This window comes from Actinocrinis sp. (assembly GCF_035946395.1).
Lineage (GTDB): Bacteria > Actinomycetota > Actinomycetes > Streptomycetales > Catenulisporaceae > Actinocrinis.
Map to the genome: position 1 here is coordinate 1 of NZ_DASYZI010000252.1, position 52,114 is coordinate 52,114.

Genomic DNA, 52,114 nt, shown 5'->3' on the forward strand with positions numbered 1-52,114 from the left:
GTTCGGGCGGTCGCGGAACCACACGATCACGAAAATGGCCTGCTTCCAGCAGGTCAACGCCCGGGTACCCCTCCTGGTACCGCGGGCCGCGCGCTCGGCGCGCAGCAGCCGGGCCACGTAGGCGATCAGTTCTCGGGGCACGTCGAGCATGACAGAATAGGTCGTCACGTGGAGCCTTCCGGCGATGAAGATCTTGTGGTGAGACCTCTTCTACCGGCAGGCTCCACTGCTGTTCACGGGACGCACAGATCATCCCGTCCTGGGCGTGTCACCCCTGATCACCCACTTCGCGCCACCGAGAAAACCTCATTGAGCTCACCCCCACAGCCGAGCGCGGGCAGAACTATCGGCCGCCCGCCTGTCGACAGACAAACGGCGAGGCGGCAACATGTCGATTCGCGCAATACGAATCACAGCGAGCGTAGAGCTATACGTGCCCTAACCTCCAGGGCACGATCCTCATGCACTGTGGGTCACGCGCTGAACCGCACTATGACCCGGATGCAGTAGTGACAAGTCATGAGCACAGGACTTGAGTGAACGTCACGCGCGCGTCCCCAGGCATGCGGCTCGCCAGCGCTTGGCCTGTACCGGGCGCGAGGAGGGAGAAGAATGATGTCGCGGATTGAGCACAGGAGTTTCGACAAGGCGGACGAGGTCCGGCTGTTCGAAGCTGGCATGGGGCGCCTGGAGTTGGTCAACACGGCCGCGGGCCCGGTGGGCTTGGCGACCTTCGAGCCCGGCTGGAAGTGGTCGATGCACGTCAAGCCGATCGCGGGCACCGACAGCTGTCAGGCCGAGCACACCGGATACTGCATCTCGGGCCATATGCACGTGCGGATGGACGACGGCGAGGAGTTCGACTTCGGTCCGGGCGAGTACGCCCATATCCCACCAGGCCATGACGCCTGGACCGCCAGCGACGACCCGTGCGTGGTCGTCGACTGGCAGGGCTTCGCGGACTACGCAAAGCGCACGTGACAGCCCGACCCCAGACGGCATCCTGCATACAGCAGATCTCACCGTGGTCGATACTCACCTGGGAAAGGACGCAGAACATCAAGCCTGCTACAGGTGGCTTCTCGGCCGCTTCTCGGGGACGAGATCATGCCCAACATAAAGGGTGCAGGGCCTGTGAGCGGGCCCTGCACCCTGCATGAGTTCGCTGATCAGAAGCCTGATCAAACAGGTTCGAGTCTTCGATATGCCTAGCGTTTCCGCAGGTTAGAGCGGTATCTAGATGTCGTAGTACAGATCGGACTTCTATCTGACCAGCGTAGACGGCCCGCCACCCCACAAGATCCCACTACCACCCCACATCGACGACGGACCGCGGGACAGATGACCCTCGCAGGGTCCTGTCAGTCTTCCTCTGTTCCTCTCCGTCGTCAGCTGTGACCTGGTGAACGCGCCGGGCGACTACGCATCGCGTGAATCCCGCCTGTAGAGATCGTCGATTCCGACGAGGAGGACGTCCGATTCCGTTGCCGCTTCTGCGCGCAATTCGCCGGTGAATCCTGCGCCGCTGTAGCAGATGACTTTGGCGATGCCAGCCGCAAGGCGACCTTGAGCGTCGAGTAAGCCGCGGATGTGTCGGAGGCGTTCAACGTGAGGCATGCCCATGGTCTCGCCCCATTTCGCCTCGCCGATCGCGAGCAGTTGCTGCCGGTTGTCGTCATCCAGGCCGAAGACGACGACGTCGACTTCGTGGCTGGTCTTGTGTGCCGGGTCGTTGACGGTGCCGCGCTCGACTCGGTGGGGATGGTCGCGAAGGAGATCGCCGGGGGCCAGATGGCGGGTCCAATGACGACAGAGGTGTTCGAAATGAGGTCCGAGCACGTTGCCGACGAAGCGACGTTGACTGCGCTGCCACAGTCTGGCGGCGTCGTGCGTGTGTTCCAGGTCGGACCAGATCGGTCGCATGACGGCGTGGTAGAAGGTCACCAGCGGCTCGTTGATCCGGAAAACGGTGCGGTTGTCCTTGAAGGCGTCGGGTTCCTTGGTGATCAACCCGCAGTCTTCCAGCACGTTGAGCGGGTGGGCCAGGTCGCCGGACTTGCGGCCGAGGTAGGAGGCGATGCCGCCGCGATTGGCGTTCCCGGCGGCGATGGCGGCCAGTACCGAGTGATAGAGGCTGGTGTCCTGGAGTTCGGGCTCATCGGCGAGCAGGTAGCGGGCTTCGCGGAAGAGCGGGCTGGCGGAGGACAGCACAGTGCGCAGGACCCACGCGTCGAAATCATTCGGGCTCGTCGGGCTGTCGTCGCGGGCGTACTCGCGGCGGTAGGCGGGAGTGCCGCCGACGATGGCGTTGACTTTGAGCGCAGTGGCGGGGTCGTCGATACCCCAGAACTCGGCGGCCAACTGATGGTCCAGGGTCGGTACAACCAGCTCCAAGCCGGCTCGTCCCCGCAAGGGCGCGTTGCCGCTGAGCAGACGACCCATGAAGGACATCGCCGAGCCGCACAGCAGCAGGCGGGTGCGGCTTGCGTCCCGATCTTCGCTTAGCGGAGCGAGCGCGTTCTGAATGATCGACGGTAGTCGAGGGTTGGATCTGACGAGGTAGGGGAGTTCGTCGATCACGACCGGGGTGGCCCGCTCCCGGCCTAGAGCGAGCAAGGCTTCGAGCACCGAATGCCAGTCGCCGAAGACCAGCGGCGCCGGACTATGCAGGTAGTCGGCGAGGACCACGCCGATCTGGCGCAGCGACTCGCCGTCGGTGGCCTCATCCGCCGCGAAGTAGAAGCCGCCGGTGGCCTGGCACAGCGCTCGCAGCAGGAACGTTTTGCCCTGGCGACGGCGTCCGGAGACGATCCCCAGCGTGGCTCCGAGCCGCTCGTCAGTGCCGAAACTGCTGAGCGCCGACCACTCGCTCGTCCGATCGAACATCTCATCCGGCTTGGGCAATGTCCGCACAGGCGCCTCCGTGGCATTTACATGACTGGAGTTATGATAACTCGATCTATGCAAACTCCGAAGCTCGCTGCGCTGCGAGTTGGTTGTGATACGCCGGGTGATTCTGTTCAACGCAGGTGGCGAAGCACGTTTTCGACATGGTGGAAGCGGATGCGCTCCTGCTCCAGGCGGACGGCCGGACCGTGGACGTCGTCTCGCAGCTCTTCGTAGAGGGCCGTCTCTGCTGGGGTCAAGCCGGGCAGCGCCGCTCGGGTGGGCTTCGGCTCGCGCACCCAGTGATCGCGGTGGGCGAGTAGCGTGGCGCGGTCCATCAGCATCGACCGTGTCGCGGGGAAGCGCGCACGCATGCGGCTGAGGATCGCGAAGCCGTGGGTGTCGATGTCGCCCCAGTACACGACCTCTCGTTCACGCAGCCACGCGAGCGGGGCGAGGCGGTTTACGGCGTAGCCGCCTCCCCAGACCGCGACGGCGGCGAGGACAGAGGGGAACGCGAGGAAGTTGATCTCGTTCTCGACGACGAAAAACCGTGACGCGCTCAGCGGCGCATCCGCCAATTCCGCCACACGCACGGAGATCTCGCTGAATGCGTCCGGCAGCCCGGCGCCCGCGCCCAGCGCCCTGATGCGCACGAGGTCGGGTCTGCGCGCGAACCCGTGGCGGGCGGCGAAGTCCGACGGGGGCGCGTCGTAGTCGATGCGTTCCGCCGGCAGACACACCGCGAGCAACTCCGTCAGGATTCCGCGGTGGGTTTCGACGAACTTGGTGTCCACGCCCGGAACATCGATCTGGCGCACATAGAGGCCGGGCCGCCACCGCTCGCCGATCCACCCGGCGGTGGCAACCAGGCGCTCCCACTCGTCCGCGTTCGCCAAGGTCTTGAGTGGGTTCGCGGCGCACCATGCGGCGAGCGCGGGGGAGCGGGATTCGGCACGCTCACGCAACCGGGTGAAGCGGTGTACTCGCGCGCCGACTCCGAGCACGGCCCACAGCTCCTCGTACCCGTCGATCCACGCACGTGCGGGCACCCGGTTCGTTCCGACAACCCGGCCGCCGATCTCCTTGTACTCCAGACGCAGTGCGGGCGGGCGGCGCTGCTCCCACTCCTGCACCCATGCGCGGGCCGCGGCCAGGTCCGCGCCGAGTTGCGCCGCGCTCGGGCCGTGTAGTGGGATGCCCAGCGGCTCGAACGCGCGACCCGCGGCGAATGCGGTGAGGAATTCACCACGCTCGAACCGCACCCGCATCTTCGCGACCGCGTCGGCGGGCGTCGTCCAGCTGTCGGCCTCGCGCCGTGCCAACGTCTCAGCCCTCCGCGATGGCGAACCGCACGGCCGCGTAGTCGCCGGCGGCCTCGGCGAGCCGGCGGCGCCGGTACTCGGCGATCGTCAGCGTGCGCAGCCGGGATCCTGCTCCGGTCGGGTTGTCGACGAAACCCACCGCGGCCACGTGCGGCTCGATCACGTGGATCTTCTGCAGCGGTGTGACGATCAGCAGTTGAAGCCCGAGGCGGTCGAACAACCCGAGCGCGTAACGGGTCGACTCGTCCGAACCACGGCCGAAGGCCTCGTCGATGACGACGAACCTGAACGTCCTGGACACGTCGCCGTCGGTGTCGAGCCGGAACTGGTAAGCCAGTGACGCGGCGAGGACTGTGTAGGCGAGTTTCTCCTTCTGCCCGCCGGACTTGCCGCCGGACCCGGTGTAGTTCTCGTGTTCCTCGTCGGTCTCGCGCCAGCGCTCCGAGGCGGAGAACACCGACCAGTTGCGCACGTCGGTCACGCGCCGTGACCACGCGCGGTCCGGCTCGGTCTGGCCCTCCCGGCCCCGCAGCCGCTCGATGAGCACCTTGACCTGGAGGAATCTGCGCTCCGAATACTGCTCGTCGTCTTCGCTGGAGAGCGCGTCGTCGGTGCACTCGCGCAGCGCCCTGCGGAAGTCGCGGATCTCGACGTTGGGGGAGCTGCGCGCCTCCAGCCGAATGTAGCGGCCCGGGTTGTAGTCGATGCCGGTCAGCGAGGCGTTGATGACCTCGATGCGTTCCTTGATGAGCTTGTCCTGTTTGAGCAGCTGGGAGTGGAAGCCGGCGATGTCGCGGATCGTGTTCGTGTTGAGGTAGGTCTTGAACTGCGCCTCGAACCGCGGCAGGTCGTCGGTCACCAAGCGCTCGTGCAGGGACCGGTATTCGTCGGCGGCGAGGACGGAGTTGTCCATCTCGCGGGTGTCCAACGGATAGTGGTCGCGAAAGCGCGCCATCGCGGCGACGATCCGGTTCGCCGTGGTCGTCTGCTGACGCGCGGCGCGGTCCCGCTCCTCGGTCAGGCCGATCGCCAGTTCGGCGGTCAGCCGATCGACCCCGGCCGTGCTGCCCGGCCGGGTCTGCCCGCGCTGTTCGTCCAGGCCCGGGAACGACGCAGCCGAGCCAGCGTATCCGGGCTCTTGAATGGTCAGTTTGGCGTCGGAGAGTTCGGCTCGCGCGCCGTCGAGTTCACCCTGCGCCTTGGCCGCCGTACCGACGAACTCTTCCCGGGTGGCGTCCTTCCCGGTGATCTGCCGGTTCGTTTCGGCGAGTTCCGCGTCGATGCGCGCGAGTTCGCGGTTGGCTGCGTGAAGCTGTTCCCGCTCCGCCGACAGCGTGGCGATCCGGTTGACGGTCTCCTGCCAGTCCAGATCGGCGTAGTCTTCGAATCCGTCGAGCTTGGCAAGCACGGTCAGCTGCGCGGACGCGGCCTTGAAGTCCCGGTCGGCCTGCTCCTTCAGCTTCTGCGACTCGGTGATGCGGTTCTGCGATGCCGTGGCCGAGCGCACGAGGGCCTCGACCTTCCGCTCGTTGCTCCAACCAAGGACGTAACTGCTGCGATCGTCGATCCGCGCGGCGTCGTTCTTCTCGTGCCGGCCGCGCGCGTCCTTGATCTGTCCGGCCCGGGTCACGGCGCGCTCGGCCCTGCGGAACTCCGCCAGCGTCGCGGCGCACAGGTGGCCGGCCCGGACCTCCAACTCCACCTCCAGCCACGCGTGGAACGGGCTTTCGGCGAGCTCCAGCTTCACCGAAAGCCTGCGGTGCGCCTCGTCGTCCGCGTCACGGGCGTTCGGCACGCGCACGGTGGCGGGCACGCGGAAGTAGACCACGCGTGTACCCAAGTGGTGCGCGTCGATCCATTCGGACACCGGGCCGTAGTGTTCGGTCGACACGAGCAGCGAGAGGGCGAATCCGCGTAGAACCCGCTCGGCAGCGCCCTCCCACGCGGCCTCTTCGGGCCGTACCTGGATCAGCTCTCCGGCGAAGGGCAGTTCGGCCGCCGTCAACCCGAGTTCGGCACACAGCCGGTCGCGTAATTCCAGACTGCGCCGGGGGATGTTGTTACGGTGCTCCTGCATGCTGCGCAGTTCGGCCGCGACCTCCTTGGCCTCGGCGTCCAGCGACGCGCGCTCGACGCCGATCTCGGTCAGCCGGTTCTGCGCCTTGGCCTGACGCTCTTCCCAGCCGATCCGTGCGGCCGCCAGTTCGTCCCGGCGTGCGGCGAACTGTTCAGCGGTCTCGGCCGGCGCCAGTGCGGCCTCAGCGAGCAGCGCCGCGAAGCGTGTCGCCCGCTCGCGGCGCCTGCCCTCCTCCCTGCCGAAGCCTTCGATCTCCCGATCGATCTGCGCGATGCGGTCACCGCCGTGCCCGGCGCGTTCGAGTTCAAGATCGCGGGCCCGAGCGCGCAGGCCATCGATCTGCGCGCGCAGGCCTTCAGCCGCATGCTGTGCGGCTTCGACTTCCTTGACCAGGCGATCGATGCGCGGGTTCAGCACCGTCACCTTCTTCCGCGCGGCCCAGAACGGCAGCGCGTCGCGCTGCGCCGCCAACTCCCGCATGCGCCGGTCCAAGACGTCGTACTCGTCGCAGGACGCCAGCAGCGGACCGAGTTCGGCGAGTTGGCTGCGGGCCTTGACCACCGCTTCGTGAGCCCGCGTCAGGTCGTCGAAGTGCGCGACCATCTCGGCGATCCATCGTCCGGCGTCGAAGGGCTCGAGCATGTGCGCGCGGACGAAGTCGTTCAGGTCGCCGACGGCCTTCATCGAGACCGTCTGCCCGAACAGGTCCATCGCCTGCGGCGAGGGGATGCCGAGCCGGCGGTGGAAGTCCTTGCCGTACTCCGGGAAGGAGTCGTGGACCTTGGCCCCGCGCGAGCGCAGCTTCTTGCGCAGTCCGGCCATCTGCGGCCCGAAGTCCGTGAAGTCGGCGGCCACGGACAGCTCCGCGTCGGCGACCACGAACATGCGCTCGGGCTGGCCCTGCGCTCCGTCGCGCAGCCAGAACACCTGCGCGAGACACACCCGCGTGTCGAGCGAGGCGTTGGCGAACACGCCTAGGATCACCGAGTAGGCCCCGGGTCCGCGCAGCCCGACCGGCCGCGTCGCCCCGGTCTCCTCATTGCGTTCGGATTTGTAGTAGCCCAGGACATAGGAACGCAGGGACCGTTCGCGGGTCTCCGCGCCGGCTGCCTTGTTGTAAGCGATGCGGTGCGCGGGCAGCAGCAGCGTGGTGACCGCGTCCACGATGGTCGACTTGCCCGATCCGATGTCCCCGGTCAGCAGGCCGTTCGCGCCGTGCAGGCCGAGGGTCCACACGTGCCGGTCGAACGTTCCCCAGTTGTACAGTTCCAGCCGGGACAACCGATGTCCCGCCGCGCCCGGCGCATCCGTCCCGTTCCACGCGGGCCCGGGCTCGGGGTCGGAGTCGACCTCGGCCATCTACGCCTCGACCTCCCCGACCGTCAACTGCGCGAGGTAGGCGGCGAGCGCCGCGTCGAACCCGACCAGCCATTCCGCATCGACGAACGCCTTGATGATCCGCCGCACCTCGAACGCGTCCGAGTTCGCGATCCTGCGCACGAAGCCGAGATCGGCCACCTTGCCGATGACGGCGTCGATCTGGTCGAACAGCCGCGCCTCGTTCGTCGTGTCGCCCAGGAATACGCGCAGCGTCTCGACAATCTGCTCGCGGATCAGCACGAGCCGCGCGTCCCCGCCCGAGGCGTCGTGCTCCGCGAGCTTCTTGCGCAACAGCGCCAGCAGCAGGCTCACGTGGAGCGACAGCGAGCGGCGGGCGATCAGCCGCGGCAAGGCCGGTTCGGCCTCATCAACCGGCTTCGAGCGCAGGAACGCATATCCTTCGGCCTCGTCGACGACCACTGTCAGCCCCATGACCGCGACGTAGTCGCGCACACGCGCCTGAAGCGCCGTCAGATGGCGCCACACCGTCTCGTGCGAGTCCCGGTACACCACGCCCTTCATCAGGTGGGTCACCGCGACCGACAGCTCCGCGTCAGCCATCGATGTCCCAATTGTGCGCGCGGCGGGTGAACGTGACGCGCGGCAGCGTGGCGACCCTCGTGCGGTTCTCGGCGTCCTGCCACGTCACCGACTCGCGCACCTGCTCGTCGAAAACCACCTCGAACGAGGGATCGGACAACGACAGATAGGTCACCAGCTCGGCCAGTCCGTGTGCGAGCGGATGCGCCTCGACCAGCCGGCCGAGTCCCACCTGCCGCTCGCGCCGCAGCGCTGAGCGCACGCCTTCCGCCAGCAGCTCCGTGTCGACGTACACCTGATCGAAGAGCGCTGAGACGTCCACGTCGTCCGGCGCGGAGGCCACCGCGGCCTCCGTGACCGCCACCCTGGACTTCGGCCGGTACATCGGGCGCTCAACCGGCAGCGTGATCTGCGCCGCGGTCGCGTCCATCTCAATTGACAAGCCAGAAGCCGGATGTCCGCGCAGCATCAAGGCATGGCCCTCGATCGACCTGAGGATGTCCATCACCCGTCGGTTCTCCAGCCATATCTGGTCGTCCAGGAACCGCCGCAGCTGCTCGGACAGCTGCCGGACCGTCGCCTGCGTACGCTCCGCGGCGTCCAGCCAGTCGTAGAGGATGTGCCGCATCCGCGGGTCCGGCTCGTCGATCTGCGCGAGATGCTGCACCTTCTCCAACAGCCGCCCGAATTCCTCCTGGCGCTGCACGGAGAGCAGGAAGTCATAGAACGAGTGGAAGCTGCGCCCCTGGTCCGACTGCGCGATCGCGCTGCGGTCCCCGACGACCCGGTCCAGCAGCTCGCCCTTCGAGCCGTCCCAGGTCGCGATGCGCTCGCACAGCCGCCGGTCCAGCTCGCGGAAGTTCGCCTCCACCTCGCGGAAGTCGGCCAGCAGTTCCCGCGCGGTCTGCGAGAACTGCTGGTAGCGGTCGCGCAGCGCGGTACCCTCCATCAGCGGCGCGTCGCCCGCCGTCACCCGTTCGATCTGCGCGTCCAGCGCGTCGCGCTGCCGGCGCAGCTCCGCCAGCTGCACGGACCGGTCCGTCTCGGCGCCGAACGCCATCTGCCGCAGCAATTCGAACACGGTGTTGAGCCGGGACTCGGTACCCACGAAACTGCGCGCCCGCAGCGAGCCGACCCAGGCCAGCGCCTTCTCGACCGCGGGCGTCACGTCGTAGTGCGCCTCATCCGAGTCGGGTGGGTAGTACTTGCGCAGCCACGCGGCATCCGATCCGGGGCCGACCAGTCATCGAGGTACGCCTTGGCGCTCTTGGGAAACGTGCCCGCCCCGAGCCGCTCGTTCACCGCGAACAGTTCGTCGTCCAACCGCGCGACCAGTTCGGCGGCCGGCACCGACCGCGCGTTGTCCGCGACGAACACCCGCCCGAGGAGAGCACGAGCGGCGCGTTGTCCGCGCGCAGCAGGCGCCACGCCGCGCTGCCGCGGCGCAGCGCCTCCACCTCCTCGAACTCTACGCCCCGACCTTATCGCCCCGTTTGTAGCGGAACAGTCAGTTCATCACTTTGATCCGGTTCTTGCGTGCGCGTTTCGCGATCCGCCGATCCGGATGATGCACGGCGATCACGTCCAGCAACTCGAACGACCTCGGATGCGGCAGGTCGGCCAGAGCATCGACGAGAGCCTCCTGCAGTTCGAGTTCCATGCCCCTGAGCTGCTCGACCAGCCCCTCGGGCCCGAGCGAACCGGCGAGGGCGGCCAGCGTCCCGACCATCGCCGCGGCGATCTCCCCGGGAGCCTGCTCGTCCGGTGACTCCAGCCCGGCCTCCAGCAGCAGGCCCAACGCGGGTGCGCCGAGTAGCGGATCGGCTCGCAGTGACCGGACGAATGCCTCTCCATCCGCCTCGGGCAATGCTTCGAAGAGCATGTGCAGCATCCCGTAACGGCGCTCTTCGAAGGGCACCCGGCGCAGCGCCTGCCGCAGCAAGTCGTCCGCTTCCTCGCGCGAAGCCTGCGCACCGCGCCACAAGCCCAGTTCCTTTGAGGCCGTGTCCGGTGTGTACTCGTCGTAGAGGACGGACAGCAACCCCGACGCGTCCGCGCCCGTCAGCTCGCCGACCACCGGCAGATGCCGCCCCAAGTCCTTCAATATTCTGTACACGCCGAAGGTGCCCAGCGGCGTGAGCGCCACCGCGGCAGCATCAGCCGCTCGCACCGCCGCATCAGGCTTCTTGCTCCTGCCCCGGCCCCGATAGAACTCGACGGCCCCCACGCCGCGCAGGAACTCCAGCAAGCGGTCGAACTCGTGGTCCACCGCCGCCCGATCGGTCGACGAGAGCGGTCCCGGCGCGAGGCCGAACAGCGGTGTCGGCTCAGCCGCTTGTCGCACCGAGAAACGCAGCATGCCCAACTCGGCCGGTTCCTCCAGACTGTAGAGCGCTGCCAGCACATCCGGCAGCAGCAATGCCAGCCCGCGCCCGAGGAACGAATCACCCGGCAACAGCTCGGCACCCAGGTCGGCGACCGCGCCAAACGCGCGATCCCACAGCTTGACCTCGTCACGCAGCGTCCCGGCAGCCGATTTCACCCGGCTCAGCTCGCCCTTGCGCACCTTGACCAGCCTCGCAGCCAGCGCCCACGCCGACAGCAACCCGACAGCCGGCTCCGGCGCGTCCTCGTCGTCAGGCCGCAACGCGGTCGCAGCCTCGCGAACGTCAGCGGCCCGCAGCTTGCCGTCCGCCTTCAGCTTGCGCGAATCGCCCACCCAATCCACGAATGCCCGCATATCCCGCACGAAAGCGACGCGCGCGGCGGCGACGGCGAGTTCGCCGCGAGAGGCGAGCACGACCGGCAGCTGCCGCATCGTACGCGGCCCCGTCTGCGCGGACTGCGCCGACCGTCCGCTCCCGCCGATCCCGAACTGCTCGAACAGGGCACGCTCCCGGTGCCGTTCGGCGATCCGCCCCACCAGCTCCTCGTCGACGCCGTCGACCCGGCCGTCCCGCGCCGACTGGAGAAAGCGATTCAGCGCACGCTCGTCCTCCAGATCGACACCGCGCTCCAACGCGGTCGTCATCCAGAACTTGGCGATGCCCCACTGCTCCGGATCCCCCATCGCGGCCTCGGCGCGCGCGGCGTGCGCCTCCGCGAACTCGACGAGCCGCGCCGCCGACGGCCCTCGCGGATCGAGTTGGCCCGTGTCCGCCAGATAGCCGAACCACGCGCACAGGCCCGGCACGACACTCGGCACGTCGCCCAGCGCCAGCGTCACCTCGCGGACCATGAACTCCAGCAGGAAGTCGCGCACCAAGGCCGCGGACCAGAGCGTCAGCAGCCCGTCCCCGGTCTGGAAGCGGTAATCGCACGCGCACTGCGCGACGAAAGGCGCCAGATCGTCCGCGGGTCCACCGCCGCCGCCACGGCTGTCGCCCCCGGCGCCCAACCGCCGCCTCGTGCGGGCGAAGTCCTCGACAAGCAGGTCGCGGGTTCGCTCGAAGAGTTCTTCCTCGTCGGGCTCGTACAGGAACCGCAACGTGCTGCTCCTCGCGGAATAGGTGACAGGGGTTGGCGTCGGCGCACCGGCAGGAATCAGCGTAGCGAGCCCTCGACGCCCATGGCCGTGATCGCCATGCCCAGCCACCACACCCCACGATCACAATCCGCTGCGCCACCTGAGCGAGTTCGAGCCGGAGTCGCTCCCCACATGCGAGGCGGGTGAGTAGCCCGCGAGTGAAATCGCCCCAGGCCAGCGAGTTGCCGGCCTGGGGCGATTTCACACCCTGATCTGCTATTTCCGCAGGTCAGAGCGTGTGTCTAGATGTCGTAATACAGCTTGAGCTTCTCGCTGGCCTGCATAGATGTGGCTCTGCCCCACAGAAGCCCACGTTCACCCCAAATCAGCGCCGGACCGCGGGCCGGCCGAGGCTCGCAGGGCTCTGTCGATCCATCGCCGCTCGTCCTCGTAGTCGTCGGAGATGTGGTGAACGTATTTACGCAGTGCTCGTGCCGGGTCCGTGTGGCTGAGACGTTGGGCGAGCGTGAGCACACTCATGTCCTCTCCGAGGCGATCAGACGGGTAGAGGTGTCCGAGGTGGGAGGTGGCACCCGGCAAGACCGCGCCTGTGGCCGCGAAAGCCAGCGCAGCTCGCTTCGGTATAACGATGTCGGTTTGTATCGTCATGGGGCGTATCTATTGCACCCGAGCGATCATCTTGCGATATGAGTGAAGTGTGGCAGTGTGCTGAGAGCGGTGCATTTGGCACTCGGAAGCAGTTAGGCGAGCCCGAAGTCCGGTCGATGCAGACCTTTCGGGTGGCTATTTGACGATGTGGATCTCGCAGCGTAGAGCGGGTGCGGCGGTGATTCGCTCATCGCCGGTCACAAGGGTTGTTCCGGTGAGTTCGGCCAGTGCGACGTACGCTGCGTCATAGGGGGTGAGGTTTTCGCGTAGCTGCCACATCCGAGGCAAGAGGGCGGGCATATGCCAGCGTTCGACCGGCAGGATCATCAGGTCGACGATCAGGTCGTCGGCGGCGTTTCGGTCGTACTTACCACCGCGGACGAGTCCGCGCAGTGCACTGAGGACCTCGACATCGAAGATCGCGGGGGCTTGGAAGGTGGCGTCGGCGTCGGCGAGCAAGTTGGCGGCGGTCGAGCCCGGCTCGGTCAGCGCTGTCACTGCGACGCTCGCGTCGAGGACGTATCCGCTCAGGACTCGTACCGGTCTCGCCCCGCGCGCACGGCGGCGACGGCGTCGGGCATGGTGACAGTGGAGCCTGTGGCCTTGGCGCGTGCTTGGGCACGCTCGATGATCTCGGCCATGCTAGGGCGCTCGGAGAGCTTGGTCAGCTCGCCAAGCAGGTAGGACTGCAGGGACTTACCAGAGAGGGCTGCTCTGCGGGCCAGTTCGTCGCGTACTTCTTCGGGCACGTCGCGCACTTGGATCAAGGTCATGCATTCATTATGCATATTGCATCGCGACGTGTCGAGTCACCTGCCTGAGGTTGACCTCGGGGCGGCGGCGATCGCTCGGCTGTACGCCGAGTACCGATGCTTGTCAAAGTCTTGTCCCTGTAGGTACACAGGAGTCTCTTCGGGCGTGTGTGACCGAACCGCGTGCAGCCGGCTAATGCCGCTTTGGGGTGATCCCCCAAGCTATGCCATCACGGCTACGCCCTGCAGCGGCCCTTGGGATGTTGAGCAGCGGCAGTGGTCCCGAAAGTGGCCGCGCGGCTCCACGCGAACCGAGCGCGGCCTCGGTAGCGGACATAGCAACGATCGGCCCGGCCCACGTGCGATCGGGGCCAGGCCGAACACCGGGCTCTTCTACTCGGGACCGCTTGCTTTGTTCAAGATCGTGCCCCACCTGAGTGGAAGGTGAGCCGGATCCGAAGCTATCCTATGCCGTGAAGCTGCAGGTCAGGGCTTGCGTTTGGCGAGTTTAAATATCGGTGCATCTAGCGTCTTCGCAGGTCAGCATGGGTGTCAGGATGTCGCAATACAGATCGACTCTCTTTCTGACCTACGGGGGCGCGGCGCTGCCCCACAAAAACCCACGGTCACCTCACACCAGCGGCGCACCGCAGGGCGGACGACCTTCGCAGGGCACTGTCGGCTCGCGGTGGTCGTGGTGGGCGAAGCGTATCGATGGGGACGTGGACTGAAGCCAGAGCGCTTCGCCCTGCCTGGCGTCCTCCAGGATGATGACCTGGATCTCATCGCCGCTCTTCAGGCCGGAACAGCCCGGTCCAATTCTGCGGCACGGGCACGCCTGTCGGGGGCGGGACGACGCCGACTCGTTTCGAACAGGACGCCTGTAGGGATCGAAGCTGGCATGATGGGGTGTCCTCGTCGGCAATCGGGTGTGCCGGCTGCGCGCGGAGCGGGGTCACGCTGGGTCCGGGGTGGCTGGTTTTAGCCGACTTTACGGGGACGGACGGCCAGGAATCGCGGTAGCAGGAGGTTAGGGCGATTGTCTCCCGGGCGAGACGGACGAAGTCGCGGCCGACCGGTGGGCGGCGGTTTTCAGGATCGGCTCAACCGCCGCTGGGCGCAGATCGGCCCGAGCCCGTATCCGTGGGAGCAGGACGGGCTCGACTACGTCCGTGGCCTGATGCCGGACCAGCCCCCGCATCGCGCGGTCACACTGTTCACGTTCACGGCGTTCAGCGGGCGGGTCAGTGAATGCGATCTGTTTATCGCAATGCCTGGCGGCCTCTATCTGATCGAGCTCAAGGGACACCCGGGGCGCCTGACCAATCGCGGTTCTGACTGGACTTTCCACGTGCTCGGCTCCGACCGCCGGGCGCGAACCCTGTATCTGCGCAATCCGCTGCATTCCGTCGATGTGAAGTCGAAGGACCTGAAGGACCGGCTGAAGCGTGCCGCGTCCGACCTCGGCCTGCGCATCACGATGCCGCGGATCGAGCCGGCGGTGTTCCTGTCCGATGCGGACCTGGTGTCTGAGCTCGACGAGGGGGAGCGGCCGAAGGTCTATGGCCGCGACGACCGGTCGACCGGCCTGCCGGGGATCTGGGCGAACCTGCTCAGCAGGCCGCCGGCGCGTGTCGGCGACCGGATCGACGAGGAATTCACCGCACACCTGCCGCGCCTGTTCGACGCCATCGGCGTCTCCGCGCCGCAGGCGCATCTCAAGTACGGCGACGACTGGAGACTGGCGGGAAAGCCGCTGGACCAGGGCCCGACCTGGGAGGACAGGCTGGCCACCCGGCAGGGCGCGATCGAGGAGACCGGCCGGGTACGCATTTACCTGACTGAGCTGGAAGCCGAGGAGACTACCAAGACCGCTGTGCTGCGGGCCGCTGAACGCGAGTATTACCTGCTACAGGGATTGCGGCACCGCGGCGTCGACGAGGCGCGCGACATCAAAAAGCACGGCTCGGGCCCGGCGATCCTGTTCCGGCACGATGAGTCGGATCTGCGTCTCGACCAGTTCATTGCGGCGTTCGGCGACCGGTTGTCCTTCGAGACGCGTCTCGGCCTGGTGCGGCAGCTGGCCGAGGCTCTGCGGTATGCCCACCGGCACTCGCTTTACCACCGTGCGCTTGCGGCACGCTCCGTCTATGTGTCCGCGAGGCCCGACGGCAGCAGGCCGGTGCTTCGGATCGTCGATTGGCAGACGGCGGCGCGGGACTTCTCGAACGGCAGCGCCGCCACCCGGCTCAGATCCCTGGGTCGCGACGAGGCCACGGACGCGCATCTGCGGGACGAGTCGGCGCTGTACCTGGCCCCCGAGTTCAACTCCGAATTCCCGGACCCCGCGAGCATGGACGTATTCGGTCTCGGCGCGGTCGGCTATCTGCTCCTGACAGGGCAGCCGCCGGCCGCGACGAAGGGCGCGCTGCTCGAGCGGCTGGAGGCGGAACGCGGGCTGCACCCGGCGGCACTGGTGGACGGGCTCGACCCGGGTCTTGACCAGCTGGTGTACGACGCGACCCGGCACGACGTGGACGACCGGATTCCCGACGTGGACGGGTTCCTCGCGCTGCTGAAGGAGGTGGAGGCGGGTCGGTCCCGGACCGCACCGTCCGGATACGAGGCCGCCGCGTACGTAGATCCGCTGGAGGCCGGGCCGGGAGACTGGCTCGGCGAGGATCTGTGCGTCAAGGAGCTGCTGGGCACCGGTGGGACGGGGCGGGCGCTGCTGGTCGAGAAGCTGACCGAGTCCGACGACGGCGAGGCGCAGGTCACCGAGCATGTCCTGAAGGTCGCGCTCAACCACACCGACGCTCGCGACCGGCTGCTCGCCGAGGCCGAGGCGCTGCGCAAGGTGGGCGGCGGCCAAATCGTGCGGCTGCTTGACGGCCCGCGTGAATTGGGCGGCCACTGCGTCATCGACATCCAGTACGCCGGAGACCGCTCGCTGGCCCGAGAGCTGCGCGAGGAGGGCCGGCTGCCGTATGTGCGGCTCAAGAACCTCGCCACGAACCTGTTCCAGGCGCTGCTGGTGCTGGAACGCGACGAGGTGCTGCACCGCGACATCAAGCCGGACAACCTCGGGGTCTACCGGATTCCGCGCAACGACGAACGCGAACTGCTGCTCTTCGACTTCTCGATGGCGGCGGCCCGGCGCTCGGACATCACGTCGGGCACCAGCGGGTACCTCGACCCGTTCCTCGGTACCCGATCCCGCCTGCGCTACGACGAGCACGCCGAGCGATACGCGGTCGCGGTGACCCTGCATCAGATGGCCTCGGGCGAGAAGCCGGTGTGGGGCAACGGGACGAGCGACCCGAAGTCGCTCGACGACGAGGTCCCGGGCATCGCCACGGAGCTGTTCAGCCAGCCGTTGCGCGAAGGCCTGGCCGGGTTCTTCAATCTCGCGCTCCACCGGGACGCGGAGCGCCGCTTCGACAGCGCGCGGCAGATGTTCGAGGCCTGGAACCGGGTCTTCATCGACGCGGAGCGCGCCACCCCGCCGGCCCCGGCGGGCAGCGAGCCGCGGCTCACCGGCTCGGTGCAGGATCTCGAGGCCCAGCGCAATCAGGCGAGCGAGGCGGCCGAACCGCAGACGCCGCTGGACGCCGCGGGCCTTTCGCCGGCCGCGATCGAGGTCGCGCACAGCTTGGGCGCCGCCACAGTGGGCGAGTTGCTGGGTGTGGCCCAGTACCGGATCAACCGGGCGCGCGGCGCCGGCACCCTGGCGAAGCGGGAGCTGAATCAGCGGTACCGGCAGTGGGCACGGAAGTTCAGGAGGCCGTCCGCGTTCACCGCAGCCGGTGCCGAGCTGACCGCAGAGGCAGGCGGCGCCGCAGCTGCGCCGAGCGGGCCGGACGGCGTCGCACGGCAATCCGACGCGACGACCGTCGCCACCGAACGCCTGCCAGTCGACGCCATGGCCGCCGCGCTGATCCATGCGGTCGAGGCCACAGTCAGGCGCCGCACCGGGAACAAGAAGGTGCCGGCGATTCGCGCCTATCTGAGCCTTCCCAAGGAGCCGACAGACACGTCGGCCACGACCCCCGCTCCGGACGTCCCTGTTTGGACGACGCAGTGGCCGACGCAGACGGACACCGCCCGGGCGGTGGGGCTTGCCCAGGCCGCGTCGGTCAACCAGTATCTGAGCGCCGCGGTCCAGGAGTGGGCGAGGCTCGAGTGGATGGCGCGGGTACGCGATGAGCTCGCGGAGATCCTCGCCGGCCAGGGCCGGGTCATGGCGGTGCGCGAGCTCGCCTCCGAGTTGCGCGCCCGTTTCGGTGCGCGGATCGAGGATCGCGGGCGGGCGTTGCGCTACGCCTTCGCAGTCATCCGCGCGGCGCTGCTCGTCGAGGCGGGGGAGAACGAGCCCCGATACACCGAGTCCCGGCGCGGCGCCGGCGTATTCGTCGCCTGCGAATCACTTCCCGGGTCCGCAGTCGTGCATCCTGCGAAGGACGAGCTGATCGAATACGCGGTCCGGCTCGGCCAGTGCGCCGACACCGCGGTCCTCGGCGAGCCTCTGCCCGGTCCGAAGGCGGTCCGCGGACTGCTGAGGGCGGTGCGCGAGCCGGACGGGCCGACGGCGTCCCCGCTGTCCGACACCCGGCTGGTGGCGTTGACAGCGGCGGCCTCGCGCAACGCGCTCGCCTCCCCGCGCGCCGACCTCTACCCGCGAGACCTGGGCCTAGAGCGGGCGCTGCGGATCTCGCAGGCGGCGGCCGGGGTCGGGTACGAGCCGGGAGTCACGGTCGCGGATCTGCTGGTGCGGGTGCGGGTGCGTTTCCCGGAGCTCGACTTCGGCGATGTGACACACATCCAACTGAGCGAGGCGCTTGAGGCGGCGGGTTACCCGCTGCGCTTCGACTACGCCAATCAGGTGTTCCGCGGTCCGGAGCGGTCGGTGCCGCAGTCCACCGGCCTGGCCTCCGGCACGGCGGTCGCGATGGCCGGCGCGGGCGCGGGTGCGGCAGGCAGCTCGAGCGGCGCGGTGACCGAGGCGGCCGTCAAGCGACTCGGCGAGGCCGTCGCGGACGGCGGCTTCCGGGCATTGACCGTGAGCGTTCGGCACCTACCCGGCCTCGCCGCCGCGATCGAGCGGCGATTCCCGGTACTGATGTCGGTGAACGGTAACGCCGAGTTCCTGTCCTGTTTCCGCCGGTTGGCGGCAGAACAAGGCCAGGACTGGGAGAAGGTGCTGCGCGTCGATGGGAGGCTGCGGGTCAGCGGGGGTCGGGACGCCCAGAGCGAGGCGCCGCGCGCGTACGCCGAGTACGTGATCGAGGTCGCCGCTCGGCTTCGGGCCGAATGGCTGGAGCGCGCGTCGCCGCGGGAGCGCGCTGTCCTTCTGCTGTACAACGCGGGGTTGCTGGCCCGGTACTGGGACATCGCCGGACGTGGGCTGTTGACCGGCTTCCAGCAGAGCGCACGTCGAGCGAGTGAAACGCCGCACGGCCTGTGGCTGGTGTGCCCGGCGGAGAGCGCCAGGAGCAGCCCGACGCTGGACGGACGGCTCGTCGAGACGGTCATCCCGGATGGTGAGTGGATCGTGCTGGGCAGTGCGGCAGTCACCGAACTCCACTCCGCCTAGCGAAACGGCTCAGCCTTCGAATACAGTCGGGCGCGAGACGTGGAACGGAGCGGGCTGTGAGCGGGCGTGGAGCGAAAAAGGGCGACATATCGGACCTGCTCACGGACCTGCGCGGACAGGTCGCCGGACTCGAGCGAGACCTGCGGGCGCGCGCGTCGGCGAAGGCCGGCGGCGAGGAGGGCGCGCGCAACGAGGCGCGGCTGCGAGAGGAGCATCGGGACGCGTTCAACGCGCAGCGGACGGCGGCGACGTACGAGTCCTGGCTGGAGGGACAGGTCGCGCAGGCGGCGGTGGCCTGGGTGCTCGGCTGTGTGTTCGTGCGCTTCGCTGAGGACAACGAGCTGATCGACTGGCCGTTCCTGGCGGGTCCGGGGAAGCGGGCGGCGGACGCCGAGGACCGGCACGACCACTTTTTCAAGGAGAACCCGAAGAAGAACGACCGTGACTGGCTCATCGCGGCGTTCGACCACTTCTCCGCGCAGTCGGACGCGGCCGGTGAGCTGTTCAACCGTGCGCACAACCCGCTGTGGCAGCTGACCCCGTCGTTCGAGGCGGCGACAGCGCTGATCAAGTTCTGGCGGCGGCGCGGGCCGGACGGCGAGGTAGTGCACACCTTCGTCTCGGCGGGTGGCGGCGTTGTCGACGTGGAGGGTCGCGCCGCAGTAGACGTCGGTGATGGCGACGACGGCATTGGCGGCGATAGCGGCGGCGCACTGCTCGACACGCGCTTCCTGGGCGACCTGTACCAGGAGCTGTCCGAGTACGCGCGCAAGACGTACACGCTGCTGCAGACCCCCGAGTTCGTCGAGGAGTTCATCCTCGATCTGGCGCTGGAGCCGGCAGTCGAGGAGTTCGGGCTTGAAGGCCTGCGGACGATCGATCCGGCCTGCGGATCGGGACACTTCCTGCTCGGCCTGTTCCACAGGCTGCTGATGAAGTGGCAGGAGGCCGAGCCGGGCACCGATCGCGCCGAGCTGATCCGCCGCGCGCTCGGCAGCGTGCACGGCTGCGACAAGAACCCGTTCGCCGTGGCGATCGCCAGATTCCGGCTGCACATCGCGGCGCTGAAGGCGGCCGGCGCGACGAAGCTGTCCGAGGATCACGGCTTCCGGCCGATCGTCGCGGTCGGTGACTCGCTGCTGCACGGCAAGGACAGCGCGGGCGAGCAGGACAGCCTGTTCGACGTAAATGGCGAGGCGACCGAGCGGACGTTCAGCTACTCGACAGAGGACGCGGCCGAGTTCATCCGCGACTTCGACCTGCTGACGTGTGGCACGTATCACGTCGTGGTCGCCAACCCGCCGTACATCACGGTCAAGGACAAGGCCGAGAACGCGAACTACCGGAATGCGTACGCTGAGGTCTGCAAGGGCACGTACTCGCTGGCCGCGCCCTTCGCGCAGCGCCTGTTCCAGCTGGCGATCCAGGGTGGCGGACTACGGCAGGGGTCTGGGCACGTCGGCCAGATCACGGCGAACTCGTTCATGAAGCGGGAGTTCGGCAAACCGCTCATCGAGAACTACTTCGCGAAGCAGATCGAACTCTCGCACATCATCGACACCTCGGGCGCGTATATTCCGGGGCACGGTACGCCAACGGTGATCCTCGTCGGCCGCAACCACATGCCCGAGAATCAGAAGCCGATCCGGGCCGTGCTCGGCGTCCGAGGCGAACCCGGCGCACCGCAGGACCCGGCCAAGGGCTTGGTGTGGACCGCGATCGTCGAGCAGGTTGGCAAAGCGGGAAACGAGTCCGAGTGGATCTCGGTCGAGGACTCGCCCCGCGAACGCTTCACAGTGCATCCGTGGTCCGTTGGTGGCGGCGGTGCTGGCGAGGTCTTGGCCGATATTGAGAGCGGGAGGCAGCGACTCTCTACGGTTATCGATTCGCCGGTAGGGCGCAGCATCCGAGCTGGTGCGGACGAGGCATATATGCGGCCGATGCGGCCATCTCTGCGAACTGTGTCTAGTCGCGAGGCACTTGTGCCGTTTCTCATGGGCGATGTCGTGCGTGACTGGAGCGAGCGTCCGGATACGCTGGTCTGGTATCCCTATTACTCCGGACTTGACGTACCACGGTTTGAAGCTGAGCTATGGCCTTGGAGAACGTTGCTTGCTGAGCGCCGGACATTCCAAGGTGCTATGGCTGATGCCGGGCTTTCCTGGTGGGAATACATGCAGCACACGCCGTCTGCATATGTGACGCCGCTGTCGATCGCGTTTGCGGAGGTGGCGACACATAACCACTTCGTGCTCGATCGTGGCGGGAAGGTGTTTAAGCAAACTGCACCGGTGATCAAGTTGCCGGAGGGAGCAAGCGAGGATCAGCACCTGGCGTTGCTCGGCGTACTCAACTCCTCGACTGCGTGCTTCTGGCTGAAGCAAGTTTGCCATGACAAAGGCATCCGTGGCGAAGGTGGTGGCTTTACGAGCGATGACTGGGAGAGGTTCTTCGCATTCAACGGTACTAAGATCAGTCAATTTCCGCTACCAGGGGAGTTGCCGCTTGAGTACGGGCGTGAACTTGACCAGTTGGCGCAGCGGCTCGCGAGTGTGGAGCCGTCGAGCGTGTGTGCCGCCGGACTACCGACGCGACTGACGCTCGACGATGCCCACGTCGAGCACGATCGAATCCGTGCGCGCATGATTGCGCTTCAGGAGGAGCTTGACTGGGTCGTCTATGGCTCGTACAAGCTCCTGACGTCCAAAGAGGTCGGCGCCACGACCGTCGCAAAGCTCGAAGACGTGCCAGGACTCAAACTCGGCGAGCGGGCGTTCGAGATCGTCCTCGCGCGCAAGATGGCGGGTGACGAGGTCAGCACGCAGTGGTTCGCCCGGCATGGCTCCACGCCGATCACCGAATTGCCCGCTCACTGGTCTGCCGAGTACCGGGCCATCGTCGAGGCTCGCATTGCACTGATCGAGTCCCGCAAGGATCTCGCCTTGATCGAGCGGCCCGAATGTAAGCGCCGCTGGGCGACCGTCCCCTGGGGCAAGAAGGAAGCCGACGCCCTGCGCACGTGGCTTCTCGACCGCACCGAGTCATCAGACCTCTGGTACGCGATGCGCGACGGCGTCCGGCAGCCGCGTCCGCTCACCGTCAATCAGCTCGCTGATCGTCTGCGCGGGGACGACGACTTCACCTCCGTGGCCGCCCTCTACGCTCGTCACCTCGGCAACCTGGACCTGCCGCTTGAGCGCGTGCTCGGCGACATCCTCGACACCGAGTACGTCCCCTACCTTGCCGCTCTCCGCTACAAGGAGTCTGGCCTGCGCAAGCGGGCGCAGTGGGAGGAGACCTGGGAGCTTCAGCGCTCGGAGGACCGCACCGGGCAGCGACTCGACATTCCCGTGCCGCCGAAATACACCTCGGCAGACTTCGCCAAGCAGAGTTTCTGGTCTCATCGGGGCAAGCTCGACGTGCCGAAAGAACGGTTCATCGGCTACCCCGGCGCGTCACCCGACGCCGATCCGGCGCTGCTGCTCGGCTGGGCCGGCTGGAACCGCCGGGATCAGGGCCAGGCGCTGGTCAACCTCGTCAACGACCGTGCGGCCCAACTCGCCTGGGCCACGGATAAAATCAGCCCTCTGCTCTCCGGCCTCGCCGAAATCCTGCCGTGGATCAAGCAATGGCACGGCGAGTACGATCCCGAGTGGGAGGGCGTCCCGGCCGAGGATTTCGACGCATTTCTCAGCGAACAGCGCGCCCGGTTTGGAGTGGGACAGTGAGCGGGACGGCCGCCTCGGGTGCGTCGGCATCAGGCACGTCGCAGGCGAAGACGCTGCGCGACGTCCTGGAGATCAAGGACTCCGTCCACGCCGGCGACTTCAAGGTGGAGCTGACCGGCGGCTTCGTCGACACCGACGCCATGGTCGCCGACTACGTGGTCACCGACCAACTGCGCGACGCATTCCGCCAAGCGCTCGCCCTCATCAAGACCTCGGTCACCCGACAGGCTTCGCACGCCGCCTACCTGCACGGCTCGTTCGGCGCCGGTAAGTCGCACTTCCTGACGGTTCTGCACGCGATCCTCAACAACGAGCCGTCCGCGCGCGCCAAGCCGGGCCTTCAGCCCGTCATCGCGGAGCACGACTCCTGGCTGCGCGGCCGCCGGTTCCTGATGGTGCCCTACCACCTGGTCGGTTCGACCGATATCACGTCGGCTCTGCTCGGCGGCTATGTCAAGGAGGTGTCACGGCAGCGCCCGGAGGCGCCGACCCCGGCCGTGTACCGGGACGAGTCATTGCTCGCGGACGCACGGAAGCAGCGCGCGTTCCTCGCGGGCGACGCACAGTTCGCCGCGTGGCTGGCTGCCGGCCGGCTCGATCCGATGTCTCAGGGGACGAATGCGTCCGCTGTCGTGCCCGTTACCGTGCACGACGATGAAGACCTCGCGCCCATGCGCGGAAAGGAAGGCCGTTCCACCGGAGCCACCGGTGCCGACGACGACACGAACACGTGGAACACGGCCGCGCTCGACGCCGCGTTCGCCGCAGCGCCCGGCGATCCGCGCCGCAAGCGCCTCGTCGCAGCCCTGCTCGACGGGCCGCTCGGCTCATACAAGACGGCGATGCACGGCGCGTCCGGCGGTTTCGTCCCGCTCGAAGAGGGTCTGTCCGTCGTCTCGCACCACGCGAAGTCGCTGCGCTGCGACGGCCTGATTCTCTTCCTCGACGAGCTGATCCTCTGGCTTCAGGCGCACATGGCCGACAAGACCTTCGTCAACACGCAGGTGCAGGAACTGGTCAAGCTGATCGAGTCCGGCAACAGCGACCGGCCCGTGCCGATCGTCGCGTTCGTCTCCCGGCAGCGCAACCTGTCCACGCTGATCGGCGAGGACATCGTCGGCGCCGATGTGAAGAACCTGGAGTACCAGGTCAACTACCTCGCCGAGCGCTTCGACGTGATCAACCTGGAGGACCGCAACCTCCCGGCGATCATCAAGGAACGCGTCCTGCGACGCCTGCCCGGTGCCGATGTCGCACTCGACGGCGCGTTCGAGTCCGTCGAGTCCGCGAACGCCCAGGACCGTGACACCCTCCTCGACGCGCACGGCGCTACCCGCGCCGACTGGGCCGACTTCCGCACCGTCTACCCGCTCACCCCGGCACTGCTCAACGTCCTCGTCGCGCTCTCCGGCGCACTCCAGCGCGAGCGCACCGGACTCAAGCTCGTACACGAACTGCTGCGCCGCAACGCGGACACGGAGATCGGCAGGCCGATCCCGCTCGGTCATCTGTGGGACGTGCTGACCGAGCGGACCGGCGCCGCGTTCACCGACCACCTCAAGGCTCAGGCCGAACATGCGCAGCAACTCTACGGCCGGATCCGCAAGAACCTGGCGGAGCGTTACGGCTCGGAGAGCGACGCGCGATTCGTCCAGGATGACCTGCTCGTCAAGACCCTGCTTCTCTCCGCGCTCGCGCCGGACGTCCCGGCCCTGCAGCGGCTCACCGGGCCGAAGCTGGCCGCGCTCAACTACGGCGCTCTGCGTTCCCGGGTCGCGACCGCGGGCGCGACCGCGGTGGAGCGGATCCGCCGGCTGACCGCCGGCTTCGGGGAGATCCGCTCGGACGGCGATCCGGCCAACCCGGTCTTCACCGTGCACGTCTCCGACCTGGACGTCGAGCCGCTCCTCGCCGCCTGCGACGACGACGACAAGCCCGGGGCCCGGCGCATCTGGATCAAGAAGACGCTGTGGAAGGCGCTGCGGATCAGCGACGACATCGCCGCCACCGACGAGCGCGCCATCGTATGGCAGGGCACGAAGCGAACCGTCGAGTTCCTCTTCGCCAACGTCCGCGATCCGCAGGCGATCGCCCGCAGCCAGTTCGAGCCGGTCACCACCGGCAACGTGAAGATCGTCATCGACTACCCCTTCGACGACCACGACCACGGTCCCATCGAGGACCTGCTGCGCGTCGACGAACTGCGCCGCGAGGGCTTCCAGGCGCCGACCGTCGTATGGCTGCCGCACTTCCTGTCGGTCGGCGTCACCAATGACCTCGGCCGCCTGCTGCGGATCGAGGCGCTGCTCAAGGGCGACCGGCTCGACGAGGTGGCCGCCCACCTGTCGATGGAGGACCGGCTGCGCATCCGCACGCAGCTGACGGGCAACGCGTCCAGCCTCAGCCAGCAGTTGGGCGACGTGATCGAGCAGGCCTACGGGATCAGAAACGCCGAGGAGTCGAACCTCGGCGCGCAGCTCGCCGACGGCGCGCACGTCTACTCCCTGCTTCCCGATCACCGGCTCAAGCCGCTACGCAGGTCGGAAGGCTTCGAGTCGGCGATGCTGAGACTGGCCGACGACTTGTACGGCCGGATGTACCCCCAGCACCTGAACCTCGATCCGGCCGGCAAAGGCGACCTGGTGACGCTGCGGGATCTCAAGACCGTGTACGCGTTGATCGCGCAGGCGGTCGAGGACGGCAGCATGCGCACCGTCGTGGAGAGCGGGAAGCTTCCGCTCGCCAAACGGGTCGTGCACGGCCTCCAACTCGGCGAGGTGCACGACGGCCCGCTGATCGTCTCCGCCGACTGGCGCAGGCGGATCGACCAGCAGGCCGCGAAGGCCGGCGTGGACCCGCCCTCGGATCTGAAGGTGGAACAGATCCGCCAGTGGATCGAGGAACTGGGGTACACCGGGCTCGACCGCAACGTCCGCAACATGATCATCGCCTGTTACGCGCTGGTCGCCGACAAGACCTGGCTGTACCGGCAGACGCCGATGATCGAACCGCCGGAATTCGACAAGATCGACGCCGGTTACGCCCTGCGTACCCAGGAACTGCCGACGGAGCAGGAGTTCTCCGCCGCTCTCGCGCGTGGCGGGGCGCTGTTCGGCAGCAAGGTCGCTCCCGTACGCAACGCGCGCAACACCGCGCAACTCGCCAAGGACGTACGCGCGAAGGCGAGAGCCGCCGAGCCCATGGTCAACGTGCTGCGCGACTCGCTCGCCGCCGAAACCCACGCGCGGCTGCTCGGCCTGACGGCGGACAGCGCGCGCGTCGTCGCGGTACACGAGGCCGCCGATCTGCTGGCCCGGCTCACCCGGCACGAGGGCGACACGGCATTGGTGCGCGAACTCGCCGCGCTGCGGTATTCGTGCACGGATTCGGTTACCTCCAAGACCATCAGCTCGGCCGGACCGGTGCTCGACGCGCTGGATCGCACGAACTGGACGATCATCGAGTCCGTGCACGACATGGCCAAGCGTGCCGACGACCTCGGTGAGCAGTCCAGATCGCTCATCGAGCGCCTGCGGCTCGCGGCCGCGGGCGACGAATTCACGCGGTCGCTGCCCGAGACCTTGGTTGAGGTCGGCAACCGCGGGGTGACGCTGCTAACCGAGGCGCAGCGCCGCGCGGCGGTGGCGATCGGGCAGGTCGGGCCGGCGGCAGATCCGGAGACGTCGACGTCCTCGGCCGCATCGGCGTCCTCGTCGCTTGGGCGCGATGAGACGCAGGGGACCGGCGCCGGGCCGATCAGCGCGGGTCAGATCAGCTTGACCGACGCGCCGAGCGGGCCGGGCGCAGCCGACCGACCGCGAGCCGTCGCCGCGAGCGCGAGTCCGCGCCGCATCGTGGTCGGCCCTCGCGTCGGCGAATCCGGCTCGGTGGCCAGCGAATTGGAGTCGGCGGTCGGGCTACTGCTAGCGCAGGCCCGCGACTACGCCGCCACGCATCCCGGAGTACCGATCGAACTGTCCTGGCAGCCTGTCGGCGCAGCGGCCGGGACCGAGCCCGCCGTGCAGACCGAGAGCGGGTCCTGATGGCGGTCGGCGAGGCCGCTTCGGTGGCGGCCGCCTCGGCTCCGCGGGTCAGCCGCGGAATGCTGGAGTCGCTGGTGCGCAGGGAACTGGGACGCAAGGCGAGCCGCCTGCTCCTAGTGTACGCGCAGTACGCGTCGGCGCAGGGGCCGGCCAGGTTCCGCGTCCAAGTGGGCGAAACCAGGTACGTAGTCACGGTAACGGCCTGCTCTAGCGTGCTGGCTGTCGCGGACGCCTGGGAGTCCTTCCAGTCAGAAGGCGAGCGCGCGCCTGACGGTGCGTCACGGGTGCTGGTGATCACGAGCACGCTCGCCGCGCAGGAGATCGGCCTGAGCCTTCGGGCGTTCGCCGCGCGTATGGGCACCATCGCGATGAATCCGGCCGAGCTCGTGTGCGAACAGTTCGGAGCCAGGGAGCTGGACTGGCGTCTCGCGCGGGACGGCTGGCTGCTCGACGCGCTGCTGGCCGCTGAACCCACCGAGGGCTGGAAGGCGGCGTCGCAGCTGGCCGTGCGCGGCTCGCTGCTCACGAGAGACGGCGCCGTCGCCGCGCTGCTCGCGGTGCGCCTCGGCCTCGGCTTCGTGGACTCCGGCGGCACTGCGCCGGACGCGAGCGCGGTGCTGGACTGGTCGCGCGGCGCCGGCCCCGACCGTTTCGCCGCGCTGCCTGACGCCGAGCGCGAGGGGATCACGGCGTGGCTGGCCGAGACTACCGGCCAGGTCGCGGTGATCGTACTCCAACTGGCCGAACTCGGCAGGGCCCGCGACGCCGTCGCGTTGGGTCTGCTGTGTACGGCGCTGGACACTCAGCGCGGATCGGCCGGTGCGAGTGACGCGCTCCTGCTGCTCGGCGCGCTGTTCGGTCCCGGCGGTCCCTCCGTCACCGCTCTGAGCACTTTCGCCCGAGCCGTCGAAGGGACCGTGCAACGCTGGATCGCGGCGACCGAGGGCGGCGGCGACCGCGCTCGTGAGCATCGCACCCGGGTGCTCGACGTCGTAAACCGGGCCGAAGCGCTGGCAGTCGGCTATCCGCCGTTGCAGACCGCGTTCGCGGCCAGCCAGACTCTTCCGGCCGGCTTCAGCACGCGGCTGGAGTCCTTCGCCGCCGCGCTGACGGCTGATCAGCGTATCCGCTCCGCCGAGACTCTGGACCGGGCGCAAGATGCGTTCCAGGCTCTAGCGGCACATCGGCTCGCGGCGCTCTTCGCGGACCGCCTCGCCGTCGCCGAGATGGCGCTGCGGTTGGCGCGTTGGCTCCACGCTTCGGCCGACGAGCTGGAACCGGCGACGGTGCCCGGTTGGCTCGGCCACCATCTGGCGGTCCTCGGCTGGGTCGACCGCGCTCTCAATACGTTGTATCACGGTGATCCCGAGCCGGGGACAGACGCGATCACCGCCGAGCGGGTTGCGGCCGCGTACCGCGCCGTGCACGAGCATGTGCGGGCCAGCCGCGGACTGTTGGACCAGCGCTTCGCGTCCGCCCTCTCCGCCTGGGCCGCATCCGCGGACACGCCGAGCTCCTCGACGGGTCTGCTCGTCGAGGACGTGCTCGCCGCAGTCGCCGTGCCGCTGGCCGCAGCAACCGGCCGGCCGCCGCTGATCCTGGTGCTCGACGGAATGTCCAGCGCGGTCGCGGCTGAGTTCGGCGAGCGGCTGACTCGACGCAACGTGTGGACCGAGGTGACAATGTCGGTGCCGCCGCTCTCGCAGACCGCGGCCGGGCAGTCACAGCGGCCGGTGCGGATGGCCGCGGCCGTGGCCATCCCCTCGGTCACCACGTTCAGCCGCACATCGTTGCTGAGCGGGTCTCGACGGGCCGGGGGCCAGCACGAGGAGAAAGAAGGGTTCGCGGCATTCTGGCGGCAACGCTCCGGCTCGGCCGCGCGGCTGTTCCACAAGCGGGAGATCGCCGACGAACTGGCCGGAGGCCGACTGAACCCGGAACTGACTTCGGCTCTGGCCGGGGAGGCAGCGGTCGGCGTCGTCCTCAATGACGTGGATGACGCCTTGGACAAGGGCGGGCGCGGCGACCTCACCCAGTGGGCGATCGAACACGTCACCCACTTCGAGTCGCTGCTGGACGCCGCACGCAGCTACGACCGCCCGGTCCTTCTGGTCTCCGACCACGGCCATGTTCTCGACCGCTCCGCCGCGACCACGCTGCCCTGGCGCACGTCGAGCACGGACAAGAACCAGCGTTACCGTTCCGCGGACGGAGAGCCGACCTCGGTTGAGGAAGTTCTGCTGACCGGCCCGCGCGTCATGGACTGCGGCGGCGCGCTCGTCGCGGCCGTGGCCGAGCACGTGCGCTACACCTCCCGGAGGGCCGGCTACCACGGCGGCGCTTCGCTGGCCGAGATGACAGTGCCCGTTTTGGTGTTCCTGCCTGCGGGTATGCCGACGCCCAAAGGATGGACGGCGCTACAGCCGTGGCAGACGACGCCGCATTGGTGGAACGCTCCGACCGCTCAGCCTGCGGCCCCCGGTGTGCCCGCGACCGGCGGAACCGAGGCACTGCGGACGGCGGCGTCGCGCCGGAGCGCGGCCCCGGTCCAGGAGGAGGCGCTCTTCCCTCTCGAAGCCCCGGTCGACGAGGCGCTCGGCGAGTCGGCCGAGGCCACGGCGGGCGGTCAGGGAGCCGGAGAAACCCTGGGCGCACAGGTCGTGGCAAGCGGGACCTACCTGAGCCAGAAGCGGTTCGTGCTCAAGATGAAGGACGCCGAGGTCGTCGCGGCCATCGACGCGCTGGTGGCCGGAGACCGCACCCTCCCGGCCTCGGTCCTGGCGCAGGTTGTCGGCCGTTCCGGCACATCCTTCGACGGTTTCCTCGCGAACCTGGAGCGCCTGTTGAACATCGACCAGTATCCGGTGCTCTCCAGGATCGACTCCGGTCGCACGATCCGGCTGGATCGCGATCTGCTCGACGAGCAGTTCGACCTTGACCGATCCTAAGCTGAAAGCCGATCGAAGTTCCCGGGAGGCACGGTGACGACAAGGCCGGCTGCGCCAGTCAGCTCGGCGCGCAGGCGGCAGGTCGTCGATGCGCTGCGTCGTGGAACCGTGCCGGAGACCGGGCTCGACCTTTTCGCCGTCGGGCTCGACCGGTTCGCATCAGCACTCGATGACGAGCTCGCCTCGGTTGCGCGGGGCGGCGCGGCCTTCCATGCGATCCGCGGTGAGTACGGCAGTGGCAAAACCTTCTTCGCCCGCTGGCTCGCCGAGCGGGCGAAGAAGGTCGGCCTGGCCACGGCCGAGATCCAGATCTCGGAGACCGAGACGCCGCTGCACCGCCTGGAAACCGTCTACCGGCGGCTCACCGAGCACCTTGCCACGGCCACGCATCAGCCCAGCGCGCTGCGATCGATTATCGATGCCTGGTTCTACACGCTGGAAGAAGACGCCGCAGCGGACCCCGAGGTATCCGGAGATCCGACGCTGCTCTCGGCGGCGGTGGACGGCCTGCTGGAACAGCGGTTGGCCGAGGTCTCACTCGCCGCCCCGGCGTTCGCCGCCGCACTTCGCGGCTACCGGGCCGCACGGCTCACCGGGAACTCCGCGACTTCGGAGGCGTTGATCGCGTGGGTCGGCGGTCAGCCCTCCGTGGCGGCCGGCGCGAAACGCGCCGCCGGCTTGCGCGGCGAGATCGACCACACTGCCGCCCTCGGTTTCCTGCGCGGGCTCCTCATCGTGCTGCGCGAATGCGGACATCCCGGTCTGCTGGTGGTGCTCGACGAAATCGAGACACTTCAGCGCGTACGCACCGATGTCCGCGAGAAAGGACTCAATGCCCTGCGCCAGCTGCTCGACGAGATCGACGCGGGCCGCTTCCCCGGCCTGTTCCTGGTGATCACCGGAACGCCTGCCTTCTTCGACGGGCAGCAGGGAGCGCAGCGGCTGCCCCCGCTGGCGCAGCGGCTGGCCACCGACTTCACCACGGAGCCACGGTTCGACTCCCCACGTGCGGTGCAGCTGCGGCTGGCCGGGTTCGACCTCGAACGTCTCGGGGAACTCGGGCGGCGAGTCCGCGACCTCTACACGCAAGGCGCCCGCAACCCTCAGCGAATCGCAGCGCATGTCGATGACCGGTACATCGACACGCTTGCAGCGGCGGTCACGGGTGGGCTCGGCGGCCAGGTCGGCATCGCGCCGCGGCTGTTCCTGCGCAAACTCGTCGGCGACGTGCTCGACCGCGTCGACGAGTTCGAGAACTTCGACCCGCGTGCGCATTACCGGCTGACCGTCGCGGCAACGGAGCTGACCGACGTCGAGCGCAACGCGGCCGTCCCCGCGTCGTCCGCGGATGAAATCGCGCTGGACCTGCCGTGACCGGCGAGCCGGCCGCGGCCGGTGATGCTTTCGCCGCGCTGAACCCGGTCATCGCCCACCACATCGTCAACACGCTGGGGTGGCGCGCTTTGCGTCCGCTCCAGGAAGCTGCGATCGAACCGCTCTTAGCCGGCCGAGACGCGGTACTGCTCGCGCCGACCGCGGGTGGGAAGACGGAGGCGGCGTGCTTCCCGCTGCTGTCGGCGATGGAGACCGGGCAGCGGCGTGGCGCGAGCATCCTCTACCTTTGCCCGATCAAGGCGCTGCTTAACAACCTCGAAGCCCGCATCGGTACATATGCGGGATGGATCGGCCGCCGTGCCGCGCTCTGGCACGGCGATATCGGAGCCGGAGCCCGCCGCGCGATGCTGCGCGAGGCCCCTGACGTACTGCTGACCACGCCGGAGTCGCTCGAAGCGATGCTGGTGTCGGTCAATGTCGACCACCGAGCGTTGTTCGGGAACGTATACGCGGTCGTCGTCGACGAGGTACACGCTTTCGCCGGCGACGATCGCGGCTGGCATCTGCTTGCCCTGCTGGAGAGGCTGTCGCGGATCGTCGGCCGGCCGATCCAGCGCATCGGCCTGTCGGCGACGGTCGGCAATCCGAACGAACTGCTGCACTGGTTGCAGGGCTCCGGAGCGGGAATCAGGCCGGGCTCGGTCATCGCCCCGGACTTGCCCGGTCCCGCCGCGAGCCCCGGCTTCCGCGGTTCGGCAGGTGCGCCACCCGGCGACATCGAACTCGATTACGTCGGCTCCGTCGAGAACGCGGCGCTCGTCATCAGCAGCCTGCACAAGGGCGAGAAGCGGCTGGTGTTCTGTGATTCGCGCCGTCAGGTCGAGCAACTCGGCGAGGCGCTGCGCGCTCGTGAGGTGACGACTTTCCTTTCCCACGCCTCGCTCTCCGCCGACGAGCGACGGCGCAGCGAGGCGGCGTTCGCCGACGCCCGGGACTGCGTCATCGTGGCCACGTCCACGCTCGAACTGGGTATTGACGTGGGCGACCTCGACCGCGTCATCCAGATTGACGCGCCTGGCACGGTCGCGTCGTTTTTGCAGCGGCTCGGTCGGACGGGCCGACGTCCGGGTGCCGTCCGCAACTGTCTTTTCCTGGCCACCACCGACGATGCTCTGCTGCGTGCGGCCGGGCTGCTACTGCTCTGGGGCCAGGGTTGGGTCGAGCCCGTCGTCCCGCCGCCCGCGCCGTTGCACCTGGTCGCGCAGCAATTGCTGGCCTGCTGCCTGCAACACGGTACGGTCGGCGACCGGCTGTGGCAGCTGGAGTGGAACGGCCTGCCACCCTTCGACGTGAGCGCGCAGCCGATTCTCGACTACCTCAGGCGGGCCGGCTTCGTCGATGCCGACGGCGGCCGGCTGTTCATCGGCGCTGAGGCGGAGAAGCACTTCGGCCGCCGCCATTTCATGGAGCTGACCGCGTCGTTCACCGCCCCGCCACAGTTCACCGTCTTCGCCGGCCGCACGGAGCTCGGCCAAGTCGACCCTGCGCTGCTCACCGAGCAGACCGACCAGCCGCGACGGCTGCTGCTGGCCGGCCGCAGCTGGCAGGTCACCCACATCGACTTCGCCCAGCGCCGCTGCTACGTCGAGGCCGTCGAAGCCGGCGGCCGCGCCAAATGGGCTTCCGGCGGTTTGGCAGCGGGTTTGTCTATGTCGCTGACTCGTGCGATGCGTGATGTCGTCGTGGCGGACAACCCGCCGGTCAAGCTCACCCGCCGGGCTGTCGCAGCGTTGATCGATATCCGTGCGGACCGTGCAGGCCATGTCTTTCCCGGAGGCACGGTCGTGGCGCGAACGGACGACGGGCCGCGATGGTGGACCTGGGGTGGCTTCCGCGTCAACCTGACGCTTTCCGCGATCATGCGAGACGTCGCCCCGGAGGTGCTCAGTGTCGATTCGACGCCTACGGATCAATCTCTCCAACTCGCCGACGATCTGTCCCCAGCCGCCTGGCACGAGGCATTGGTCGCTGCGCGCGCCTCCCTGCCGAAACTGCCGACGCCCGACGACCGCGCGATCCGCGGCCTGAAGTTCTCCGCCGCCCTGCCGGACGACCTCGCTCGCATGGTCCTGTCCGCCCGCCTGGCGGACACTGCGGGTGCGTCTGCGGTCCTAGCCGAGCCAGTACGCTGGGAAAGCGACCACTGATCTGCAACGTCGAGCAGGCAACCACCGACACCCGTCGCGTACCGGCGTAGGCGCCGAAGCGTTCAGGTCACGCACTTCCATCCAGACGCTTATTTCGCCGACTTCTTCGGTGGTCGTCCTCTGCGCGGCGGTGGCGGACGCCAGCCGCGTAGCTCTTCGTCGGTCAGACCGTACGCGGCCTTCATGTCGTCGACGAAGCCGCGGACAAGGTCCGCCGGTTTCGCGCCTGATACGGGGTCGAACTCGCCGTGCCATTGGTCGAGCCATGGTTGAAGCTCGAGCGCTCCGGCGAGCATCGGGACGATCTCGTCACGCTCGACCGGCCCTCGGGAGATGTACGCGGTCAGGGCGTGGGCCTGTTGCCAGTGGTCCCAACCGGCCCAGCCGTAGACTTCCGGGGGCGGGCCGAGCGCGGTGCCGTAGGAAATGAATCGCTCGTTGGGCATGTCGAACTTCCCGCGCAGGCTCCAGTAGGACTGCTTTGCGAAGTCGGCCGAGGTGTAAGTCGGAGGCACCGCAATGGCATCGCGCGGATCGCGCCTCGTCGGGGCATCGCCAGCGCCGATCTCAGCGCGCTGCTGCTCCCAGACGCCCTCCCAGACTGTGTGCTTGCTCAGTCCGGACGCCTTGTAGCGTAGTGCGGACACGTGCGGGACGTGTTCCTCCTCGAGGAGGTCGGAGACGACCTCAGCGAGTTCCGCATGTGGGGCGTAAAGAGCGGCGACGGCGACGAAGTCGGAGTTGTGACTCAAGTATTCAATGAGCTGTGAAAGCGTGCGTAGTCGCGGTTCATCGCGCTCGAACCACAGGTCTTGATCTTCCATGCGCTCGAGCAGCCAGGATCTTAAGGCCTTGGCTTCAAGCGCATCCCAGCCGCCCATATGCCAGCGGCGCTTGTACGCCGGCTGTTCGAGCTCATTGACGGCGCGCGAGCTCTCGATCGCGTCGATACGGTGTTGGACGACTCGCCGGTACGCCTCCGGCCAATGCGCCGGAACCTCGGTGATGGGTCTCGAGCCGTGCCGGACGAACCACGAACTGGACGATTCACCGGCTGCGATCTTGCGGGCGAGCACGATCTCAAAGGCCCGCTCGCCGAGGTTTACACCGGGTACTGTCCCTTCCGGCGCGCTCAGATCCTCGGAGAGGATCCCGTAGAGCCTGTACACGTGCCAGTCGATCTCCTCCTGGAGCGCGATCATTCGCGCTCGCGCTCCCTCTCGGTAGGCTCGCGCCATCTCCAGCAGCCGTTCCGAAGGGCGTGCATCCTCGACAACTGCCGATGGATGGGCCGAGGCGAACTGCCGGGCGAGTTCGTCCATTTCCCTCGAGAGCGGGATGCGGCAGTCGGCCGGCAGCGGGAATTCGAGTAACCGTGTCCCCGCGATCTCCAAGGCTGTGGTCCATACCTCGTCCGCGAATTGGACGTCGCTGCCCCCACCCTTGGTCATCCCGGTCGACCTAAGCCAGAACGCGGCACACGAACTGTTCAGCACGCCGAGGACGTCAAAGATGCGTGCTTGATCTGTCCCTTCGGGGAACACGATGACTGGCGCCGACTGGAGAGGGACGAGATCCGGATCGAGCAGCGCGAAGTGCGGATGTGTAGCCACCCACGCGTAGGCCACGGCCGCTTTGCCTGGGGAGACCGGGAAATGTTGCGTCCACGAGTACCAGGCGCGGCCGGACCCGGTGGAGGTTCCAGGGATTTGTCGTGCGGCGAGAGTTGTCCGGTAAGGCCACAGCCGCTTGGCTTGAACCGGTAGCCGGGAGAGATCGAGGAGGCTTGCGCCGTTGTAGGGCAGGAAAGCCTCCCGGGTATGATCCACGCCCCAATCCCGCACCGCCGACCCGGTCAGGATCCTTACTACGGCCGAATGCTCCACCCTGGCGCGACGCAGCGCCCGGGGATCGGCGACGAAGACATCGTCGGCACCGGTGACGCCGATGTAGCCGATCCTCTCGACCTGTTCGGAAAGCGCAGTCCCGGACGCGAGGCGGTCCAGCAGCCGTCGACTGTCCCGATCGGAGAGCACCCACGGAGACTTCGCGAACTCCTCACGCGGCACGTCTTCGACGGCGACCCAGTCGCCCGTACTTCCCACACGGTCCACTTGGGTCACAATCGCCCGCCAGACCAGCCCTCGAGACGGCGATTCGGGCATCGTCGGTTCTCCGCGCAGACCCACGACGAGGCGCACCGGTACTGTCGAGCGCGGTTGCCTGCGCCTCCCCACGACGATCATGGTCGGCATGCCGTGGCCTGGTATGTACGCTCCGGACGAGTCGATGATCTCGGATAATTCCACGCTCTGGGCGAAGAAGTCCTCGATCAGCGTCGCTCCGAATCCGCGCTTAGCAATCGAGTTCGGCATAAGTTGCCCGACATACCCGCTTGGAGAATCGTCGTCGAGATGAGGCTTCGCGAGCTGGAAAAAACGCTCAGCGAAGGGGACGCTGAGGGAGTACTTGCCCGTGCAAGCCCCGTACAGTCTGCGGTAAAGGCTGTCGCGGGCTTTGTCCCTCACAGTCAGGAAGGGGGGATTGCCGACGACGACGTGGTAACGCCCCTCGGTCAGAATTGAGTCCGAGGACTCCGCCTTGAGCAGTGCATCGCCGACGGCGATGTGTACCGGCACGTCTAGTGCGTCGAGCTCGGTGAGTGTGGTGAGGCCGGCCGCCTTCATGGCCGCCACGACGAGCCGAAAACGCGTGATCACGACCGCGGACGGGTTGATGTCCGTCCCGTGCACCGCGTCGGCGGCACGCCGGACTCGTTCCACGCGGTCCGCTGTGGGGAAGTCACGACCCCGCTGTGCCAAGATCCGGTGAAAGGACTCGATTACGAATCCTCCGGACCCGCACGCCGGGTCGATCATCTGCACGGTGTCACATCCGAAGTCGCGTATAGCCGGCGTGAGCGTTCGATCCAGGATGAACTGCACGACGAAGCCCGGGGTCGGCAGGAGCCCGTAGCTCATGCTCTGTGAATCGGAAAGGTTCTGATACAGATCGACGAGGAAGCGCGTGTCCCACTCCGGATCCGTGAAGTCGTGAACGGGGCTGCCGTCCTCGTTCGACCTGCCCCAGAACGCCGCTAGACCGCCTGCGGCGTCATCTGAGATCGGGATCTGGAGCGCCAGATCACGGTCAGGCTCGAACAACAGCCTGGCAATGCCGCCTTGGTCGAGCTTCTCAAACGCCGTCAGCGTCCAGTCGCCCGAGTGCCGAGAGCCTGCATGGTCGTGGGGCGCGGAACGCGGTTCAGACAACAGGCCGTTGTCCTCGCAGAAACGCACGAAGACGATAGCGAGCACCCAGGCGACGGCTGTCTGCGTCGTCTTCTCGTTCAGCCACGCATCTAACGTCGCGGATGATTGCCCGAGGCGGCGGACCATCGCATGTTCCTCCGCCAATCGCGCACGCACCTCTGGAAGGTCACGCCTGAGCCGCACGCGCAGATCCGCCTCAAGCAGATTCACCTGACTCTTCAGGTCTGCTAGCAGACGTCCTTGGTTGATCACGCGACCTCCGGTCACGACTATATATCTTACCGTGTTGATGCCAGCTTCGCCAAGCCTGGTCATCTATGTCAAGTGGGACGTAGCAAAGTCGAAAAAAATACTGCTACCGTGTTGAAGGACGCAGAGAGCGTACTCAGTCGACCAGTGGGGCGGGACTTTTCCATGCAAGGTGCATTGCCCGACCAGGCGCCGTACGGCTTGGTGCACAGCGAGTTGCGGCGTGCCGCAGACCGCGCACTGACCGCCGGGGAGCGCGGACGTGCGCTGGAGAATGCGGCGGCGTACGCCTTCTCAGCCGTGCCCGGTTGCGAGGTCCGCGGGCGCAGGACGATCGACCCCTGGCAATCGGCTGAGATCGATCTGCTCGTAGGCAACCGGAAGCGGGAGGACGGGCTGTTCTACCTACCGGAGATCATCCTCGTCGAGTGCAAGAGTTCGGTGCACCCGGTTCCGGTTCCCGATGTCAGGGACTTCGCCTTCAAGGTCAAACACCGCGACCTCAAGCTGGGCATCTTGATCGTTGCGGCGGGAGCCACCGGTGCCCGCGATCGCCGGAGCGCAGCTCATCACACTGCGGCGATCGCGGCCGCGCTCGGTACGCGCATACTCCTCGTCACCACGCGCGAGCTGATGGCGATCTCGACCGCAGGCGAGTTCGTGGAGCTTCTGCACGAGAAGTACTTTCAGCTGGCCGCAAGCGGCACCTTCGGTGCCGACGGATGAGGCGGGGCTCATCCGTCCCCACGTCGGGCTTCCGCTCGGCGTGGGGACGGGTCTCCAGCGTGGAAGCTGGGACGACAGGATGCGTCACGACCCCCGGTATAGACGCTCCAGGTCGATGAGTTCCAGATCGCTCCGGACTTGGGCCGTCTCCTTGAGGTCGGGTGTGAAGTCGCTGCCCGTGAGCAGCAGTAGTTTGACGCTCTTGTCGGCCCGCGCGTCGCGTCGGATGAGGAGGTCGCGCAGCCGCTCAAGGCGGGCGAGGTGACCGTGGCCCAGCGTGTCGTTGCTCTTGGCCTCGCCGATGGCCAGCACTCGTTCCTGTCCGTCCGGTCCGTGACCGAGCACGACGACGTCCAGTTCGTGGCTGGTCTTGCTCTCCGGGTCCGGCAGCACCCCGGACAGTACGCGGCTGCGCTGTCCGCCGAGGGTTTCGGGGGCGGCATGCCAGCGGGTCCAGTTGCGCGCCAGGTGCTCGAAGTGCGGGCCCAGGACCTTGCTGCGGAATGTCGCCTGTGCGCGGGACCAGACCTGTTCGGCGTGTCCGGGGCGTTCCAGGTCGGTCCACTCCGGGCGCATGATTGCGTGGTAGAAGGCCAGGAGCGGCTCGGTGATGCGGTAGGACGAGCGTTTGCCGTGGAAGGCGTCCTGGTCGCGGACGACCATGCCGACGTCCTCCAGCACGGTGAGCGCATGGCTCAGGTCGGTCGACTTGCGCGCCAGGTAGCCGGCGATGCCGCCGCGGGTGTTGTTGCCCTCGGCGATTGCGGAGAGCACGCCGTGATAGAGCGCCGTGTCGCGCAGGTCCGGCTCCTCGGCCAGGAGAAACCGGGCTTCGCGGAAGAGCGGGCGTCCCGGGTTGAGGACGTTGCGCACGACCCACGGCCCGAAATCCGCCAAGCCCCCGGGCACGTCGCCGAGAGTGTACTCGCGGCGGTAGGCGGGCGTGCCACCGACGACGGCGTTGACCAGGAATGCCAGCCGCAGATCATCCATCCCCCAGAAATCCATGGCGAGGCGGAAATCGAGTGTCGGGACCACCAGTTCCAAGCTCGCCCGGCCTCGCAGCGGGGCATTGCCGACCAGCAGGTTTCCCATGAAGGACAGCGCCGAGCCGCACAAAAGCAGCCGGACCGGCGTGCCGCCGCGCCGCCCCGAAGGGTCCAGCGCGCGCTGGATGAGCGAGGGCAGGTGTGGGGAGGCTTTGGCCAAGTACGGAAACTCGTCCAACGCGACCGGGACGGGCCGATCGTTCGAAGCGAGGCGCATCACCGTCTCGACGGCCTCGTCCCATCCGTTGAAGCGGCGCGGTACTGGCTCGTTCAGGTAGCGTGCCAACGCGGTCCCGAACTGATGCAGTGACTCGGCCTCGGTCGCTTCCGTCGCGGCGAAGTAGAAGCCGTCGGCGGCCTGGCATACCGCGTCGAGAAGGAATGTCTTGCCTTGGCGGCGGCGTCCGGACACCACACCCAAGCTCGGTTCGGTACCGGGATGGGACACGAACCGGGTTAGTTCGGCCCACTCGTAGTCCCGGTCGAACATCCCCTCGGGCTTGTCCACAGGAGCACCTCCGCTATGATTAACGAACCTATTATAGGTTAGCTCATAATGGATTGGTCGCGTTGGTTCGACAACCGACCCCTCGGCGAATTCCTCGGGATGGCTCTTGGCTGCCAGCCCCTGGCGGCGTCGCCACGCTGAGTAAGCCGCTCGGCGGCGGCCGGGCAAGTCGCAGACGGCTTCGCTCAGCGGTCGGAGCCGGACGTCGCTGTGATCGGCGGTCACGACGAGCGCAGCGGCCGGTTCGTCGCCGTTGAGCCGATGGCGGGTGACGAGCTGATGAAGGACGGCGTAATCACGGTCGCGGCCGTTGAGGCCACGGTTCACCGGCGCGCGCCAGACGAACTCTGGGTGAATATCGCGCCTAGGCGGTGCCGGTGCGGCTTTTCCAGTGGCGGCCGAACTGCGCCGTCTGTAGCGTCGCGTTACCGGACTTCGATAGATGGGTTCTTATATAGCATACTTCTCGGGAATGCACGGGGAGACCTCCACGGCGGCGCATACTCAGTCTCGCCACAGCCGCGCTCATGGTGGCCTCGGTGACGTCGTCCATCGGCCTGCCAGACCGTGTCCTGCCCAAGGCCCGGGCCGCCACCTCCAGCCCGCTGTTCACGGCGGCTGTCGGGGTCGGTTCGCCGACGACCGAGGCGGTGACCGGGGCGCTCACCGCGGCCGTGCAGATCAACTCGGTGTCGGCTCTCAGCTCGATCGGGGCCACGGGGACGGCGACGGTGGCGACGAAACCGACTGCGCCCGGCGGTTCCTCCTGTGTCATCGACCGGCCGGTGAACGACGATCAGGGTTTCGCCGCTCTGATGGCGTCCGGCGTCAGCGGCAGCGGATGCGTGGACTTCGCCAGGATGTCGCATCCGTATACCGGCCCGGCGCTGAACGGCGTTCCCGTCGACTATGTGCCGTTCGCGATGGACAACCTGACGTTCGCCGTCTCCGCGTCCTCGCAGCTGCCGTCGTCGATGAGCACGGCGCAGCTCAAGCAGATCTACACGTGCGACCCGCAGATGACGGGGTTCAGGGGTCTGCTTCCGGCCGAGGGGTCCGAGCAGCGGCAGATGTGGCTGGCCGCTCTCGGCATCTTGGACAGCGACGTGGTCAGCGGCCGTTATCCCTGCGTCTCCGACCACAATTCCAGCGGGCAGTACTACGGCGAGAACAACGGCGGCATCCTCGACAACAACTCGGTCATGCCGTTCTCGGCCGCGAGCTTCCTCAGCCAGGCCGGCGGCAGCCAGACGCAGCAGCTCGCGCAGGCCCGCCTGGGGACCATCAGCGACCTGGGCCAAGCCCCGGTCGCGGCGAACAGCGACGCCTACCCCGACGACGTCTCCTTCGCCGTGACGGCCACCGGCAGCGTGCCAAGGCACATTTCGCTGCACGACCTGATGTCGATCTACACGTGCCAGACGGCCAGCGTGACCCCGCTGCTTCCGGCCTCCGGGTCCGTTCGCCTCGCCTTCGAAAGCAAGGTCCACATCGCTGACGCCGACGTCACGGCCGGCAAGTACCCGTGCATCCAGACGACGTATGCCGGCGCCTCGGTTCAGGAGAACTACGGTGTCGTGCTAGACGCCAACTCCATCGTGCCGTACTCGATCACGGCCTACGTCGGCCAGCTTCTCGGAACCGCCCTCGACCACCGCGGAGCGGCGCAACTGGGCGTCATCGACCCGACCGGCCCCGCCGTCAACCAGGGTCCGCTGCCGATGATGTTGAACACCGCATACGGCGCACCGTTCACCTATCACGTCTGCAACGCCGTGGCGCACTCCGCCGTGAACAGCAGCCCCATCAACGAGGCCTTCAGCGGCTCCGGCGCGCTGGTCTGCCAGCAGAGCGTGATCCAGGCCTTCGGTTTCGCGCCGATTGCCGGCGGCGACGCCGAACCGTGCGGATCGTTGCAGCACAGCACGGCGGCCAATGGGCTCGCGGCGGCGACGGTCGCCGCCCGAATCACGCCGTCCGCGGCAAACAAGACAGCAGCAGCCACCGCGGGGGCTCATGCAGCCCGATCGGCCGGCTCGGTCAAGCCGGCGGCGGCCGCAACGGCGCCCTACGTCAGCGAGGCCTACCCGCTGACCGCGCTCGACGGCGGTTTGCTACCTGGCAGCGGAGGCACCTGGTGGGCGCAGAACGGCCAGTGCACGATCTCGGGCGGCTATCACAACGTCCCGGGTACAAGTGCGACTGTCGGGCTGTACGGATCGTTCCTGGTCAGTGGTCCGCGCTGTCACGCCTACGTCACGACCACCTACTACAGCGTCGCCGACGGCGCCCCGATCGGCGGCGAGTACCTGGATCAGGACTGTGTCCTTACGTGCGGGCTGAACTTGCAGCACAACGGGCCCGGCTACTACCTCCAGCATCTGTCCGACGGGCGCGACTACATCTACGGCAACGTACTGCTGAGCCTGAGCCTCAACATCGTGGACGATTCCTTCGGTGGGGTCGGCTGGACCACCGACGTCTACCCGTTCGCGCAACTGGGCATCAGCAGCGTCATCGCCGGCAACCCGAGCCCAGCCACCGTCGTGCTGACCTGGAACACCGTCCCCAGCGCGACGAGCTACACCATCGAACGCATCGCCGGCTCGCAGAACGCCTGGACCCGGGTCGCGACGCTCGATCAGATCAACGCGCCGCAGCTCCAATGGCAGGACCCATCCACCGCCGATGAAATGAAATACACCTATCGAGTAACGGCTTTCAACCTGAACAACCAGATCCTGGGACCATCCTTCCCCGTCTCGGTAGTCCCTGCGGCGACAGCGCGGATCAAGCACTATGCTGTGCTAGGCGACTCGTACTCGGCCGGGGTCGGAGTGGACGCCTCCGCCACCTTCATCAACAACGACACCTGCCACCGCTCGGACAGCAACTATGCCGGCTTCGTCACGGACGTCCTGGACAACGGCTCGATGTCCGCCTATGCGCCGGGCGATGCGCGCTGGGACATCATCGCCTGCGACGGCGCCCGCACCTACAACATGCTCAGCTACCTGCCGGACAACGGCGGTGCGACCATCGGCCACGTACAGAGCGGCATGGAGCCGTGGGACTCGCACGTACTCGGCAGCCGCGGGGCCGACTACCTGCCCGCCGACTTTCAAATCACCATGCTCGCCGAGGCGACCCGGCGCCAGCCGGTCGACTACGTCACCCTGACCGTGGGCGGCGACGACGCGGGCTTCGCCGACGTGCTGCAAGACTGCGTCCTGCACAAGAACTACTGCGATGACTCGACGATCGGTACGTACGAGGCAAAAGAGCGCCAACTCATCGACGGGCTCTCCAACAAACTCAAAGACGTCTACATCGCGGCGGCGCAGGCATCGAACTACGTCACCGTCGACGTCCTCGGATACCCGCACCTGTTCCCGGACAACGGATCCGACAACTGCGCGATGACGTTCAGCGCCGGGTTGGCGTCGATCCTCTACAACCTGTTCATCCACGGCTTCGACATAACCGGCCCGCTCGGGTTGGCCCAGTCCAGATGGCGATGCTCAACCGGCTCGGCGACGAGCTCGACAACGTGATCAGCAGCGCCGTCACGAGCACGAACGCCCAGGTTGGCCACGTGTCGTTCGTCGACGTCCGGCCGACGTTCGCTGGCCATGACATGTGCGCGGGCAGCAACGCGTACATCAATCTGGTCAGCATGGACTTGAACTGGCCGCCGATCTCGAAGGGAAGCGCGCACCCGAACTACAACGGTTACCGCGCCGAAGGCGCACTGCTCTCGCAGCTGCACTTCAGCAGCACCCCTGAGCCGACCCGGCAGCCGTAGATCGTCTCATCGTGACCGTGACCGGATGAGAATCCCGATCTACGGCTGCCGTACCGGTCGTGCCGCGGTCGAGCAAGCCCGCGCCACAGCCTTGCGAGGGTGCGGACGCTGATGTCAGTACAGCTGCTCGAGGCCGATCAGCCGAAGGTCGCCGCGGGTCTCGGCGCGCAGCTCTTCGGTGAAGCCGACCCCGCTGTAGCAGGCGAGCGCGGTGTCGCGAGTGTCGAAGCCCTTGCGCTGGAGCAGTTCTCGGGCCCGTTCCAGCTTCCGCACGTGCCCGTGCCCCATCACCTCGCCCCACTTGCATTCTCCCAGGGACAGAATCCGGGGCTTCTCGTGCGAGTTCTGCGATGCGAGGACGACGACGTCGACCTCGAGTTGCGAGCGGCCGTCGGGGTCATTGACCTCGCCGAATCCGACCTCGCCGGGCAGGCCGCCGAACAGGTCAGGCTCGGCGTGCGCTGCGAAGTCGCGGCAGACGGCCTCGAAGTGCGGACCGGCGACCTGTTTGACAAAGGTGGGGCGCACGGCCTCCCACACGGCGGCGGCGCGGTTGCGCTCCAATTCCGTCCATCGGGCGCGCATGACCGACTCGTAGAAGGTGATGAGCGGCTCGGTGATGCGGTAGCGGAAGCGCCCGGGCCGGAACAGATCGGCCTCCTTCGCCACCAGCGCGCAGTCCACCAGCACGTTGAGGGGATGGACGATCTGGTCCGACTTGCGTCCCACCCTGCTGGCGATCGTGCCGTTCGTGGTGTTCCCCAACGCGATCGCGGCGAGGGTGGAGTGGTAGACGGCCAGATCCCTGATCTCGGACTCCTCGGCCAGCAGGTATCGGGCCTCTCTGAAGAGCGGGCTCTGGCGGTTCAGGACGGTACGCAGTACCCATGCGTCGAAGTCCGCGAGGTTGGCGGGGACGTCCCCACCGACGAACTCCTCCCGATACGCTGGCGTTCCGCCGACCACCATGTGCACGAGGAGTGCCAGCCTCGGATCAGTGATACCCCAGAACTGGGCGGCGTCCCGGTAGGAGAACGGCGTGATCACGAGTTCGAGGCCGGCTCGGCCCCGCAGCGGGGCGTTCCCGTCGAGCATCCCGCCCATCACGGACATGGCGCTGCCGCACAGCAGTAGCCGCGCCAGGCTTCCGCGTCCGGTGCCGCCGGGTCCCAGTTCGCGCTGGATGATGGAGGGCAGTTCGGGCGACGCTTTGGTCAGGAACGGGAACTCGTCGAGGACCACGGGCATTGGCTGTTGTGTGAACTGCCGCAGCAGATGGGGGATGGCGTCGTTCCAGTCCCGGAACGGGTGGGGGATGGGCTCACGAGTGTGCCGGATCAGCGCATCGGAGAACAGACGGAGCGAGTCGGCTTCAGTCGCCTCGGTCGCGCCGAAGTACAGGCCCCCTGTCTGCTGTGCGAAGGCTTCGAGCAGCAAGCTCTTGCCCTGCCTGCGACGCCCGCTGACCACACCAAGCAGCGCGTTGGGCTGGTCGCGGGCCGCGAATGAGCAGAGCCCGGTCCACTCGTCCGCCCTGTCGAAGATATGGTCCGGTTTGGTGGACACGATGCCTCCTCTGCATAGTGAGACGTGCTTCACTGAAGTATACTTCAGCGAGCGTCTCCCCGAAGTAGCGCACGCGCACGATGGTCCAGAGCCGGAGGCATGTTGACACCTCCCCAGAGTCCCCGAGGATGCAGGCTGACGGTGTAATGCGTCCGATGCGCTTCTGGCCAATGGTGTCGGGCGCAGGCGCTCAGCCAGACCAGGGCCTCGCTCACTGAACGCCCGGCGTTTCAACCAGTAGCTGGTTGCTTATTTCAAGATCATCCCGCGTGGCGAAGGGGTGAGCCGGATCCGAGTCTTCAGTGCCGTGAACCTGCGGGTCGCAGCCTCGGGCCAGGCGAGTTCGAACTTCGGGTGCATCAGCGTCTCCGCGGATCAGAGCAATATCTAGCCGTCGTCAGGACGTCGGCGTGCCCGGAGGCGTTGAACGTTTCGGCTCCGACTGTGTGAGCCGCCTTGTTTGTCGTGCGCCTCTGCTACTGTCGACGACAGCACGGAGCTTGGGACGATACCTGAGCCACCGCTATCAGCTTGGGTATGGAGCGTCGGAATGCGCCCTCGCCACCACCCGTTTCCCAGACTTTTGCGAACCGCTGGCATCCTCATGGGGTCGGTGGATGGAAGGTGCATTGATGACGATTTATTCGCAGCATGCGAATCGGGGAAAGGTTCAGATCCTGGCGACGTACCAGGGGCCGGGCGGGGTGACGTCATCGACGGTGACGAGCCTCGGCTCGTCCGATCAGGTTGCGCCGCTGGTCGACGCGCTCAACCGGGTCTCGGCGTTCGCTGAGTTGCCGATGGCCGTGTCCGACACGCGCGGTCAAAGGGTGCGGTCCTATCCGTCGCGGCACGTTGAAGCGCTGACGGACCGCGATGCCCGCAGCGGTCTTCTGACCGGCACGCATAGCTTGTGGTACGAGTACGTGTGCTTCGAACTCCACCGCGCGCTCGCCGATCTCGACAATGCCTTGCAATCTGTGCCGGGTCCGATCCGCATCGCGGTCAACGCTGAGGTGGATAAAGAGGCCGAACTTCTACGCGTCGCGGTCGGTGAATCGGACGGTACGGAGCCCGCGCCGACAGAGGGTGTCGAGAGGCTGTGGGAGTTCGACGCGCCCATGGTTCGTTACGACGGCGGGATGGATGTTCTCAGTGCGGAAGTCCGCGAGAAGTTGGACGACTTCGAAGACGACGCGAGCGACGAAGAACGTGTTGTGGCGGTGGCGGATCTGCGTGTGCTCGCCGCGGTACAGGCGATGTGTTCAGACGTCGATTATCTGCACTTCGAGGCAGGGTACCTTACCCTCAGTCACGATCCGGTCGGCCCGTATAAGCTGTTCCTGACGATCGGTGCGCCACAACCGGGCGACAGCGGTCTCAAGGCATGGAGCGTCGACGTCGACCGATGGGTGCCCACGGACCCGAACGAGCAGTTAGAGGATCCGGACGACGACTACCGCAGTGCGACCAGCCAAAGCGTGCTGTGTTGCGAACTCCCGAAGCGGCCATCTGCTGAGAGCCTCGCAGGCTTCTTGCACCGGCTCGACCGCGAGCCGCAACTCCTACCGCGGATCGTGAAGACCGCGGAAATCGGATCGCCGCTTGAGGGCACGGAATTCGTCGTCACAGCTCTTGGTGAAGGATAGGCCCGGTTCCGTACGCCGCCGCTGCCGAGCGCGCGAGTTCGAGCTGGGGTCGCGCCCCACATGAGAGGCGAGCGGGTAGCCCACGAAAGCAGTCACCCCAGGTCAGCGAGGTGCTGATCTGGGGTGATTGCTTGTCCTGAGATCCTATTTCCGCAGGTCAGAGCGGGTGTCTAGATGTCGTAGTACAGCTCGAACTCGTACGGGTGTGGGCGCAGGCGGATCGGGTCGATCTCGGCGGAGCGCTTGTAGGCGATCCAGGTCTCGATCAGGTCGGGGGTGAACACGCCGCCTGCGGTGAGGTAGTCGTGGTCGGCCTCTAGGGAGTCGAGGACGGCGGGGAGGCTGCCGGGGACTTGGGGGACTGCGGCGTGCTCGTCCGGGGGCAGTTCGTAGAGGTCCTTGTCGACCGGGGAGATCGGCTCGATCTTGTTCTTGATGCCGTCCAGGCCGGCCAGCAGCATCGCCGAGAAGGCGAGGTACGGGTTGGAGGACGGGTCCGGCGCGCGGAACTCGATGCGCTTCGCCTTGGCGTTGGCGCCCGTGATCGGGATGCGGATCGCCGCGGAGCGGTTGCGCTGCGAGTAGACCAGGTTGACCGGGGCCTCGAAGCCGGGGACCAGGCGGTGGTACGAGTTGAGCGTCGGGTTGGTGAACGCCAGCAGGCTCGGGGCGTGCCGCAGCAGGCCGCCGATGTAGTGGCGCGCGACGTCCGACAGGCCGGCGTAGCCGATCTCGTCGTAGAAGAGCGGGTTGCCGTCCTTCCACAGGCTCTGGTGCGTGTGCATGCCCGAGCCGTTGTCGCCGAACAGCGGCTTCGGCATGAAGGTCACGGACTTGCCGGCGGCCCACGCGGTGTTCTTGATGATGTACTTGAACAGCATCAGGTCATCGGCGGCGGCCAGCAGTGTGTTGTACTTGTAGTTGATCTCCGCCTGGCCGGCGGTGCCGACCTCGTGGTGCGCGCGCTCGACGGTCAGGCCCTGGCTCTGGAGGTTGAGCACCATGTCGTCGCGCAGGTCGACGTAGTGGTCGTACGGCCGCACCGGGAAGTAGCCGCCCTTGTAGCGGACCTTGTAGCCGAGGTTGCCGCCCTCCTCCTCGCGCCCGGTGTTCCAGTACCCGGACTCGGAGTCGATGTGGTACGAGCCGGAGTTCACCGTCGTCTCGTAGCGCACCGAGTCGAAGATGTAGAACTCGGCCTCGGGGCCGAAGTAGGCGGTGTCGGCGATGCCGGAGCTCTTGAGGTACGCCTCGGCCTTCTTCGCCACGTTGCGCGGGTCGCGCGAGTAGGCCTCGCCGGTCAGCGGGTCGTGGATGAAGAAGTTGACGTTGAGCGTCTTGGACTTGCTGAACGGGTCGAGCCGCGCCGTGGTCGGGTCCGGGAGCAGCTGCATGTCCGACTCGTGGATGGCCTGGAAGCCGCGGATCGAGGATCCGTCGAAGGCCAGGCCGTCGGAGAACACGGACGCGGTGAACGACTCCACCGGCACGGTGAAGTGCTGCATGACGCCCGGCAGGTCGCAGAACCGGACGTCCACGAACTGGACGCCTTCGTCACTGAGGTACTTGAGTACCTCGTCGGCGTTCTGGAATGTCACTATTCCTCCTCGACCCTGATCGGCCGGCCTCACCGGGAGCGCCGGCCTCTCGGGAACGCGATGGGCACTGAGCGGGGGCTTTGTAGTTGGTCGGCGAGTGCGCGCAAGCCCCCACACGGCTCACCTGCTGTCCCGCCAAGGGCCTCGCGTCCGGTCCGGCGGGACACACGGCCGCGGACGGTGCGGTGGGGTGGGTCTCGCAGGCACGATTTCGCGACAGGCTCTGGCTGGGAACGATAGGAAGAGGCCATTTCCCGTCCATGTCCCTTTTGTTTCCTGCACGTTACGCGCCAGGGGACAACGCTACATTCGGCGAACGGCACGGATGTGCGACGCGCCGTTGTGGGGACGGGGCGAGCTGCTGTGCCCGCGGGTGACGTCATGAGGGGTTCTTTGGGTGGATGGCTTACGGATTGGGACCCCGGCGCGGGCGGATTGTTTCCGACGGCTACCGTGGTAGGCATGACCTCCTCTCAGTCCCCTGCTCAATCTCCGGCGCCGGGATCCGGCGCGGGATCCGGCACCGGCTCGCGGCGCTCGGCCCTCGGCGGGTGGCTTGAAGGGCCTGGGACGACCGGGGTCGGTTCCGGACAGGGAGAGCAGGAGTACCGCGGACAGCGGCTCGGTCTGCCCGAGTCGGGGTCCGGCTCGCTGGCGCCGCAGGGGCGCCGGCTCGGCGCGCTGATCGTGGACTGGGCGATCGCCTACTTCCTGGCGGCGGCGTTCGGCTGGCAGCCGTCCTCGGCGCAGGGGCAGTGGGGGACGATCGCCATCTTCGCGGCCGAGCACCTGTTGATGCTGTCGCTGCTGGGCTTCACGCTCGGCAAGCGCCTGTTCGGGCTGCGCGTCGGCAGGCTCGGCGGGCCGCTGACCCCATTGCACGTGATCGTGCGCACGGTGTTGCTGCTGCTGGTGATTCCGGCGGTGGTCTGGGACCAGGACGGCAGGGGGCTGCACGACCGGCTGGCGGGGACCGTGGAGGTGCGGAAGTAGGGAAGTGGGGAAGTGGGGAGATGGGAAGTAGGGAGTAGGAAGTGGTGGAGGTGGTGGGGGCGGTAGGGGGTTGAGACGGGATGGCGATGGACGACGACGGCCGGGGTTCTCCCGGCCGTCGGTGTGCGTCGTGGTCGTATTGTGGGTTTGGTGTCGCGAGGGTTGTGAAGGTTGATCGGTGCGCGCGGTTTGAGCACTTTGGCGGGGCGGGTGCGGGCTAGCGGGGGTTTCCGCGGGGGATGCGGCCGCCACGCGGCATCGGGCCCTTCGGCATGTTCGCCAGCGGGCCGCTGCTGATCGCGGCCAGCCGCTTCGAGTACTCGTTGATCTGCATCTGCGTCAGCTTCGCGCGGCCGCGCAGGCTGCGCTTGGTCAGCGTCTGGGTCAGCTTGCTCAGCGGGATCTGGCCGGCCTCCGTGTCGTCGCCGACCACGACGACGTTCACCTCGACGTCCGGGCCGAGGTTGCGGGCGATCGCCTTGCGCTCTTCCTTCACCAACTGGGTCAGCCGGGCCGGGTCGCCCTCGGCGACCAGCAGGATCCCGGCCCGGCCGATCAGCCGGTGCACCAAGTCCTGCTGCCTGTTGAACCGCACCATGGTGGTCATCGACCAGCCGCGCTTGAGGCTCTGCTCGATCACCGCGGCGGCCGCGCCGGGCTGCCCCTCGATCTGCCGGTACGCGGTGCTCTGCACGCGCCGGGAGAGCACGGACAGGCCCACCACGATGCTGGAGGCGAGGCCGAGCACGATCCCGAGGGCCAGGCCGAAGATGCTCTGGCCGAACGAGAAGTAGAACAGCGCGAACACGGCCACGAGCGTGAGGCCGCCGAAGCCGAGGATCGCCAGCGGAAGCCGCGGGTCGCTCTCTTTGGTCACCTTGTAGGCGTACACGAACTGCTTGAAGCGGCCCGTCGGCGGTTCGGGCTGGGCCGCCGGGTTGACGGTCGGCTCGGGGGATGGGTTACGCGCCATGCTCAAAAGGATATGTCCACGCGGGGTTGGTCAGCGCACGGCGTGGGACTGACGTGATTGATTCGGTATGGGTTGGCATGAGGGGGAGGGCAGCGCGGCTGACGGGTCGTCAGGTGTGAGGGCGTCGGGCGGACCGGGATTGGCGGGATGGGCGGCGGGACGCCATTGGGGAAGCCGTCAGGGAGCGTGAGTGTGGTGAGGCGATGAGGGGGTGGGCTCCCTTGGCGTCAGTGCGGCTTGCGGGGGAGTGTGTGGGAACGTGGGTGCGGGTGCGGGTGCGGGTGCGGCTCCGGACCCAGCTCCAGCGCGGTGGAGGCCTCAGCCCTTGCCCTGGCCCGCGCTCGGTCCTCCTGGACCGCCGCCCAGGCGTTCGCCCGCGCGACGCTCATCGCATCGCCGCGGAAGATCACCCATTCGACTGTGTTCAACACCGTGCGGACCGCTCCGCGTCGTGCTGCGGCTCGGCTCGCCGCGGCACGGTCGATCGTCACCGCCATGCTCGTTTGTGCCCCCAATCCTGTGAATCCGGATCAGCACCGCCAGGGTTGCTGTCTCGTGTTGCCAAGGTACTGCGCACCGGTCAATTCCCGGTGAAACGCCGCCGGAGCCATTACTTAGGCCGTTCGAGCGGCAACCGCCTGCTGGTACAGCCGTCCGGCCCGGTACGACGAGCGCACCAGCGGTCCGGACATCACTCCGCTGAAGCCGGCCTGCTCGGCCTCCTGCTTGAGTTCGACGAACTCCTCCGGCTTCACCCACCGCTGCACCGGGTGGTGCCGCGCCGAGGGCCGGAGGTACTGCGTGATGGTGATCAGTTCGCAGCCCGCCTCGTGCAGGTCGAGCAGCGCCTGGGAGATCTCGTCCCGTTCCTCGCCCAGGCCGAGGATCAGGTTCGACTTGGTGACCAGGCCGGCCGCGCGCGCCTGCCGGATGACGTCCAGCGAGCGCTCGTAGCGGAAGGCCGGCCGGATCCGCTTGAAGATGCGCGGCACGGTCTCGACGTTGTGCGCGAGGACCTCGGGGCCGGAGCCGAAGACCTCGGCGAGCAGTTCGGGGACCGCGTTGAAGTCGGGGATCAGCAGCTCGACGCCGCAGCCGGGTACCTGCGCGTGGATCTGACGGACCGTCTCGGCGTAAAGCCACGCTCCGCCGTCGGGCAGGTCGTCGCGGGCCACGCCGGTCACGGTCGCGTACCTCAGGCCCATGGTGGCCACCGACTCGCCGACCCGGCGCGGCTCGTCCCGGTCCAGCGCGGCCGGCTTGCCGGTGTCGATCTGGCAGAAGTCGCAGCGGCGGGTGCACTGTTCGCCGCCGATGAGGAAGGTGGCCTCCCGGTCCTCCCAGCACTCGAAGATGTTCGGGCAGCCGGCTTCCTGGCAGACGGTGTGCAGCCCCTCGCTGCGGACCAGGTCGCGCAGCGCGGAGTACTCGGGGCCCATCTTCGCCCGGGTCTTGATCCACTCGGGCTTCTTCTCGATCGGGGTCGCGGCGTTGCGCACTTCCAGGCGCAGCAGCTTGCGTCCGTCGGGGCCGGCCGTGGCTGGCGGCGCAGAGGTCAGCGGCTCGGCGGACGGCTCGGCGGTGACGGACTTCGTGTCATCGACGGTGGTCACGGCCGCATCTCCTCACGCATCGGTACGGGACGAACAAGTTTACGCCGCGGCGGCGGAGCTGCTGGTGGCGCTGACGATGGTGGTGTCTGCCACAGTGACTGCGCGCACCTTGTCGGTGGCGGCGCCCTTAGGCTCGGTGAGCAGGTAAAGATGCCGTTCGATGATCGGCAGCAGTTCCTGCACGGTCACCTGTCGGCCGAGCTCCTCGCTGAGCGTTGTAACGCCCGCGTCACGGATTCCGCACGGCACGATCCGGTGGAACCAGTCGAGATCATTGTCGCAATTCACCGCAAATCCGTGCATAGTGGCGCCCTGGGCGAAGCGCAGCCCGATCGCGGCCAGCTTCCGCTCCTGCCGCAGGTCATCGCCGGGCACCCACACGCCGGAGCGGCCCTTGACCCGCTCGGTGCGCAGCCCGAGATCCGCGCAGGCCTCGATGATCACCTGCTCGACCCGGCGGACGAAGTCGACCACGTACACGCCCTCGGGCAGCCGTACGATCGGGTAGCCGACCAGCTGCCCCGGTCCGTGCCAGGTGATCTTCCCGCCACGGTCCACGTCGATCACGGGCGTGCCGTCGAACGGCCGGTCTATCGGCTCGGTGCGCTTGCCCGCGGTGTAGACCGGCGGATGTTCAAGCAGGATGACGGTGTCGGGCACCAAGTCGGCCACCCGCGCGGCATGCCGCGCGCGCTGGTCGTCCCAAGCGGTCTGGTAGTCGACCGCCTCGGCGCCGAAGCCGCTCCGGATGATTCGCAGTTCGCCCACGGTTAAGACTCTACGACGCGCCCACGCGGCGGGCAGCGCCCGCGATTCAACGCGGCCCGCCGCGGTCCCGATGGCGGTGAAATCCCCGGTGACCTCGGTCACAACCTTGTCTCGTGTAGCGTGTGCGGACGAAGCGGTTCGGATACCGCACAGCGTGACCTGCGAGGGCGAGGAGCCGACGAGCATGGCCGAACGGATCCGTTGGGGCATCGCCGGGACAGGTGTGATCGCCGACGCTTTCGCGCTCGATCTCGCGCTGCTGCCCGACGCCGAACTCGTCGCGGTCGGCTCACGATCACAGGCGTCTGCGGACGCCTTTGCCGACCGGCACGACGTACCGCATCGTCACGTTGGTTACGACGCCCTGGCCGCCGATCCCGACGTCGACGCGATCTA

The 52,114-nt window shown here is 67.5% G+C and carries 31 protein-coding genes; 13 read left to right on the forward strand and 18 right to left on the reverse strand.

Annotation, left to right across the window (positions count from 1 at the left end; genetic code table 11):
* The first annotated feature begins 615 nt into the window (after positions 1-615).
* Positions 616-981: a cupin domain-containing protein gene (locus tag VGS97_RS15450; protein WP_326854212.1), complete on the forward strand. Its 366-nt coding sequence runs from the start codon at positions 616-618 to the stop codon at positions 979-981.
* Between the two features lie 438 nt (positions 982-1,419).
* Here the strand turns inward: VGS97_RS15450 and VGS97_RS15455 are convergent, their stop codons facing one another.
* The 10 genes from VGS97_RS15455 to VGS97_RS15500 form a co-directional block, all read right to left on the reverse strand.
* Positions 1,420-2,904, reverse strand: coding sequence for an ATP-binding protein (locus tag VGS97_RS15455; RefSeq protein ID WP_349262150.1), 1,485 nt, complete (start codon positions 2,902-2,904; stop codon positions 1,420-1,422).
* A 116-nt stretch (positions 2,905-3,020) separates the two neighbouring features.
* Positions 3,021-4,211 carry a Wadjet anti-phage system protein JetD domain-containing protein gene (locus VGS97_RS15460; protein WP_326854214.1) on the reverse strand — a complete coding sequence of 397 codons (1,191 nt, stop codon included), beginning with the start codon at positions 4,209-4,211 and terminating at the stop codon, positions 3,021-3,023.
* Positions 4,212-4,215: 4 nt separating this feature from the next.
* Entirely contained in the window at positions 4,216-7,647 is a 3,432-nt protein-coding gene (locus VGS97_RS15465) for an ATP-binding protein (protein WP_326854215.1), read from the reverse strand.
* A complete protein-coding gene (locus VGS97_RS15470) occupies positions 7,648-8,229 on the reverse strand; it encodes a DUF4194 domain-containing protein (RefSeq protein ID WP_326854216.1) in 582 nt (193 codons plus the stop codon).
* On the reverse strand, positions 8,222-9,376 hold the full coding sequence (locus VGS97_RS15475; RefSeq protein ID WP_326854217.1) for a DUF3375 domain-containing protein: 1,155 nt from the start codon (positions 9,374-9,376) through the stop codon (positions 8,222-8,224). Before VGS97_RS15475 ends, VGS97_RS15470 begins: the two co-directional genes overlap by 8 nt.
* Positions 9,373-9,585 (reverse strand): DUF3375 family protein, encoded by a 213-nt coding sequence (locus VGS97_RS15480; protein WP_349262149.1) that lies wholly within the window; start codon positions 9,583-9,585, stop codon positions 9,373-9,375. Before VGS97_RS15480 ends, VGS97_RS15475 begins: the two co-directional genes overlap by 4 nt.
* Before the next feature lie 130 nt (positions 9,586-9,715).
* Positions 9,716-11,473 carry a hypothetical protein gene (locus tag VGS97_RS15485; RefSeq protein ID WP_326854219.1) on the reverse strand — a complete coding sequence of 586 codons (1,758 nt, stop codon included), beginning with the start codon at positions 11,471-11,473 and terminating at the stop codon, positions 9,716-9,718.
* 576 nt (positions 11,474-12,049) lie between these two features.
* Entirely contained in the window at positions 12,050-12,214 is a 165-nt protein-coding gene (locus VGS97_RS15490) for a hypothetical protein (protein ID WP_326854220.1), read from the reverse strand.
* 264 nt (positions 12,215-12,478) lie between these two features.
* Positions 12,479-12,874 carry a type II toxin-antitoxin system VapC family toxin gene (locus VGS97_RS15495; RefSeq protein WP_326854242.1) on the reverse strand — a complete coding sequence of 132 codons (396 nt, stop codon included), beginning with the start codon at positions 12,872-12,874 and terminating at the stop codon, positions 12,479-12,481.
* A complete protein-coding gene (locus VGS97_RS15500) occupies positions 12,871-13,116 on the reverse strand; it encodes a hypothetical protein (protein WP_326854221.1) in 246 nt (81 codons plus the stop codon). The genes VGS97_RS15495 and VGS97_RS15500 overlap by 4 nt, the downstream gene beginning before the upstream one ends.
* A 1,057-nt stretch (positions 13,117-14,173) precedes the next feature.
* On the opposite strand from VGS97_RS15500, the gene pglW reads away from it, so the two are divergent.
* From pglW to VGS97_RS15530, 6 genes are read left to right on the forward strand one after another with little or no spacing between them, the layout of a single operon-like run.
* Entirely contained in the window at positions 14,174-18,688 is a 4,515-nt protein-coding gene (gene pglW / locus VGS97_RS15505) for a BREX system serine/threonine kinase PglW (protein WP_326854222.1), read from the forward strand.
* A 56-nt stretch (positions 18,689-18,744) separates the two neighbouring features.
* Complete coding sequence (pglX, locus tag VGS97_RS15510) at positions 18,745-22,416, forward strand: BREX-2 system adenine-specific DNA-methyltransferase PglX (protein ID WP_326854223.1); 3,672 nt, start codon at positions 18,745-18,747, stop codon at positions 22,414-22,416.
* Positions 22,413-26,459, forward strand: coding sequence for a hypothetical protein (locus tag VGS97_RS15515; RefSeq protein WP_326854224.1), 4,047 nt, complete (start codon positions 22,413-22,415; stop codon positions 26,457-26,459). Before pglX (VGS97_RS15510) ends, VGS97_RS15515 begins: the two co-directional genes overlap by 4 nt.
* Positions 26,459-29,407, forward strand: a complete 2,949-nt coding sequence (gene pglZ / locus VGS97_RS15520) for a BREX-2 system phosphatase PglZ (RefSeq protein WP_326854225.1) — start codon at positions 26,459-26,461, stop codon at positions 29,405-29,407. Before VGS97_RS15515 ends, pglZ begins: the two co-directional genes overlap by 1 nt.
* 33 nt (positions 29,408-29,440) lie before the next feature.
* Complete coding sequence (gene brxD, locus VGS97_RS15525; protein ID WP_326854226.1) at positions 29,441-30,781, forward strand: BREX system ATP-binding protein BrxD; 1,341 nt, start codon at positions 29,441-29,443, stop codon at positions 30,779-30,781.
* Entirely contained in the window at positions 30,778-32,949 is a 2,172-nt protein-coding gene (locus VGS97_RS15530; RefSeq protein ID WP_326854227.1) for a DEAD/DEAH box helicase, read from the forward strand. The genes brxD and VGS97_RS15530 overlap by 4 nt, the downstream gene beginning before the upstream one ends.
* Before the next feature lie 89 nt (positions 32,950-33,038).
* On the opposite strand, the gene pglX (VGS97_RS15535) is transcribed toward VGS97_RS15530, so the two are convergent.
* Entirely contained in the window at positions 33,039-36,536 is a 3,498-nt protein-coding gene (pglX, locus tag VGS97_RS15535; RefSeq protein WP_326854228.1) for a BREX-2 system adenine-specific DNA-methyltransferase PglX, read from the reverse strand.
* 9 nt (positions 36,537-36,545) lie between these two features.
* On the opposite strand from pglX (VGS97_RS15535), the gene VGS97_RS15540 reads away from it, so the two are divergent.
* Positions 36,546-37,196 carry a restriction endonuclease gene (locus tag VGS97_RS15540; RefSeq protein WP_326854229.1) on the forward strand — a complete coding sequence of 217 codons (651 nt, stop codon included), beginning with the start codon at positions 36,546-36,548 and terminating at the stop codon, positions 37,194-37,196.
* An 84-nt stretch (positions 37,197-37,280) separates the two neighbouring features.
* On the opposite strand, the gene VGS97_RS15545 is transcribed toward VGS97_RS15540, so the two are convergent.
* Complete coding sequence (locus tag VGS97_RS15545; protein ID WP_414641726.1) at positions 37,281-38,735, reverse strand: AAA family ATPase; 1,455 nt, start codon at positions 38,733-38,735, stop codon at positions 37,281-37,283.
* Positions 38,736-39,292: 557 nt separating this feature from the next.
* On the opposite strand from VGS97_RS15545, the gene VGS97_RS15550 reads away from it, so the two are divergent.
* Both VGS97_RS15550 and VGS97_RS15555 read left to right on the forward strand, forming a co-directional pair.
* Positions 39,293-42,307, forward strand: a complete 3,015-nt coding sequence (locus VGS97_RS15550) for a hypothetical protein (RefSeq protein ID WP_326854231.1) — start codon at positions 39,293-39,295, stop codon at positions 42,305-42,307.
* Positions 42,265-42,558 (forward strand): hypothetical protein, encoded by a 294-nt coding sequence (locus VGS97_RS15555; protein WP_326854232.1) that lies wholly within the window; start codon positions 42,265-42,267, stop codon positions 42,556-42,558. The genes VGS97_RS15550 and VGS97_RS15555 overlap by 43 nt, the downstream gene beginning before the upstream one ends.
* 114 nt (positions 42,559-42,672) lie before the next feature.
* Here VGS97_RS15555 and VGS97_RS15560 read toward each other — a convergent pair whose 3' ends face one another.
* Positions 42,673-44,124, reverse strand: a complete 1,452-nt coding sequence (locus VGS97_RS15560; RefSeq protein ID WP_326854233.1) for a hypothetical protein — start codon at positions 44,122-44,124, stop codon at positions 42,673-42,675.
* Between the two features lie 632 nt (positions 44,125-44,756).
* Here VGS97_RS15560 and VGS97_RS15565 point away from each other — a divergent pair.
* Entirely contained in the window at positions 44,757-45,773 is a 1,017-nt protein-coding gene (locus VGS97_RS15565) for a hypothetical protein (protein ID WP_326854234.1), read from the forward strand.
* A gap of 170 nt (positions 45,774-45,943) precedes the next feature.
* Here the strand turns inward: VGS97_RS15565 and glnA are convergent, their stop codons facing one another.
* Positions 45,944-47,371 (reverse strand): type I glutamate--ammonia ligase, encoded by a 1,428-nt coding sequence (gene glnA / locus VGS97_RS15570; protein ID WP_326854235.1) that lies wholly within the window; start codon positions 47,369-47,371, stop codon positions 45,944-45,946.
* Between the two features lie 462 nt (positions 47,372-47,833).
* On the opposite strand from glnA, the gene VGS97_RS15575 reads away from it, so the two are divergent.
* Positions 47,834-48,364: an RDD family protein gene (locus VGS97_RS15575; RefSeq protein WP_326854236.1), complete on the forward strand. Its 531-nt coding sequence runs from the start codon at positions 47,834-47,836 to the stop codon at positions 48,362-48,364.
* Between the two features lie 217 nt (positions 48,365-48,581).
* Here VGS97_RS15575 and VGS97_RS15580 read toward each other — a convergent pair whose 3' ends face one another.
* The 4 genes from VGS97_RS15580 to lipB form a co-directional block, all read right to left on the reverse strand.
* Positions 48,582-49,337 carry a DUF4191 domain-containing protein gene (locus tag VGS97_RS15580; RefSeq protein WP_326854237.1) on the reverse strand — a complete coding sequence of 252 codons (756 nt, stop codon included), beginning with the start codon at positions 49,335-49,337 and terminating at the stop codon, positions 48,582-48,584.
* Positions 49,338-49,564: 227 nt separating this feature from the next.
* The gene (locus VGS97_RS15585) at positions 49,565-49,828 is read right to left on the reverse strand and encodes a hypothetical protein (RefSeq protein WP_326854238.1); all 264 of its coding nucleotides are present in this window, start codon (positions 49,826-49,828) and stop codon (positions 49,565-49,567) included.
* Between the two features lie 123 nt (positions 49,829-49,951).
* Complete coding sequence (gene lipA / locus VGS97_RS15590) at positions 49,952-50,950, reverse strand: lipoyl synthase (protein WP_326854239.1); 999 nt, start codon at positions 50,948-50,950, stop codon at positions 49,952-49,954.
* A gap of 39 nt (positions 50,951-50,989) precedes the next feature.
* Positions 50,990-51,718, reverse strand: coding sequence for a lipoyl(octanoyl) transferase LipB (lipB, locus tag VGS97_RS15595; protein WP_326854240.1), 729 nt, complete (start codon positions 51,716-51,718; stop codon positions 50,990-50,992).
* 184 nt (positions 51,719-51,902) lie between these two features.
* On the opposite strand from lipB, the gene VGS97_RS15600 reads away from it, so the two are divergent.
* Positions 51,903-52,114: Gfo/Idh/MocA family oxidoreductase (locus VGS97_RS15600; protein WP_326854241.1), on the forward strand; the 212-nt coding region annotated here is incomplete at its 3' end.

Coding starts and splice junctions, on each gene's coding strand:
- VGS97_RS15580 (WP_326854237.1), bottom strand. CDS start 49,337: ATGGCGCGTAACCCATCCCCCGAGCCGACCGTCAACCCGGCGGCCCAG.
- VGS97_RS15555 (WP_326854232.1), top strand. CDS start 42,265: ATGGCGATGCTCAACCGGCTCGGCGACGAGCTCGACAACGTGATCAGC.
- pglX (WP_326854228.1), bottom strand. CDS start 36,536: ATGACCAGGCTTGGCGAAGCTGGCATCAACACGGTAAGATATATAGTC.
- VGS97_RS15465 (WP_326854215.1), bottom strand. CDS start 7,647: ATGGCCGAGGTCGACTCCGACCCCGAGCCCGGGCCCGCGTGGAACGGG.
- VGS97_RS15490 (WP_326854220.1), bottom strand. CDS start 12,214: ATGAGTGTGCTCACGCTCGCCCAACGTCTCAGCCACACGGACCCGGCA.
- pglZ (WP_326854225.1), top strand. CDS start 26,459: ATGGCGGTCGGCGAGGCCGCTTCGGTGGCGGCCGCCTCGGCTCCGCGG.
- VGS97_RS15500 (WP_326854221.1), bottom strand. CDS start 13,116: ATGACCTTGATCCAAGTGCGCGACGTGCCCGAAGAAGTACGCGACGAA.
- VGS97_RS15450 (WP_326854212.1), top strand. CDS start 616: ATGTCGCGGATTGAGCACAGGAGTTTCGACAAGGCGGACGAGGTCCGG.
- VGS97_RS15470 (WP_326854216.1), bottom strand. CDS start 8,229: ATGGCTGACGCGGAGCTGTCGGTCGCGGTGACCCACCTGATGAAGGGC.
- VGS97_RS15565 (WP_326854234.1), top strand. CDS start 44,757: ATGACGATTTATTCGCAGCATGCGAATCGGGGAAAGGTTCAGATCCTG.
- VGS97_RS15575 (WP_326854236.1), top strand. CDS start 47,834: ATGACCTCCTCTCAGTCCCCTGCTCAATCTCCGGCGCCGGGATCCGGC.
- VGS97_RS15545 (WP_414641726.1), bottom strand. CDS start 38,735: ATGTTCGACCGGGACTACGAGTGGGCCGAACTAACCCGGTTCGTGTCC.